At 59.6% G+C, this 56,805-nt stretch carries 54 protein-coding genes and 1 pseudogene (1 of these 55 cut by a window edge); 28 read left to right on the plus strand and 27 right to left on the minus strand.

Annotated elements, in window-relative coordinates; genetic code table 11:
• The 4 genes from ilvA to lpxO all read right to left on the minus strand — a co-directional run.
• On the minus strand, positions 1-413 hold the 5' portion of the coding sequence (gene ilvA, locus AC1DKH_RS03955; protein WP_477797478.1) for a threonine ammonia-lyase, biosynthetic. 601 nt of this gene lie to the left of the window's left edge; only the first 413 of its 1,014 coding nucleotides appear in the window; the start codon lies at positions 411-413; the stop codon falls past the left edge of the window.
• Between the two features lie 206 nt (positions 414-619).
• A complete protein-coding gene (locus tag AC1DKH_RS03960; protein WP_477797479.1) occupies positions 620-1,783 on the minus strand; it encodes a PQQ-dependent sugar dehydrogenase in 1,164 nt (387 codons plus the stop codon).
• Positions 1,784-1,850: 67 nt separating this feature from the next.
• On the minus strand, positions 1,851-2,192 hold the full coding sequence (locus AC1DKH_RS03965) for a hypothetical protein (RefSeq protein ID WP_477797480.1): 342 nt from the start codon (positions 2,190-2,192) through the stop codon (positions 1,851-1,853).
• A gap of 142 nt (positions 2,193-2,334) precedes the next feature.
• Complete coding sequence (gene lpxO, locus AC1DKH_RS03970) at positions 2,335-3,234, minus strand: lipid A hydroxylase LpxO (protein ID WP_477797481.1); 900 nt, start codon at positions 3,232-3,234, stop codon at positions 2,335-2,337.
• 471 nt (positions 3,235-3,705) lie between these two features.
• Between lpxO and AC1DKH_RS03975 the strand changes: the two genes are divergently transcribed.
• Positions 3,706-5,292 carry an ABC-F family ATPase gene (locus AC1DKH_RS03975; RefSeq protein ID WP_008053703.1) on the plus strand — a complete coding sequence of 529 codons (1,587 nt, stop codon included), beginning with the start codon at positions 3,706-3,708 and terminating at the stop codon, positions 5,290-5,292.
• A gap of 281 nt (positions 5,293-5,573) precedes the next feature.
• On the plus strand, positions 5,574-6,761 hold the full coding sequence (locus AC1DKH_RS03980) for an MFS transporter (protein WP_477797482.1): 1,188 nt from the start codon (positions 5,574-5,576) through the stop codon (positions 6,759-6,761).
• A gap of 38 nt (positions 6,762-6,799) precedes the next feature.
• On the opposite strand, the gene AC1DKH_RS03985 is transcribed toward AC1DKH_RS03980, so the two are convergent.
• Complete coding sequence (locus AC1DKH_RS03985) at positions 6,800-7,837, minus strand: alpha/beta hydrolase family protein (RefSeq protein WP_477797483.1); 1,038 nt, start codon at positions 7,835-7,837, stop codon at positions 6,800-6,802.
• A 168-nt stretch (positions 7,838-8,005) separates the two neighbouring features.
• A complete protein-coding gene (locus AC1DKH_RS03990) occupies positions 8,006-8,617 on the minus strand; it encodes an FMN-dependent NADH-azoreductase (RefSeq protein WP_477797484.1) in 612 nt (203 codons plus the stop codon).
• Between the two features lie 131 nt (positions 8,618-8,748).
• Here AC1DKH_RS03990 and AC1DKH_RS03995 point away from each other — a divergent pair, with 131 nt between their 5' ends.
• Both AC1DKH_RS03995 and AC1DKH_RS04000 read left to right on the plus strand, forming a co-directional pair.
• Positions 8,749-9,657 (plus strand): LysR substrate-binding domain-containing protein, encoded by a 909-nt coding sequence (locus tag AC1DKH_RS03995; protein WP_477761979.1) that lies wholly within the window; start codon positions 8,749-8,751, stop codon positions 9,655-9,657.
• Positions 9,654-10,013, plus strand: coding sequence for an MmcQ/YjbR family DNA-binding protein (locus AC1DKH_RS04000; RefSeq protein WP_108217507.1), 360 nt, complete (start codon positions 9,654-9,656; stop codon positions 10,011-10,013). The genes AC1DKH_RS03995 and AC1DKH_RS04000 overlap by 4 nt, the downstream gene beginning before the upstream one ends.
• A gap of 7 nt (positions 10,014-10,020) precedes the next feature.
• Here the strand turns inward: AC1DKH_RS04000 and AC1DKH_RS04005 are convergent, their stop codons facing one another.
• Positions 10,021-10,449 (minus strand): DUF1294 domain-containing protein, encoded by a 429-nt coding sequence (locus AC1DKH_RS04005; RefSeq protein ID WP_477753801.1) that lies wholly within the window; start codon positions 10,447-10,449, stop codon positions 10,021-10,023.
• Positions 10,446-11,276, minus strand: a complete 831-nt coding sequence (locus tag AC1DKH_RS04010) for an undecaprenyl-diphosphate phosphatase (protein WP_477797485.1) — start codon at positions 11,274-11,276, stop codon at positions 10,446-10,448. Before AC1DKH_RS04010 ends, AC1DKH_RS04005 begins: the two co-directional genes overlap by 4 nt.
• A gap of 295 nt (positions 11,277-11,571) precedes the next feature.
• Between AC1DKH_RS04010 and pnuC the strand changes: the two genes are divergently transcribed.
• From pnuC to AC1DKH_RS04050, 8 genes are all read left to right on the plus strand, one after another.
• Positions 11,572-12,135, plus strand: coding sequence for a nicotinamide riboside transporter PnuC (gene pnuC / locus AC1DKH_RS04015; protein WP_477797486.1), 564 nt, complete (start codon positions 11,572-11,574; stop codon positions 12,133-12,135).
• Positions 12,132-12,656, plus strand: coding sequence for an AAA family ATPase (locus AC1DKH_RS04020; RefSeq protein WP_477797487.1), 525 nt, complete (start codon positions 12,132-12,134; stop codon positions 12,654-12,656). Before pnuC ends, AC1DKH_RS04020 begins: the two co-directional genes overlap by 4 nt.
• 346 nt (positions 12,657-13,002) lie before the next feature.
• The gene (locus AC1DKH_RS04025; protein ID WP_477761980.1) at positions 13,003-13,449 is read left to right on the plus strand and encodes a hypothetical protein; all 447 of its coding nucleotides are present in this window, start codon (positions 13,003-13,005) and stop codon (positions 13,447-13,449) included.
• A 1-nt stretch (position 13,450) separates the two neighbouring features.
• Entirely contained in the window at positions 13,451-14,029 is a 579-nt protein-coding gene (locus AC1DKH_RS04030) for an adhesin (protein ID WP_477797488.1), read from the plus strand.
• Between the two features lie 64 nt (positions 14,030-14,093).
• Positions 14,094-14,948, plus strand: a complete 855-nt coding sequence (locus AC1DKH_RS04035; RefSeq protein ID WP_477797489.1) for a heme utilization protein — start codon at positions 14,094-14,096, stop codon at positions 14,946-14,948.
• A 61-nt stretch (positions 14,949-15,009) separates the two neighbouring features.
• Entirely contained in the window at positions 15,010-15,690 is a 681-nt protein-coding gene (locus AC1DKH_RS04040; protein WP_477761982.1) for a C39 family peptidase, read from the plus strand.
• 26 nt (positions 15,691-15,716) lie between these two features.
• On the plus strand, positions 15,717-16,478 hold the full coding sequence (locus AC1DKH_RS04045) for a hypothetical protein (RefSeq protein ID WP_477797490.1): 762 nt from the start codon (positions 15,717-15,719) through the stop codon (positions 16,476-16,478).
• A gap of 46 nt (positions 16,479-16,524) precedes the next feature.
• Positions 16,525-17,832, plus strand: coding sequence for a hypothetical protein (locus AC1DKH_RS04050; protein WP_477797491.1), 1,308 nt, complete (start codon positions 16,525-16,527; stop codon positions 17,830-17,832).
• A gap of 55 nt (positions 17,833-17,887) precedes the next feature.
• On the opposite strand, the gene AC1DKH_RS04055 is transcribed toward AC1DKH_RS04050, so the two are convergent.
• Positions 17,888-19,213, minus strand: coding sequence for a sigma-54 dependent transcriptional regulator (locus AC1DKH_RS04055; RefSeq protein WP_477797492.1), 1,326 nt, complete (start codon positions 19,211-19,213; stop codon positions 17,888-17,890).
• A gap of 342 nt (positions 19,214-19,555) precedes the next feature.
• Here AC1DKH_RS04055 and AC1DKH_RS04060 point away from each other — a divergent pair, with 342 nt between their 5' ends.
• From AC1DKH_RS04060 to nhaB, 3 genes are all read left to right on the plus strand, one after another.
• A complete protein-coding gene (locus AC1DKH_RS04060) occupies positions 19,556-19,822 on the plus strand; it encodes a hypothetical protein (RefSeq protein ID WP_477753790.1) in 267 nt (88 codons plus the stop codon).
• A gap of 288 nt (positions 19,823-20,110) precedes the next feature.
• Positions 20,111-21,400, plus strand: a complete 1,290-nt coding sequence (locus AC1DKH_RS04065) for an NHL repeat-containing protein (protein ID WP_477797493.1) — start codon at positions 20,111-20,113, stop codon at positions 21,398-21,400.
• Between the two features lie 78 nt (positions 21,401-21,478).
• The gene (gene nhaB, locus AC1DKH_RS04070) at positions 21,479-22,981 is read left to right on the plus strand and encodes a sodium/proton antiporter NhaB (RefSeq protein ID WP_477797494.1); all 1,503 of its coding nucleotides are present in this window, start codon (positions 21,479-21,481) and stop codon (positions 22,979-22,981) included.
• Positions 22,982-23,071: 90 nt separating this feature from the next.
• On the opposite strand, the gene zwf is transcribed toward nhaB, so the two are convergent.
• Together zwf and gnd are read right to left on the minus strand one after the other, a co-directional pair.
• Complete coding sequence (gene zwf / locus AC1DKH_RS04075) at positions 23,072-24,586, minus strand: glucose-6-phosphate dehydrogenase (protein ID WP_477797495.1); 1,515 nt, start codon at positions 24,584-24,586, stop codon at positions 23,072-23,074.
• Positions 24,583-25,563, minus strand: coding sequence for a phosphogluconate dehydrogenase (NAD(+)-dependent, decarboxylating) (gnd, locus tag AC1DKH_RS04080; protein WP_477797496.1), 981 nt, complete (start codon positions 25,561-25,563; stop codon positions 24,583-24,585). Before gnd ends, zwf begins: the two co-directional genes overlap by 4 nt.
• Positions 25,564-25,836: 273 nt before the next feature.
• Between gnd and AC1DKH_RS04085 the strand changes: the two genes are divergently transcribed.
• Positions 25,837-26,019: a DUF6026 family protein gene (locus AC1DKH_RS04085; protein WP_108217489.1), complete on the plus strand. Its 183-nt coding sequence runs from the start codon at positions 25,837-25,839 to the stop codon at positions 26,017-26,019.
• 202 nt (positions 26,020-26,221) lie between these two features.
• Complete coding sequence (locus AC1DKH_RS04090) at positions 26,222-26,431, plus strand: hypothetical protein (RefSeq protein WP_007994798.1); 210 nt, start codon at positions 26,222-26,224, stop codon at positions 26,429-26,431.
• Between the two features lie 75 nt (positions 26,432-26,506).
• Here AC1DKH_RS04090 and AC1DKH_RS04095 read toward each other — a convergent pair whose 3' ends face one another.
• The 3 genes from AC1DKH_RS04095 to zapE form a co-directional block, all read right to left on the minus strand.
• Complete coding sequence (locus AC1DKH_RS04095) at positions 26,507-26,998, minus strand: GNAT family N-acetyltransferase (RefSeq protein ID WP_477797497.1); 492 nt, start codon at positions 26,996-26,998, stop codon at positions 26,507-26,509.
• 118 nt (positions 26,999-27,116) lie between these two features.
• Positions 27,117-27,698: a DinB family protein gene (locus tag AC1DKH_RS04100; protein ID WP_477753784.1), complete on the minus strand. Its 582-nt coding sequence runs from the start codon at positions 27,696-27,698 to the stop codon at positions 27,117-27,119.
• Between the two features lie 26 nt (positions 27,699-27,724).
• Positions 27,725-28,843: a cell division protein ZapE gene (gene zapE / locus AC1DKH_RS04105; protein WP_477797498.1), complete on the minus strand. Its 1,119-nt coding sequence runs from the start codon at positions 28,841-28,843 to the stop codon at positions 27,725-27,727.
• Positions 28,844-29,001: 158 nt separating this feature from the next.
• On the opposite strand from zapE, the gene AC1DKH_RS04110 reads away from it, so the two are divergent.
• Positions 29,002-30,054, plus strand: a complete 1,053-nt coding sequence (locus AC1DKH_RS04110; protein WP_477797499.1) for an aldo/keto reductase — start codon at positions 29,002-29,004, stop codon at positions 30,052-30,054.
• Between the two features lie 114 nt (positions 30,055-30,168).
• Here AC1DKH_RS04110 and speB read toward each other — a convergent pair whose 3' ends face one another.
• A complete protein-coding gene (gene speB / locus AC1DKH_RS04115) occupies positions 30,169-31,128 on the minus strand; it encodes an agmatinase (RefSeq protein WP_477797500.1) in 960 nt (319 codons plus the stop codon).
• 20 nt (positions 31,129-31,148) lie between these two features.
• Entirely contained in the window at positions 31,149-32,240 is a 1,092-nt protein-coding gene (locus tag AC1DKH_RS04120; protein ID WP_477797501.1) for a polyamine ABC transporter substrate-binding protein, read from the minus strand.
• Positions 32,241-32,341: 101 nt separating this feature from the next.
• Between AC1DKH_RS04120 and AC1DKH_RS04125 the strand changes: the two genes are divergently transcribed.
• The 3 genes from AC1DKH_RS04125 to AC1DKH_RS04135 all read left to right on the plus strand — a co-directional run bounded on the left by AC1DKH_RS04125 (position 32,342) and on the right by AC1DKH_RS04135 (position 35,660).
• Positions 32,342-33,235, plus strand: a complete 894-nt coding sequence (locus tag AC1DKH_RS04125) for a LysR family transcriptional regulator (protein ID WP_477797502.1) — start codon at positions 32,342-32,344, stop codon at positions 33,233-33,235.
• A 163-nt stretch (positions 33,236-33,398) separates the two neighbouring features.
• Positions 33,399-34,505, plus strand: a complete 1,107-nt coding sequence (locus AC1DKH_RS04130; protein ID WP_477754230.1) for an enoyl-CoA hydratase/isomerase family protein — start codon at positions 33,399-33,401, stop codon at positions 34,503-34,505.
• Positions 34,506-34,508: 3 nt separating this feature from the next.
• Positions 34,509-35,660, plus strand: coding sequence for an acyl-CoA dehydrogenase family protein (locus AC1DKH_RS04135; RefSeq protein ID WP_477797503.1), 1,152 nt, complete (start codon positions 34,509-34,511; stop codon positions 35,658-35,660).
• Positions 35,661-35,784: 124 nt separating this feature from the next.
• Here AC1DKH_RS04135 and AC1DKH_RS04140 read toward each other — a convergent pair whose 3' ends face one another.
• From AC1DKH_RS04140 to AC1DKH_RS04165, 6 genes are all read right to left on the minus strand, one after another.
• A complete protein-coding gene (locus AC1DKH_RS04140) occupies positions 35,785-36,558 on the minus strand; it encodes an enoyl-CoA hydratase (RefSeq protein WP_477797504.1) in 774 nt (257 codons plus the stop codon).
• A gap of 13 nt (positions 36,559-36,571) precedes the next feature.
• A complete protein-coding gene (locus tag AC1DKH_RS04145; RefSeq protein ID WP_477797505.1) occupies positions 36,572-37,699 on the minus strand; it encodes an acyl-CoA dehydrogenase in 1,128 nt (375 codons plus the stop codon).
• A gap of 141 nt (positions 37,700-37,840) precedes the next feature.
• Positions 37,841-39,034, minus strand: coding sequence for an acetyl-CoA C-acyltransferase (locus AC1DKH_RS04150; protein WP_477754234.1), 1,194 nt, complete (start codon positions 39,032-39,034; stop codon positions 37,841-37,843).
• Between the two features lie 12 nt (positions 39,035-39,046).
• The gene (locus tag AC1DKH_RS04155) at positions 39,047-39,808 is read right to left on the minus strand and encodes an SDR family NAD(P)-dependent oxidoreductase (protein ID WP_477797506.1); all 762 of its coding nucleotides are present in this window, start codon (positions 39,806-39,808) and stop codon (positions 39,047-39,049) included.
• 16 nt (positions 39,809-39,824) lie between these two features.
• Positions 39,825-41,489 carry an AMP-binding protein gene (locus AC1DKH_RS04160; protein ID WP_477797507.1) on the minus strand — a complete coding sequence of 555 codons (1,665 nt, stop codon included), beginning with the start codon at positions 41,487-41,489 and terminating at the stop codon, positions 39,825-39,827.
• A 136-nt stretch (positions 41,490-41,625) separates the two neighbouring features.
• A complete protein-coding gene (locus tag AC1DKH_RS04165) occupies positions 41,626-42,549 on the minus strand; it encodes a carbon-nitrogen hydrolase family protein (RefSeq protein ID WP_477797508.1) in 924 nt (307 codons plus the stop codon).
• A gap of 83 nt (positions 42,550-42,632) precedes the next feature.
• On the opposite strand from AC1DKH_RS04165, the gene AC1DKH_RS04170 reads away from it, so the two are divergent.
• Positions 42,633-43,541 carry a LysR family transcriptional regulator gene (locus tag AC1DKH_RS04170; RefSeq protein WP_477797509.1) on the plus strand — a complete coding sequence of 303 codons (909 nt, stop codon included), beginning with the start codon at positions 42,633-42,635 and terminating at the stop codon, positions 43,539-43,541.
• A gap of 99 nt (positions 43,542-43,640) precedes the next feature.
• Here the strand turns inward: AC1DKH_RS04170 and AC1DKH_RS04175 are convergent, their stop codons facing one another.
• Complete coding sequence (locus AC1DKH_RS04175) at positions 43,641-43,892, minus strand: hypothetical protein (protein WP_007983592.1); 252 nt, start codon at positions 43,890-43,892, stop codon at positions 43,641-43,643.
• Positions 43,893-44,056: 164 nt separating this feature from the next.
• Here AC1DKH_RS04175 and AC1DKH_RS04180 point away from each other — a divergent pair, with 164 nt between their 5' ends.
• The gene (locus tag AC1DKH_RS04180; protein WP_477754239.1) at positions 44,057-44,374 is read left to right on the plus strand and encodes an ElaB/YgaM/YqjD family protein; all 318 of its coding nucleotides are present in this window, start codon (positions 44,057-44,059) and stop codon (positions 44,372-44,374) included.
• A gap of 85 nt (positions 44,375-44,459) precedes the next feature.
• Here AC1DKH_RS04180 and AC1DKH_RS04185 read toward each other — a convergent pair whose 3' ends face one another.
• Positions 44,460-45,500 carry an Ldh family oxidoreductase gene (locus AC1DKH_RS04185; RefSeq protein WP_477797510.1) on the minus strand — a complete coding sequence of 347 codons (1,041 nt, stop codon included), beginning with the start codon at positions 45,498-45,500 and terminating at the stop codon, positions 44,460-44,462.
• 234 nt (positions 45,501-45,734) lie between these two features.
• On the opposite strand from AC1DKH_RS04185, the gene AC1DKH_RS04190 reads away from it, so the two are divergent.
• Together AC1DKH_RS04190 and AC1DKH_RS04195 are read left to right on the plus strand one after the other, a co-directional pair.
• Positions 45,735-50,567 (plus strand): dermonecrotic toxin domain-containing protein, encoded by a 4,833-nt coding sequence (locus AC1DKH_RS04190; protein ID WP_477797511.1) that lies wholly within the window; start codon positions 45,735-45,737, stop codon positions 50,565-50,567.
• 217 nt (positions 50,568-50,784) lie between these two features.
• Positions 50,785-51,786 (plus strand): FecR family protein, encoded by a 1,002-nt coding sequence (locus AC1DKH_RS04195; RefSeq protein ID WP_477797512.1) that lies wholly within the window; start codon positions 50,785-50,787, stop codon positions 51,784-51,786.
• Positions 51,787-51,843: 57 nt separating this feature from the next.
• Here the strand turns inward: AC1DKH_RS04195 and pvdQ are convergent.
• Positions 51,844-54,184, minus strand: a pseudogene (gene pvdQ / locus AC1DKH_RS04200) (bifunctional acylase PvdQ).
• 497 nt (positions 54,185-54,681) lie between these two features.
• On the opposite strand from pvdQ, the gene AC1DKH_RS04205 reads away from it, so the two are divergent.
• A complete protein-coding gene (locus AC1DKH_RS04205) occupies positions 54,682-54,864 on the plus strand; it encodes a hypothetical protein (protein ID WP_477797513.1) in 183 nt (60 codons plus the stop codon).
• Positions 54,865-54,981: 117 nt separating this feature from the next.
• A complete protein-coding gene (locus AC1DKH_RS04210; protein WP_477797514.1) occupies positions 54,982-55,353 on the plus strand; it encodes a fe2+ zn2+ uptake regulation protein in 372 nt (123 codons plus the stop codon).
• A gap of 8 nt (positions 55,354-55,361) precedes the next feature.
• Here the strand turns inward: AC1DKH_RS04210 and AC1DKH_RS04215 are convergent, their stop codons facing one another.
• Positions 55,362-55,550, minus strand: coding sequence for a hypothetical protein (locus AC1DKH_RS04215; RefSeq protein WP_477760646.1), 189 nt, complete (start codon positions 55,548-55,550; stop codon positions 55,362-55,364).
• A 156-nt stretch (positions 55,551-55,706) separates the two neighbouring features.
• On the opposite strand from AC1DKH_RS04215, the gene AC1DKH_RS04220 reads away from it, so the two are divergent.
• Positions 55,707-55,844: a hypothetical protein gene (locus AC1DKH_RS04220; protein WP_477797515.1), complete on the plus strand. Its 138-nt coding sequence runs from the start codon at positions 55,707-55,709 to the stop codon at positions 55,842-55,844.
• Positions 55,845-55,851: 7 nt separating this feature from the next.
• Here AC1DKH_RS04220 and AC1DKH_RS04225 read toward each other — a convergent pair whose 3' ends face one another.
• The gene (locus AC1DKH_RS04225; RefSeq protein WP_477797516.1) at positions 55,852-56,775 is read right to left on the minus strand and encodes a LysR family transcriptional regulator; all 924 of its coding nucleotides are present in this window, start codon (positions 56,773-56,775) and stop codon (positions 55,852-55,854) included.
• Between the last annotated feature and the right edge of the window lie 30 nt (positions 56,776-56,805).

Consider the following 56,805-nt stretch of genomic DNA (forward strand, 5'->3'; position numbering starts at 1 on the left):
GCCAGTGCAAACGGAAAGCTTTCGCCGTGCAACACCGCATCGGCGCCACGACTGCGAACCCCGATGACCTTCAATTGCGGCGTCGTGCATGGCATGACGATGGTGGCATTGATCCCCAACTCCCGAGCAGCCAGCGCCACACCCTGGGCATGATTGCCGGCAGAAGCGGTAACCACGCCGCAAGCCTTTTGCGCCTCGCTCAGTTGCACCAGCTTGTTGTAGGCGCCGCGGATCTTGAAGGAAAAGGTCGGTTGCAAGTCTTCGCGCTTGAGCAGGATCTGGTTGCCCAAGGCTTCGGACAAGGCCGGTGCCGGTTGCAGCGGCGTGCGCACGGCCAGTTCATACACCGGCGCGGCAAGGATTTTTTTGACGTAGCGTTCCAGCAAGGCCTGTTGATCGGCGGTAAAACTCATGGTCGTCTCCTGACATTGATCGGGACCCGGGAGACAGAAAGTAAAAACCCGCCTCTAGGGCGGGTTGGGTGCTGCAGTCGTGAGCTAGCCCGCCAAATGAGGAATGGCGGTAATAATGCTTGGCTGGCAGCGCAATACGGTGGAAGTCATGGCTCGAAATTAGCCGGACGGTTGTGGCAAGTCAATGGCAAGTTTTGTAGATGCCGTTAGTCAGCCGGCAACTTCAACCCGACTTTGTAAATGCCACCGTTCTCCTCATCGGTCAATACATACAAGTAGCCGTCGGGCCCCTGCCGCACATCGCGAATGCGTTGTTTCAGCTCCCCGAGCAAACGCTCCTCGTGCACCACCTTGTCGCCATCGAACTCCAGGCGGATCAGTTCCTGGCTGACCAACGCGCCAATAAACACGTTGCGCTGCCAGGCCTTGAAACGATCGGCATCGTAGAACGCCATGCCACTCAGGCCCGGGGATTTTTCCCAGACATGGTTCGGGGCAACGGTGCCTTCGACGGTATCACCCTTGGCTTCGGGAATCGGTTCACCGGAATAGTTGATGCCATGGGTGGCCAGCGGCCAGCCGTAATTCTTGCCGCGCTCGATGATGTTGACTTCATCGCCGCCCTGGGGGCCGTGTTCGTTTTCCCACAGCGTGCCGTTCCACGGGTTGAGCGCCGCGCCTTGCGGATTGCGCTGCCCGTAGGACCAGATCTCCGGGCGCACGTTAGCCTGGCCGACAAAGGGGTTGTCCTTGGGCACCGTGCCGTCCGGGTAGATGCGCACCACTTTACCTTGCAGTTTGTCGAGGTCCTGGGCAGTCGGGCGGTCGTTGTTTTCCCCCAGGGTCACGAACAGATAGCCGTCGCGATCAAACACCAGCCGCGAGCCAAAATGGTTGCCGACCGAGAGTTTGGGTACCTGCCGCAGGATCACCTGAAAATCCTTGAGCGCCGTCATATCGTCGGAGAGCCGGCCGCGGCCCACCGCAGTACCGGCCTTGTTACCCTCACCGCCACCTTCGGCATAGGACAGATAGACCGTCCGGTCCTGCTTGAAATCCGGTGACAACGCCACGTCCAGCAAGCCGCCCTGCCCCTTGGCCCAGACCGTTGGCACGCCATTGAGCGGTGCTGACAGCTTGCCGTCAGCGGTCACCAGTCGCAGGTTGCCAGGCCGTTCGGTTACCAGCATGCCTTTACGATCCGGCAAGAATGCCAGCGCCCAGGGGTGCTCCAGCCCCGTCACGACGGGGGTGACCTCGAGGGTGCCTTCTTCGCTTTTCATCGTCTGGGCGGGCGCGGCAAGCACAGGGACAGTGGCGCTGATCAATGCGCTGGCACAGAGGGTTGCCAATAGGTTTTTACGCAACATGCAGGATTCCTTTTCCGATGAACATGAGGTTTGGTGAAAAGTAGCGGGCAGAGGTGATGCCTGCCGCTCAACGGTTGTTGGTGCCGGTGTCTCGCGGGGCGGGATTGGGAATGAATGTCGGTGGGCTGGCGGGAGCGGTCCGGTCGGGATAGCGATTACCGATGCCACCGTTGTCCAGCGTCGGCGAGCGCTGGACCGGCACGGTATTGGGTCCGCGTATGGCCGGGGCGCTGGGTTGAGTGCCTTGCATGCTGTTGGGGTTGGCCCGGTGGATCGGACTGTTGTAAGGGTTGTTGTTGGTGCGGCCCGGCAGGTTCTGGGCCAATTGCAACGCAGCAGAGGCATCGGCCAGAGAGCCCAATATGGCACTCAAGGCCAGCACAATGGCGCCAAACACGTATCGGTTCATGGGGTGCCTCTCTACGTCGCGTGGATAAGGACTTCGATACCACGCTACGCCCGGGGTTCAGCTTTGTTAACAAAAACCTCCCCGGCAAGACGTAATAGGCTGGATGTTCCGGCTTCATCGTCAGCAGCCCGAACACACCCCTTCAGATCAGAATGATGACCGCCAGCAATCCGGCGAAGATCGACCACTTTTCGAGGTAGTAAAGCGTGCGATTGCGCTTTTTCAGTTGTTTTCCGTGCAGGCGAACCTTATAGATCCTGCTGAACAGCCGGTTGAGCCCGCCGGTCCTGTCGCCCGCCTCGTTCGGCGCACCTGCCGCCGACATGACGGTGCGGCTGAACCAGCGATTGAATGCCGCAGCCCAGCGATACTTCATCGGCCGCTCGACGTCGCAGAACAAGATGATGCGATTGTGCGGCGTGGTGTTCTCTGCGTAATGAATGTAGGTCTCATCGAACATCACCGCTTCGCCATCGCGCCAATGGTAGTTCTGGCCATCGACATTGATGTAGCAGCCGGCATCGTTGGGTGTTTCCAGGCCCAGGTGATAACGGTAGGAACCGGCGTACGGATCGCGATGGCGCACCAGTCTGGAGCCCGGGGGCAACTCGGCGAACATCGCCGCCTTGATCGAACCAATGCCCTGCACCAGTTCGGTGGTGCGCGGGCAGAGTTTCATGGCCGACGGGTGGCTATCGCCGTACCACTTGAGATAGAAGCGCTTCCAGCCGGTCTTGAAAAACGAGTTGAAACCGACGTCATCGTATTGATTCGATCGCTTGATCTCGCCGGTGTGAAGCAAGTTCTGGCCTTCGGCACGGATTTCTTCCCAATGTGCCTGCAGCGGGCTCAGGTCGGGAAAATCGGCCGGGTCGAGATAAGGCTTGTTGGGGATTTTCGAAAACAGATAAAGAAAGCAGTTGATCGGTGCCAGAAACGTCGAGTGGTCACTCAACTGGCGACCCAGCTTATGGCGCACGTGACCGCGCAGGTGGACATACGCAATAGAGGCAACGTAGATAACGGCAATGATGAGTTTCACGGAAATCGTCACAGGTCGGAAGTAAACAAACTGCACCCTCACGGGTCTTGTGCAGCAACTGATTACGAAACAGCGGCCCCGTAGTGCCAACGAACCTTACCGATGGTCGGTTTCCAGCTACTGGATGGCATTTTAGCCACAGCTTGTAACCAATAGTTAACCTGCAACTGTGAAAATGTGTGCGCAAAAACCGCCAAAGCGTTGCAGAGGCCTCATCGCCCTATCGTTTAAAGAGCCAGACCAGTACAATCGCCGCCAAACTTTACGCGCCCCCAGGTTGAGAGCGGGAAAATCCCCTTTCAGCGCACGTTGACTCGGGCCAGGCGCGCCACATGCTGCTGTCCACTTAATGCCAGATGGATCTTCCACTGCCAATCGGGATGAATGTCCCGGGGTCCGAACAGTGGAAACGGGTACTGAACCGGTACTGCCGCAACCCTGGCTACTCTGAATGCTTCGCAGGAAAAACCTTTGATTTCTACAGCTAACATCACGATGCAGTTCGGCGCCAAGCCGCTCTTCGAAAACGTCTCGGTCAAGTTCAACGGTGGCAACCGTTACGGTCTGATCGGCGCCAACGGTTGCGGCAAGTCGACCTTCATGAAGATTCTCGGCGACGACCTGGAGCCGTCCGGCGGCCAGGTCATGCTGGAGCCGAACGTGCGTCTGGGTAAATTGCGCCAGGACCAGTTCGCCTACGAAGAATTCACCGTGATCGATACCGTGATCATGGGTCACGAAGAACTGTGGAAGGTCAAGGCCGAGCGCGACCGCATCTACTCGCTGCCTGAAATGAGCGAAGAAGACGGCATGGCCGTGGCCGAGCTGGAAACCGAATTCGCCGAAATGGACGGCTACACCGCCGAATCCCGTGCCGGTGAACTGCTGCTGGGCCTGGGTATTCCACTGGAACAGCATTTCGGCCCGATGTCCGAAGTCGCACCAGGCTGGAAACTGCGGGTATTGCTGGCTCAGGCGCTGTTCTCCGATCCTGAAGTGCTGTTGCTCGACGAACCGACCAACCACCTGGACATCAACACCATTCGCTGGCTGGAAACCATTCTCAAGGCGCGTAACAGCACCATGATTATCATTTCCCACGACCGTCACTTCCTGAACAGCGTCTGCACCCACATGGCTGACCTGGACTACGGTGAGTTGCGCCTGTTCCCGGGCAACTATGACGAGTACATGACTGCGGCCACCCAGTCCCGCGAGCAGTTGCTGTCGGACAACGCCAAGAAGAAAGCCCAGATCTCCGAACTGCAGACGTTCGTCAGCCGCTTCTCGGCCAACGCCTCGAAAGCCAAGCAGGCCACTTCCCGCGCAAAGCAGATCGACAAGATCCAGCTGGCCGAGGTCAAGCCATCGAGCCGCGTGAGCCCGTTCATCCGTTTCGAACAGACCAAGAAGCTGCACCGCCAGGCCGTGACCATCGAGCAGATGTCCAAGGGCTTCGACGGCAAGACCCTGTTCAAGAACTTCAGCTTCACCGTCGAAGCCGGCGAGCGCCTGGCGATCATCGGCCCGAACGGTATCGGCAAGACCACCCTGTTGCGTACGCTGATGGGCGAGCTGACCCCGGACGCCGGTTCCGTGAAGTGGACCGAAAGCGCGGAACTGGGCTACTACGCCCAGGATCACGCCCATGACTTCGAAGACGACGTCAGCCTGTTCGACTGGATGGGCCAGTGGACTCAGGGCGAGCAGATCATCCGTGGCACCCTGGGCCGCATGCTGTTCTCCAACGACGAAATCCTCAAGTCGGTCAAGGTCATCTCCGGTGGTGAGCAAGGCCGCATGCTGTTCGGCAAGCTGATCCTGCAAAAGCCGAACGTTCTGGTGATGGACGAACCGACCAACCACCTGGACATGGAATCCATCGAAGCGCTGAACCTGGCGCTGGAAAACTACCCGGGCACGCTGATCTTCGTCAGCCACGACCGTGAGTTCGTATCGTCCCTGGCCACCCGCATCATCGAGTTGAGCCCTAACGGCGTGACCGACTTCAGCGGCACCTATGACGATTACCTGCGCAGCCAGGGTGTGGTGTTCTAAAACAGCTACAAGCCTTTAGTTGCAAGCTACAAATGAAAAGCCCTGTCCTGGTGACGGGGCTTTTTGCATTCCGGGCCAAGGTTTCTTGTTGGTGCATAAATCATTGCGAGCAAGCTCGCTCCCACAGGGGAATGCATTTCAAAATGTGGGAGCGAGCTTGCTCGCGATGAGGCCATGAGGAACAGCGATAATGTCACGGCAAAAGTAGTTAGCCTGCTTCCTTTTATAACAACGCCGCGCCATGATGCAGTTCTCCCACCGCCGCCCGGGAACGAGCCCTCATGTCTGTGCCGCAAGTTGCCCCGCAAAGCTCCATGGCGATCACCCTGCAGATCGTCTCCATCGTCTTCTATACCTTCATCGCCTTTCTCTGCATCGGTTTGCCGATTGCGGTACTGCCGGGTTATGTCCACGAGCAGCTCGGGTTCAGCGCCATCGTGGCCGGGCTGACCATCGGCTCGCAATACCTCGCCACCCTGCTCAGCCGGCCCATGGCCGGGCGGATGTCCGACAGCGTTGGCACCAAGCGCGCAATCATCTTTGGCTTGTCGGGGATTGCGCTCAGTGGCGCGCTGACCTTGTTGTCGACCCTGTTGCAAGGCTTTCCCTTGATCAGCCTGCTGATTCTGATCGCCGGGCGCCTGTTGCTGGGGATCGCCCAGGGATTGATCGGCGTCGGCACCATCAGTTGGTGCATGGGCCAGGTCGGCGCGGAGCATACCGCGCGGTCGATTTCCTGGAACGGCATCGCGTCCTATGGGGCGATTGCCATTGGTGCACCGCTGGGTGTGGTCATGGTGCAACAACTGGGTTTCGCCAGCCTGGGCATTGCCCTGTCGCTGCTGGCCCTGGCTGCACTGTTGCTGATTCGCAACAAGCCTTCGGTGCCGGTGGTGCACGGTGAACGTTTGCCGTTCTGGGCGGTGTTTGGGCGCATTGCGCCGTTTGGCGCGAGCCTGAGCCTGGCTTCCATTGGCTACGGCACCCTGACAACCTTTATCACCCTGTATTACGTCAATCGCGGCTGGACTGGCGCGGCCTACTGCCTGACCGTGTTTGGCGTGTGTTTCATTCTGTCGCGACTGCTGTTCATTTCCGCCATCAGCCGATTCGGCGGGTTCACGTCGGCCATTGCCTGCATGTGCATCGAGACGCTTGGCCTGGCGCTGCTGTGGCTGGCACCGTCGACCGGATATGCACTCATCGGCGCCGGCCTGACCGGGCTCGGCCTGTCCCTGGTGTATCCGGCGCTGGGTGTCGAGGCCATCAAACAGGTGCCCAGTTCCAGCCGGGGTGCGGGCTTGAGTGCTTACGCGGTGTTTTTTGACCTGGCGCTGGCCATCGCCGGCCCGTTGATGGGCGCAGTGGCGTTGAACCTGGGTTATGTGTGGATTTTCTTCAGTGCGGCGTTGTTGTCGGTGACGGGTCTGGGACTGACGCTGCTGTTGAAACACCGCGCCATGGCTTGAATCCCTGTAGGAGCTGCCGAAGGCTCCTACCAAGGGATCTATTGATCGGCGGTCTGCATCCCGGCCCGGGTTGCTCTGCCCAGGGTGCGCGAGAAGAAGCGTCCGGCTTCTGAGATCAGATTGCGGTGAATGTCTTGCCGATCGACGCCATCGGCATCGGTGCACAGCGCGGGCATGATCACGATCTGCTCGTCATTGCACGGCGCCATGAATACGAAGTGCCCTGCCCCGGCCAGCAGCTTGAAGTCAGGCGCCGTCGGCAGTTTGCGCGCCAGTGCCGCGGCGTTCTTGTCGACCGCCACCAGTTTGTCGCCATCGCCGCTGTAAAGCAGCACCGGCACATGCACATCGGCCAGGGTGTGGCGACCGAACTTCAGGCTCAACGGCGCCATCAGCATCAAGGCGTGGACGCGAGGATCAGGCACCGGTTGCAGGTCGTCACGGTCGACAATCAATTCACCCTGGGTGTTGCAGGCATCGTGGTCATCCGGACGTTCCTGGCAATAACGGCGCAGGCGATCCAGGTCCGGGGTGGCGCCAGACAGAATCAATGCGGTCTCGCCACCGGCCGAGTAACCGATGACCCCCACTTGGTCGGCATTGACGAACGGCGACAGCATACGGTCGCCCAAAGTGGCGGTGATGGCTTCGGAAATCTGGATCGGCCGGCCGTACAGGTTACTCAAAGTACCGAGTCGGCTGTGATCCCTGGAGTTGTCACCGGGGTGAATCACCGCCACCACGACGAAGCCTTTGCGCGCCAGTGACGTGGCGAGGTCGTGCAGGGCCAGCGGGGTACCGGTGTTTCCGTGGGACAGCATCAGCATCGGGAACCGGCCAATGGCAACCTTGGTGTCCTCCCCGGCTTCGACGGTGTAACCCTCGAGCTTGCTGGTGTGCTCCCAGTCACTGGACGGATAGAAGGCGATGGCGCGCATCGGCTGCAGGTCCAGTGGGTCGAGAAACGTCATCTCATGGAAGCCGACGCTCCAGTGAGGATGCGGTGCAGGCGCGGCGTGCACTGTATTCAGGCTGCTGAGCAGGCAAATCAGTAAAGTTGCACAAAGACGCACCATGGGATGCCCCACCTTGTTACCGGACTTGTGACGTGAACCCTGACAGCATAAGTCGGGCCACAATCTGAAACGACCAGAAACAAAAAACTCCGTAGCTGGTACTTGCGTAACCAGACTACAGAGTTTTTTTGGGCTTTACCTGAACGGTTGCCTACTTTTACGCAAGCCTTACGCGGCGGCGAACAACTGCTCGCTGATTTGCGTGTGAGCGTCGCTCATGGCTTTGTTGCGCACGTCGTCACCGTAAGCCAGGCCTTCGGCGCGGACGATTTCGATGTCGGTGATGCCGATGAAACCGAACAGCAACTTCAAATATTCTTCGTGGGCAACACCGGTAGCCTGACCGGCGTGCATGCCGCCGGAAGTCGAGACGATCACCACTTTCTTGCCGCCGCACAAGCCTTCAGGGCCGGCTTCGGTGTAACGGAAGGTCTGACCGGCTACCGCGATGCGGTCGATCCAGGCCTTCAGTTGAGTCGGGATGGTGAAGTTGTACATCGGTGCGGCAATCACCACGGCATCGGCCGCCAGGAATTCGGCCAGGGTCGAGGCGCTCAGTTCGGCTTCGTGCTGTTGTGCGGCATTGCGCAATTCTGCAGTGGTGCCGGCGGCGACCAGGGTGGTGGCGGAGAAGTGGCTGATCGCGTCGGCGGCCAGGTCGCGGTAGGTCACCACGGCGCTTGGCTCGGCGGCTTGCCAGGCTTTGACGACTTCGCCGCTCAGCTGACGGGAAGCCGAGTTGTCGCCCAGAATGCTCGAATCGATATGCAGCAGTTTCATGTGGGATCTCCAGGTGAGGATCGCCCACAAGGGCGATCTGATGGGACTAATCCTACAGACGAAACCAATAGCTGATTAGACGGCAACAATGCGATAGTTCGTCCCACAGATAGAACAATCGGATTCACACCATGCAAGACCTCAACGACCTGTATTACTTCGCCAAAGTGGTGGAAGCCGGTGGTTTCGCGGCAGCCGGGCGTTTGCTGGGCATCCCCAAGTCACGACTGTCACGGCGCATAGCCGAACTGGAAGAACGCCTTGGTGCTCGATTGCTGCAACGCACCACCCGACAGCTGAAATTGACCGCTGTGGGTGAGCGCTACCTCAGGCACTGCCAGGCGATGCTGCTGGAGGCGGAAATGGCCGACGAGGCCGTCGCCAGTATGTCCAGCGAGCCCCGCGGTCGTTTACGGGTGTCCTGCCCGGTCGGGCTGGCCCACGAAATATTGCCGGGGGTGATCAGCGACTTTCTGGAACGGTTTCCGCAAGTTCAGCTGGAGGTCATGCTGCTCAACCGGCGGGTCGACCTGGTGAACGAAGGCATTGACGTGGCCCTGCGTGTGCGCGAGCTGGGCGACGAAGACCCGCTGCTGGTCACTCGTCGCCTGCGTCAGGCGCAGATGCTGATGGTCGCCAGCCCCGGTTTCCTCGTGGGCCGTGAGATCAACCATCCCGAGGATTTGAAAAGCCTGCCGGTGCTCGGCGCCCTGGAAGCCGACCGCCTGGTGCACATCCGCCTGCTGGATCAAAAAGGCAAAAGTTGTGAACTCGCGCTCGAGGCCCGGCTGGGCATCGATGACTTTATCGTGCGCAAGGCCAGCACCCTCTCCGGTCTGGGCTTTACGATGCTGCCCATGATGTATTGCGAGCAGGAACTGGAAAACGGCTCACTGGTGCAGTTGCTACCCGAGTGGTCGTTGCCCGGTGGCTGGCTGCAAGCGGTCTATCCTCATCGACGCGGGGTGATGCCGGCGGTACGCGCCTGGATTGACCATTTGGTCGAATCCTTCAATGCCTGTGGGGAACGATTGTTATGAAAGCCGGACGGATGAGCGAAGAGGATGTCGCGAAGTTTTGCCTCGCCCTGCCGGGAGCGCGGGAAGACTATAAATGGGGAGGCGTACGGGTGTTTTCGATTGCCGGGAACAAGATGTTCGCGTTGCAGGGCCTGCGGGGTGATTCCCTGGCCTTCAAGGTCGACAAGGATCTGTTTCTCGGTCATTGCGACCGCCCGGGGATTCATCCGGCACCTTATCTGGCGCGCGCCCAGTGGATCATCATGGAGACGCCCTACCCGCTCGGTAGCGAAGAGCTACAGGGATTGCTGCAGCGTTCGCACCAGTTGGTGGTGAGCAGGCTGCCAAAGCGCACTCAAGTCGGACTGCTGCTATAGGGCCTTATTAGAGCAAGGCAAACACGTGTGCGCCGAGGAACAGGTGATCGATCCAGAACACCTGGTGCAGTAGCACGATGATCCAGAACACCAACTGGTACGAGACTTTGCGGGTTTTGTGCCGAAACGCTTGCTGGGCCAGCAAGGCACCGGGCCAGCCTCCGGCGAACTCCAGCGCATGCAGGACATTCTCGGGCGTGCGCCATTGCTCGGCGCGGGCCTTGCGTTTGTCACTCCAGTACAGAAAAAACGTCACGACGCTGACGATGCCGTAGGCCGCCAGGGGAATCAGCGACTCCCCATGCAGCCATGACGACACTGAACCCGACAGCGGCAACGCGCACAGGATTGCAAACACCAGCCATTTCAACCGTGAATGGCGGATCTGTCCCCCGGGCTGGCGCCCGGGGTTATTGCGCGAGCTTGAGTCACTCACGGCTTGGCTGCGCTCCAGTCGACCCAGCCGAATTGCCAGGTCGCCAAGATGATCAGGCCGAACACAATGCGATACCAGGCAAACGCCGCATAGCTGTGGTTGGCGATGAACTTGAGCAGCCCGCGGACTGCGATCATCGCGAAGACGAACGCGGTGACGAAACCGATCGCGAACACCGGGAAATCCGCCGGGACAAACAGGTGGCGGTATTTATAGCCCGAGTACACCGCTGCGCCGACCATGGTGGGCATCGCCAGGAAGAACGAGAACTCGGTAGCGGTCTTGCGCGACAGGCCGAACAGCAACCCGCCGATGATCGTCGAGCCCGAACGCGAAGTGCCCGGAATCATGGCCAGGCATTGGGCGAAGCCGACTTTCAGGGCATCTTTCCAAGTGATGTCATCCACCGTTTCCGCGTGTACTTCATGCTGACGGCGCTCGGCCCACAACATGATGATCCCGCCCACGACCAGCGCCGTTGCCACGGTGATCGGGTTGAACAGGTATTCGTGGATCAAATCGGCGAAGATCACGCCCAACACCACGGCCGGCAAGAACGCGATCAACAGGTTCGCGGTAAACCGCCGAGCGCCCGGCTGGGTCGGCAGACCGATGACCACGTCGAAGATCTTGCGTCGAAACTCCCACACCACCGCCAGGATGGCACCCAGCTGAATAATGATGTTGAACGCCATTGCCCGCTCACCCCCGAAGCCGAGCAAGTCGGCCACGATGATCTGGTGGCCGGTACTGGAAATGGGCAGGAATTCGGTCAGCCCTTCTACAACCCCAAGAATCAATGCCTGAAAGGCGGTCCAAAGATCCATCAATCCCCCAAAAGGCTATGCGCATTGGCATGCCCCGTTAGTATTTTTCAAAAGCCTTAATTGCGATCAGCGTAGCTCAAGCCCCGCGCATCAAGGATCACCACAGAACCGTAAAAATCCTGTGAAAAAACAATCCTGATTCGGGTTTATCCGCGCGGGGCCGAAATCCTACCAGACAAGTCCGATTGGCGCTGCCGCGTTATCGCACACCAACGAAGCACACCCTGCGCCACGGGATTCTCGACGCCGATCCGGTTACAATCCGTGCCCTTTTCGATTTTCCCAAGGAGCCTCCATGTCCGGGCTTGAGCTGTTTGCCGCCGCCCTCGGTGTCATTGCCGTCTGGTTGACAGTCAAACAGAACCCCTGGTGCTGGCCCATCGGCCTGGTCATGGTGCTGCTCTATAGCTGGATCTTTTTTGAGGTGAAGCTGTATTCGGACATGCTGCTGCAAGTTGTCTATGCCGCCTTACAGCTTTACGGTTGGTGGCAGTGGACGCGGATTGGTGAAGCGACCCATGGCCGCGAAGTCAGTCGGCTCGACACTCGGTCCGTGGCGTTGAGCCTTGCCATTGGCGCACTCGGCAGCCTGTTGCTGGGGGCGGCCATGGCCAACTGGACCGACGCCGCGCAACCCTGGCTCGATGCGGCGCTGACCGGATTCAGCCTGGTGGCGCAGGTCTGGATGGCGCAAAAACGTGTCCAGTGCTGGCCGCTGTGGATCGCCCTGGATGTGATTTTCGTCGGGTTGTTCATCTATAAAGGCCTGTACCTGACCGCCACCCTGTACGGGTTGTTCACCGTTATCGCCGTGCAGGGCTGGCGCGAGTGGCGCGCCGATCCGGCATTGCACGCATGAAAGTCCTGGTACTCACAGGCCCCGAATCCAGCGGTAAAAGCTGGCTGGCAGCCGAGTTGCAACAGCGTTTCGGCGGGATTCTGGTCGACGAGTATGTGCGCTGGTTCATCGAGCAGAATCCACGGGACACCACATTGGCCGACATTGCGCACATCGCCCGCGGTCAATTGGCATGGGAAGACTATGCGCGGGCGCAACGACCGTCTTTGCTCATCCTCGACACGCACCTGTTGAGCAATATCCTCTGGAGCCAAACGCTGTTTGGCGATTGCCCCGCCTGGATTGAACAAGCGCTACTGGCCCGGCATTACGACTTGCACTTGCTGCTGTCGCCGGAACACGTCGACTGGACGGATGACGGCCAGCGTTGCCAGCCCCGATTGAGTGAGCGCCAGGCATTTTTCGACCAGACCCTGGCCTGGCTTGAGCGCCACGCACAACCGGTTCAGGTACTGCACGGAGATTGGGCAGAACGCCGACTCTTGGCACTGAACGCCGTGACCCGATTGCTCGGCGCCTGACCGGCGTTTGGGGCAATTTCCCCATCACCCCCCCTGTTTTGGGGGAAAAGTGTCCGATCCTGAAACACCCTCCGTGCCTGAAACTGCCCGTTTCAACGCCCTTCATCGTTTGGTCGCCGGACTTGTTAAGGCATTGATACAACAACGCTATAACCCCTGTTCTAGAGGGGTTCGCCGGCATTTCCGGGTTGCCTGCGCATGGTTTCGTCTCACCGTTGGAACATCCTCGGCAAAGGGCCCCCGGGCAAATTCCGCAAGCCATTGAATCAACACGATATTCAAAAAACGGCACAGCTTTCGCTCTATCCCTTACACCGCTGACCAGGGCCAGCCCACAAATGAAGGAATGACCGTCGTGGGGATACTGAATAAAAAGGGCTTGACGTGCCTCCTGCTGATCGCGAGCGCGGGCGGCACTGTTCTCAGTTTCAACCTACAAGCCGAAGGCAACGGTGTCATCGTGCTTGATCGAACCATTCACGCAACTCCCATCGGTCGCAGCGGCGGCAGAGATCCGAACCCTGACACCCTAAATGCCAACCCATCGGCCCGCGTCACCGGCGAACTCAGCGATGCCGACATTGCCGGGGTCACCACCGGAACAGCCCTTCGCCACAGCAACGGGCAAAGCCCGGGTGGCCTGCAAGGCCTCAACGTCGTCACCAACCCCAACGGTTTGCCTGGCATGTCTGTCGGCCAGGGTGGTGGTAGTGGCGGCGCCATTTCCGGAACCATCAACCGCGCCATGAGCAGCGGCCTCGGTTCACTGGGCAAAATGGCGGGAGGTCAATGAGATGAGTCGATCCCTCCTGTTACTTGCCCTGCTCGGCGGCACCAGTGTAATGGCCGATTCGGGCGTCAGTTCGGTTAACACCGCCTCCATCCAGGATTCCGGTACTCAATACCGAGGCAACTTCAACGTCAACCAGGCGGCCGGTGATCAACAGCAGCAGGCCAACGTCCGCGCAATCGCCATTGGTACCCAAGCCGGTGCGACCACCAGCGTCAGGCAAAAAATCACCACGCAGGCCAATCCATCGCTTGACGCGACAGCCAATATCGGCGGCACCTCTTTCAGTAATGGCAACGGCGTACTGGGTGTCAACCAGGGCGCCGGGGCGAACAACCAGATGGCCAACGCCATGCGCATCAGCATCAGCGCTGCCCCACAAGCCATCGACGATAGTGCCCTTTCTCAACAGAACGTGGCGTTGTTACCGAGCACGGGAGCAACTGGCACCCCAAACGGCAGTCGCCAGGTCGTGACAAGCGACCAGGCCTTCACCGGCAGCCGGGGAGTGATCCAGGTGAACCAGAGTGCCGGGGTGGGGAACCGAATGGCTAACACCCTGAGCATCCGGGTCTCTGACTGACCCCAATACAGTGCGATTAGGGACGTACCAACACTTGACCAACTAATGAGCACGGAGAAACACCATGAACCCGACAACTGCTCTCAAACCTCTGGCTTTTGCTCTGGCAGCAGTGATGGCATTCGCCGCACAAGCAGGCTCTCTTGCTGATGGTCAAGGCAACGGTCAGGGCACTGGGCAAGGCAACAACCTTCAGCCTGAAGGCCCGACTCTGGAACAGTTTCTGCAGATTACAGCAGGCGCCGGGGCCGCCGTGCTGGACTCGCAGGTCAGCAGTCACAACTCCGTATCGAACCAGGGCACCCAAAACGACGCTAAAGCCGATAACTCCCTGAACAACTCCAACGGCAACATGGGTGCCAACGTTGCAGCCGGTGACGGCAACCAACAAGACAACGCCGCCGCCCTTGCCACTGCTGACGAAAGCTTTATTTTCGGCACCGCCGTCGCCGTCTCCAGCGCGACACAGAGGAGCAACGGCAACACCGCCAGGAACCGCTCCAACACCAACAACACAACGCTCAATAACGCCGGCAACAGCGGTTCCGGCAACATCGGCATCAACGTGACCACTGGCGCCTTCAACCAACAGAAAAACAACCTGGCAATTGCCGTTTCGGGCGGCCGTGTAGCACTGGCGGCGGCAGCGGCCAACCAAAGCACGTCCGGGATGAAGGTCACCAACAACGGCAATCCCACGACTGATGTCGTACCCGTGGGTGTATTCGGTCTGGCTGGCGTAACCACCCAACAAGTGATGACTCCAGATAGCTGGAAACCCCCTGTAACCAACAATGCTTCGATAACGGGCTCGATGAACAACTTCTCCGGCAACGGCGGAGCGAACGTATCGTCCGGCGTAGGCAACCAGCAAAGCAACTCGCTGTCCATCGCCGCAGGCTGCAAACTTTGCCAGTAATCGCAATAGCAATGAAAGCCCCGGCGACGGGGCTTTTCTACAGCCCCAAGGCGTATCGATCATGCGTAAGACTGTCCTTTTCGCCCTGCTCTGCCTGTCTGGCCTGACCCAGGCCGCACAGATGCCGGTGGCCGCCCTGCCGGGTGGCGTGCTGGTATACAAGCACGTACAGAGTTTGCGTGAGCGCAAGTTCAGCGACATCGTCGAACAGAAAACCGATTTCAGCTGCGGTGCCGCCGCGCTGGCAACGATACTGCGCCAGGCCTATTGGCTTGACGTCGATGAGGAGCACATCATCAAAGGCATGCTGGTCACCGCAGACCAGGACCTTGTGCGTACCCAGGGTTTTTCCATGCTGGACATGAAGCGCTACATAGAGCGCATCGGCATGCGCGCCCGGGGCTACAAGATCCCGCCTGAAAGACTCGATGCAGTGACGATTCCGGTGGTGGTACTGATGGAAATTCGCGGCTACAAGCACTTTGTTGTGTTGCAGAGGGCGGACAAGCACTGGGTCTATATCGGCGACCCGGTACTCGGACACAAACGCTATTCCCATGATGACTTTGTCAAAGGCTGGAATGGCATCATCTTCGCTATCGTCGGTCCCGGTTACGACAAAACCAATGCGTTACGCAGTCCACCGGAACCACTGACAGCCAAGAACAAGATGGATAACTTCAACCCGGTCAAAGATGCTGAACTGATGGATTTTGGTTTCATACAGAGCGACTTCTTTTAATCGCCAATAAGATGATAGGGGGCAGGATGCTCCGGGAGCAGCAAATGAAAACCTCGTATTGGGTGGTCGCTGCCTGTCTGGCAGCGAACACTTCAGGTTTTGCTGATGAGTTCAGACCCATCGAGATCAAGGACCAGGAACTGGCCGAGTTGCGTGGCCGGTATGTGATGCCGGGGCGGATCATCAGCTTCGGTGTTGTCATGAGCAGTACCTGGCGCAATGACAGTGGTGATCTGATCGGGGCCTCCACCTCGATGCAACTTCAAGCCGCAACGGTCAAACCCGAGTTCTATGTTTCAACCATCAAGCAATCCGGTCATGGCGGTACGTCCAGGTCGGGCAGCGGTAACGTGACGGGGGGCGCTGCCCTGAGCACTTCCCGGGGCATAACCCAGGTCACACGGGCCGCAGGCGATGGCAACAGTTCAAACAACAACATTGCCATCAACGTCAAAGAGGCCAGCACGGCCCCTGCACTGGTGCCGAGCCAGGGCCAGGCGCTGATAGCCGGTCAAACCATTACCGGCAGCAATGCCGCAGGCAGTGTCGCCGTTTCCGCGACGAGCGGCGGTGTTCAGGTGGCCATTACCGCCAACAACAACCAGGGCTCAAGCCTGCAACAGGTCGCCCAAGGCGGGTTGCTGCAAAACACCCGGTTGCTGGGCAGCAGCAATGTGGTCAACAACATGACTCAACTCAACGTAGTGCTCAAGAATAATGGCCCCAGTGCAGGTGTATTGGACTTCAACCTGAACCAACTCGCTGCATTACGGACCTTGGGCTATTGAACTACGCTAAGTCTGGACCATTGGGCACAAATGGACGGCTTATTTCATGTACCGATCAGTATCACTGCGTGCAGTTGTATGCTTGAGTGCTCTACTCCCGGCGGCGATGGTGCAGGCAGCACCTGACCCGGAAATGGAGGCACTCAAACAAGAGCTTCTGGAGTTGAAACAACGATACGAAGTCCAGCAAAAAGCCCTGGCGGTACTGGAACAACGAATCCGCCAGGTTGAGGACCAGCCCGCATCTCCTCCCCCTAAACGCCTGGCCAAGTCGCCAGCAGACATGAAAGGCAATCCAAACGTCGCCACCGGCACCGGTGCGGCGGCCGCTTCAGGGGGTGCCGCCGGGGGCAGCGGCAGCTCGTATGGACAATCGTTGGCCGATGACTCACAACCGGCGCAAAGCGTTTCAAACCTGTATGACGAGGCCAGCGGGTTCTTCGGTGGTGGCAAGTTCAGCTTCGAAACCGGAATTACCTACTCCCGATACGATACCCGCCAACTGATCCTCAATGGCTTTCTCGCCCTGGACTCGATCTTTCTGGGCGCCATCAACCTGGACCGGATCAAGGCCGACACCTGGACGCTTGACCTCACCGGTCGCTACAACTTCAACAATCGCTGGCAGTTCGACCTGAACGTGCCGGTGGTCTACCGTCAATCCACCTACCAGTCCGGTGGCGGCAATAACGGCGCCGCCAACGTCACGACTGAAGATACCGTCAAGGAAGACCCGACCATAGGTGACGTCAACTTCGGTATCGCCTACAAATTCCTCGACGAGTCGGTCAACACCCCGGATGCCGTGGTCACCTTGCGCGTCAAGGCGCCGACCGGCAAAGATCCGTTCGGCATCAAGCTGATTCGGGTGGACGATAATTCCAACCTGGCCGTGCCTGAATCCTTGCCTACCGGTAATGGCGTCTGGGCGATTACACCGGGGATCTCTCTGGTCAAGACGTTCGATCCGGCAGTGCTGTTCGGCAGCCTGTCCTACACGCACAACCTGGAAGAGTCTTTCGGCGACATCAGTTCCAACCCGGCGGTCAAGACACCGGGCAAAGTACGCATTGGCGACAGCTTCCAGATTGGCGCCGGTATTGCGTTCGCCTTGAACGAAAAGATGAGTATGTCGTTCTCGGCCTCTGACCTGGTGCAACGCAAAAGCAAGCTCAAGGAAGATGGCGGGGATTGGCAATCGGTGGTCTCCAGCGATGCCAACGCCGGTTACTTCAACATCGGCATGACCATTGCGGCCACCGACAACCTGACTATCGTACCCAACCTGTCCATCGGCATGACAGACGATGCCCCGGACTTTCAGTTCAGCCTGAAACTTCCTTACTACTTCTGACCCGAATAAAAAAACCGCTGCAATCTCAACGGTTTTTTTGGTTTCCGGCTGCGGTTCAGCGAATCTGGTGCTTGTGCAACAACCGGTAGAAGGTTGGACGCGACACACCCAATACTTTGGCGGCGACACTCAGGTTATCGCTGTGGCGGTTCAATACATCGCACAATGCCTGGCGTTCGGCCCGGCTCTTGTATTCTTCGAGGGTGCCCATCGGCGCGGCGATTGTATGCTGACTGATCAACCCCAGATCACGGGCCTCGATCTGCCGGCCTTCGGCCAATACCAGCCCGCGACGAACGCGATTGGCCAGTTCGCGAACATTGCCTGGCCAGTCGTGTTTGCCCATGGCAATCAATGCGTCTTCGCTGAAACTGCGTGGGCGGCGCCCGGTTTCATGGCTGTAGAAATGGGAGAAGTGGTTGGCCAGCGCCGCCAGGTCGCCATGGCGCTCGCGCAGTGGAACGGTCGCCACTTGCAGTACGTTCAAGCGGTAATACAAGTCTTCGCGAAAGCGTTTCTTCTCGATGGCGGCTTCAAGGTCGACATTCGTTGCCGCCAGAACCCGCACATCCACCGGAATCGGCTGACTGCCGCCCACCCGCTCGATGTGTTTCTCCTGGAGGAACCGCAACAGGTTGGCCTGCAACTCCAGTGGCAGGTCACCGATCTCGTCGAGAAACAGAGTGCCACCGTTGGCGGCTTCTATCCGTCCGACCTTGCGTTGGTGCGCGCCGGTAAATGCGCCTTTCTCATGGCCAAACAGCTCGGACTGGATCAAGTGTTCGGGAATCGCGCCACAATTGATTGCGATAAAGGGTTTGCTGTGACGCTGGGACAGACGATGCAGGGTGCGTGCGACCAGTTCCTTGCCAGTGCCGCTTTCACCCCGAATCAACACCGGAGATTCTGTCGGAGCCAGTTTGTTCAACAGTTTTCGCAGTTCACGGATAGGTTTGCTGTCACCCAGCAATTCGTGCTCGGGCTGGTCAACATAGACCGTGCCCTGCCCGCGCAATCGCGCCATGCCAAACGCCCGGCCCAGCGTTACCTGAACCCGGGACACATCGAATGGCAAGGTATGAAAGTCAAAAAACCATTCACACACAAAGTCGCCGACATTTTGCAGGCGCAGCACTTCCTGATTGAGTACGGCTATCCATTCGGTGCCACTGCGGCTGATCAATTCCTTGACGGCTTCCGGGTGCTCAAGGTGAGAGGGCTGCAAGCGTAACAAGCCCACGTCACAGGTTCGGTCAGTGGCGTTCGCCAGCATGCAGCTATCAACGTCCCAACCGATAGCGCGCAATCCAGGGAGCAGACGATAGCAATCGTCACAGGGGTCCACCACTAATAAACGTCGTAAAGCAGGCGCATCGCTCATGACTGTTCCTTGGCGCTAAAATTAAGAAATTTTATTAAAAACAGTCATTTGGCAGACCTAACTGTAACATTAGCAAGAATTTGACAGAGCCTTGTACTGTTTGATTATAGGGACGCTGTAAAACCGGTTATAAGTTGCGATTATGTTAGTTACCTAACGACTCTTTCCTTTCATTGCGCTTTCAATGCCAGCCTCATTCTTGAGCCTATGAAATAAAGTGGAAATTTCTTTTGATTGTGTGTGACCCAACCCCCGGTTGCGGGCATCAGTACAAGTAACCAGCCGAACGGTAAGCCCAACCGACGGCACATCACTTGATTGGGCATACAGAGAGAAGACCCTATGAACGCCCCGCTCCGTATCAACGAAGCACTGCTGATTGCCGACCGCGCATTCAAACCATTCAAATGCGTGGCCTGGGCCCCACAAGACGGTAATGGCGAACTCAGCCTGACCGTTATCGACCGCACCAGCACCAGCATTGGCCGCAAGCAGATCCCAAGCAGTGCCTACTCCGACCCTCAACAACTTGAACGTCTGCTGGAACAGGCCCGCGCCGAACTGAGCGAGGAAGGTTACACACTGCAATCGTGGTCGATGCCGCACTAATCGTTTTGCGGATTACTCCGGGGTAGTCCGCACCCTCCCCCCTGCCATTAGTTATGGTTGATCGTTTTCACCGATCCGCACTCATTTCCCGCACAAATTCGAACTTTTGCGCACCCGGTACTTTGCAGGCTTGTCATTGGTTCGAAAAGACACTGTTGTGGCACACAACGACTCTCCGTCTGTGAGTTCTCACCATTGCGCATCTCATCATTCAGGGATTGAATATTCTCCCTACATAGTCGCCACCCAAACTTCTGGATCAAGACGACTCGCAAGGAGATGCGGCGCATGTCAATCCAGTCCGCTTTTGCCTTCTCCGCCACCCGGCACACCCCAGGGACCCTCGATACGACGTTTGCCGCCAACGGCAAAACCCAGGTGTATTTCGTCGACAGCCTTTCCAGCCTCGCCAATGACATTGCGATCGATGCGCAGGGCCGCTTGCTGGTAGCCGCAAAAGTCGCCATGGCCGATGGCAGCCGCTTTGGTCTGGCCCGCTTGCTGGAGGACGGTTGCGCAGACCTCGCGTTCGGCAAGCAAGGTAGTGTCATCGGCCAATTCGAACCGGGCTTCGAAGCCATGGGCGCCAAGGTTCTGGTCATGCCCGACGGCAATATCCTGTTGGCCGGGCTGCACTACGAAAACACGCACCGCACGCTCCCGGCCCTCGTCTTGCTGGATCAGCAGGGTCGCCTGGTTCAGAGCTTTGGCGATAATGGCCGCTGCGTCGTGCGATTGCCTGGCGGTCTGTCCCTGGGCATTCGTGATGCATGGCTGCCGCCCGGTGTGCCGGGCGCGGAAGCCTGCGATGTGGACGTACAACAAGATGGCCGGATCCTGATCCTGGCCAACCATCACTACGAACTGGCCGATCACGTCGGCCTGTTGATACGACTGGATGTCGAAGGCTCGCTGGACTGCTCGTTCAACGGTAGCGGCTTCGTGGTGGTCAGGCACCTGCTGATGAATACCTGGCTCAGCAACCTGACGGTACAACGTGATGGCCGAATTCTGGTCGGTGGATCGATCAACTTTCCTGAAGAAGGCTTGCTGGCACGCTATCACGCTGACGGCCGCCTCGACGACCGTTTTGCCGTGGATGGATTCATGACCTTCAAAGCGCAAGGGCATGGCTCCCGGGTCAGTCAGGTGGTCCAGCAAAACGAAGGTGACATCCTGTGTTTTGGCAGCAGTTGCGAGCCGATGCACTGCCTGACATTTAAAATGCACAGCAATGGCCGACCCGACAATCATTGCAACGGCGGACAACCACAGCGGCTGCAAATCGGTCACAGCGGATGCCAGTGGATCGCCGCGCAGTTACAGCCCGATGGCTGTGTGCTGGCGGCGGGTGCAACCATCGGCGGCGTTGAAGCAGACTTCATTGTCGGGCGATACCTGCCCAACGGCCATCCCGATCGCCGCTTTGGCAAAGGCTGTGGCTATACGCGTACTCGCCTGGGCCCCGGCCCGGATACCGCCACCTGTGTCACGGTGCAGGCCAATGGAAACATCGTGGCTGGCGGCTATTCGCTGCAGGGCAGTTACAAGGCAGTCGTCGCGCGCTTTCTAGGCTAAACCGATGGGTTTTTCCTGCGCTTGATCTTCTCGCCCGCTTACGGCAACTTGCGCGCTTCTTAAAACAAGGAGCAGCCGATGTCCGGTTCAATGGCCCAGGCGTTCGCGCACAACTTTCTCGGGAACTCGCCCCGTTGGTATAAGGCCTGCATCGTCGGCTTTCTGATTCTCAATGCCCTGGTGCTGTGGACCGCAGGCCCGGTGGCGGCCGGCTGGCTGCTGGTGCTGGAGTTCATCTTTACCCTGGCCATGGCGCTCAAGTGTTATCCGCTGATGCCCGGCGGCCTGTTATTGATTGAAGCCCTGCTGCTGAAGATGACCACGCCACAAGCGCTGTACGACGAGTTGTTGCACAATTTCCCGGTGATCCTGCTGCTGATGTTCATGGTGGCCGGTATCTATTTCATGAAGGACTTGTTGCTGTACCTGTTCTCGCGCCTGCTGTTGGGGGTTCGTTCCAAGGCCCTGCTGGCCCTGATGTTCTGCTTTCTGTCGGCGTTTCTGTCGGCGTTCCTCGATGCCTTGACCGTGACTGCCGTGATCATCAGTGCCGCCGTAGGCTTTTACTCGGTGTATCACCGCGTCGCCTCGGGTAACGATCCGCGTCTGGACAGCGAGTTCAGCGACGACAAACATCTGCCCACCCTCCATCAGGGTGATCTCGAACAGTTCCGCGCCTTTCTGCGCAGCCTGCTGATGCACGGTGCCGTGGGCACCGCATTGGGCGGTGTCTGCACGCTGGTCGGTGAGCCGCAGAACCTGCTGATCGGCCATGAAATGGGCTGGCACTTCTCCGACTTCTTTACCCGGGTTGCGCCGGTATCCCTGCCGGTACTGGTTGCCGGACTGGTGACGTGCGTTCTGCTGGAAAAGCTGCGCTGGTTCGGATACGGCACGCTGCTGCCGGATAACGTCCGCGCGGTACTGGCTAACTACGCCGCCGAAGACAATGCCGAGCGCACCACACGCCAACGTGCAGCGCTGCTGGTACAAGGCGTTGCCGCATTGATTCTGATTGCCGGGCTGGCGTTTCACATCGCCGAAGTGGGTTTGATCGGTTTGATGGTGATCGTGTTGATCACCGCCTTTACCGGTATCACCGACGAACACCGCCTGGGCACAGCATTCAAGGACGCCATGCCATTTACCGCATTGTTGGTGGTGTTTTTCGCCGTGGTCGCGGTGATTCACGATCAGCAACTGTTCGCCCCGCTGATCCACTGGGTGCTGGCGCTGCCGGCGGACCAACAACCGGGCATGCTGTTCATTGCCAATGGCCTGCTGTCCGCCATCAGCGACAACGTGTTCGTGGCAACCATTTACATCACCGAAGTGAAGCGCGCATTCATGGCGGGTGAGATGACCCGTGAGCATTTCGAGACGCTGGCCATTGCGATCAATACCGGCACCAACCTGCCTAGCGTGGCGACGCCCAACGGTCAGGCGGCGTTTCTGTTCTTGCTGACTTCGGCGATCGCACCGCTGGTACGCCTGTCTTACGGGCGGATGGTCTGGATGGCGTTGCCGTACACCGTGGTGATGGGCTTGCTCGGATGGTATGCAGTGAGCTACTGGCTCTGACACCGCGAGCCTTTGTGGCGAGGGGGCTTGCCCCCTCGCCACAAAGGCTCGCCCACAAGGTTTTTGCGTTGTTACAGAGGGAGGATTCCTTCATCCGAGGCGGTGCCAGACGCGGCCCTCGCGAGTCAGCAATTCTTCGCCGGCCTTGGGACCGTTTTCCCCGGCGGCATAGCCCTGCACGCTGGAATCCTGCTGCCAGGCATCCAGGAACGGTTGCACCGCGCGCCAGCCGTTCTCGATGTTGTCGGCGCGCTGGAACAGTGTCTGGTCGCCGGTCAGGCAATCGTAGATCAGGGTTTCGTAGCCGGTGGACGGCTGCATCTCGAAGAAGTCCTTGTAGGCAAACCCCAGCTCGATGTTGTCCATCTTCAGGGCCTGACCGGGACGCTTGGCCAACAGGTCGAACCACATGCCTTCGTTGGGCTGGATCTGAATGCGCAAATAGGTCGGCTGCAACTCGTCGACCTCGGTATCGCGGAACTGCGCATAGGGCGCCGGTTTGAAACAGATGACGATCTCGGTGTCACGCACGCTCATGCGTTTACCGGTACGCAGATAGAACGGCACGCCGACCCAGCGCCAGTTGTCGATCATGACCTTGAGGGCCACATAGGTTTCGGTATTGCTGTCGGGTGCGACCTTGTCTTCCTGGCGATAGCCTGGCAGTGCCTTGCCGTCGATCTCACCTGCAGTGTATTGACCGCGCACCGAGTTGGCGCGGGCCTCCTCCACCGTCCAGGGCCTGATCGCGCCGACGACCTTGGCTTTCTCGCCGCGCACCGCATCGGCGCCAAACGCGGCGGGTGGTTCCATCGCCACCATCGCCAGCAGCTGGAACAGGTGATTGGGCACCATGTCCCGCAGGGCGCCGGTGTGCTCATAAAAACTGCCACGGGTTTCCACGCCGACAGTTTCGGCGGCGGTGATCTGCACGTGATCGATGTAGTGATTGTTCCAGAACGCTTCGAACAGGCTGTTGGAAAAACGGCTGACCAGAATGTTCTGCACGGTTTCCTTGCCCAGGTAATGATCGATCCGGTAGATCTGCTTTTCCGTCATCACCTTGAGCAGGCAGGTGTTCAAAGCCTCGGCCGTTTGCAGGTCAGAGCCAAAGGGCTTTTCGATCACGACCCTTCTGAACGCCTCGGGGGTCTCCTCCAGCAAGCCGGCGGTACCGAGGCGGCGTGCCACTTCACTGAAGAAACGCGGTGCGGTGGCCAGGTAGAACACCGCATTGCCGGTTCCGCTGTCGGCGATTTTCGCCGCCAGCGCTTGATAAGTGCTGTCGTCCAGGAAATCGCCCTGGACGTAGCTGATGCCTTTGGCAAGTTTGGACCAGACCGCTGGATCAAGGGTGTGGTCACCCTTGCCAGCCATCTCGTTTCGAATGAATTCTTCGAGCTTTTGCGCAAAGCCTTCATCGCTGATGGCGTTGTGATCAACGCCGATGATCCGCAGTCCATCCCCGAGTAGCCCGTTGCGCTTGAGGTTATACAGCGCCGGCACCAACAGACGCTTGACCAGGTCACCGTGGGCGCCAAACAGAAACAGCGTCGTCGGTGGTGCGGGCTCAGCCTTGGATTTCCTGCGGATCACATGGGTCATTTTTTCGAGGTCTCCACGTGGCCGCCGAAGCCGAAGCGCTGGGCCGAGAGAATCTTGTCGCCAAAGGTGCCTTGACCACGGGAACGGTAGCGGGAGAACAGCGAGTTCGACAGCACCGGCACCGGTACCGCTTGCTCCATGGCGGCTTCGATGGTCCATTGACCTTCACCGCTGTCGGCCACGGACCCGGAGAAACCGTCGAGTTTCGGATCGCTGGCCAGGGCGTCGGCGGTCAGATCGAGCAGCCACGAGGACACCACGCTGCCACGCCGCCAGACTTCGGCAATGTCGGCGACGTTCAGGTCAAAACGCTGGTCTTGCGGCAGGCTCTCGCTGTTTTTGGTCTTGAGGATGTCGAAGCCTTCGGCGAAGGCCTGCATCATTCCGTACTCGATGCCATTGTGGATCATCTTCACGAAATGCCCGGCGCCAGCGGGACCGGCGTGAATATAGCCACGCTCGGCACGATCGTCGTCAGACTTGCGGTCCCTGGTGCGCGGGATGTCGCCCAGGCCCGGGGCCAGGGTTGCGAACAGCGGGTCGAGGCGCTTAACGGTCTCGGCATCGCCGCCGATCATCATGCAGTAACCGCGCTCCAGGCCCCATACGCCGCCGGAGGTACCGACGTCGATGTAATGCAGGCCTTTTTCCGACAGGGTTTTCGCCCGGCGGATATCGTCCTTATAGAAGGTGTTACCGCCGTCGATGATGGTGTCGCCGGCTTCGAGCAAGGTGCTCAGGGTGTCGATGGTTTCTTCGGTCGGCGCGCCGGCCGGCAGCATGACCCAGACCGCACGCGGCCTGGCCAGGCCAGCGACCAGCGCCGGCAGATCGGTGACGCCCGTGGAGCCTTCTGTGGCCAGGGCTTCGACAAAGGCGGTATTGCGATCGTAAACAACGGTGGTGTGCCCGTTGAGCATCAGGCGCCGCGCAATATTGCCGCCCATGCGGCCCAGTCCAATAATCCCGAGTTGCATGTGCTGATGCTCCCTACTACAAATAAAAGTGTGTCAAAGGTTATAGCCCAACGCGACTCATGAGGTTAGTCCAGAGCGTTGGCGTGAAGTTTCCGGGCATTGTGCCCGATCCTGATGGATAACGTCGGGAATCAAACCGAAGACACAACGACCATGAAAAATAAAAAAGTTCCCTTCGGGGGCAAAAGAAATCAAAATTGGCGCCGATAGTAGATCAGCCGTTGATTTTCGAGGCGGTTCTACAGTTGAGACACGCCATTTGCGAGGTGAGCAATGGGCACAGTACACACCGCACTGCCAGCACAAACCCTTTACGTCACAATCCGTCGTGATGAGTTGCGCCAGTTGAAGGACGAACGCGATCAATTGAAACAGGAGCTGGCGCAGTTGCGACTGCTGCTGCAAGCCAATCAGGTGCAGCCCCTGGCTGTCACGCAACGCGCCCCACTCGCCTGACCCCCCTCCTTTCTAGCGGGAGCAGTCTGCACTGCTTCCGCACCGGCTCGCGACCTTCTCCGAGCAGGCTTCCCGCGTTAGCCATGAAGGTCGTTGGTGAAGTTGATTCCCATTGAACGGATTCGGCGGATAATGCCATTTCGACACTGCTTCATTGATTCATGGACGAAAGGCATCCGACATCTGTAGTGGGAGGCAAACCATGAAACGCACCGCATTGATCCTCGCCGGCCTGATGGCCTTGGGCGCATCCAGCGCTTTTGCCGAAGGCGGAGCCGAACGCATGCGCTATTACTATGAAAGCCTGCGACTGGCCCAGCAACAAGCCTTGGGCCACCCCATCCAAAGCACTGAGCTGCGGGTTCCGGACGATCAAACCGCACAAATGACTGAAACCTACAGACCGAAATGATCCATGGACTTCTGACTCCAGGGTCACAGAAGACTGTCGGGCGTCCTGATGGACGCCCTTTTTTTGCCTGTTGAATCAGAGGCTCTTGATCCAGAACAGCATCCGTCCATGGGTCGGGTCGAACATGCCGGGGGCGAAACCGGCTTTTTCATAGGCCCCCTGGGCCACAGCGTTGCCTTCCAGCACTTCCAGGGTGAGCTTGCAGCAGCCACGCTGACGGGCGATGTCCTCGACTTTTTGCAGCATCTTCTGGCTCAAGCCCAGGCCGCGAAATTTTTTCACCACCGCCACATCGTGCACATTGACCAGCGGCCGGCAGGCAAAGGTGGAAAACCCCTCGAAGCAATTGACCAGTCCGGCCGGCTCGCCACCGACAAAGGCCAGCACACTGAAGGCGTGGGAACGCCTGGCGAGCTCTGCCGGGAGTTGCGCCAGTACATGGGCTGGCAACGGCTGGCCGCCGCCCATCGGGTCCTCGGCGTAGTGGTTCAACACCAGACAAATAGCCTCGGCATGCACCGGATTGGTGTAACTGGCCTGAAGCACAAGAATTTCTGCGGAGTCCATTTCCATCCTCGATCACACATGAAGTAGCCCCCAGCATGTATTTCACGCTGAAGTGCCCGCTGCACGATAGCGCGAGCACCGTGTTACCGACAATCGCAACCGTGGAATTCTTTGGCGCTCAAGCGCCCCAGATCAAGGCTTCCGTCCATCCCAGCCCGGCAAAATCCTCGGCCCGCAAGTGCGACTCACCGGCACAGAAAAACTCGTCGAGTTGCGGTGGCTGGACCGAGGTGCCGCTGAGCATGGCGTGAACCTGGCCGCGGTGATGGATCTGGTGTTCAAACAGATGGGACAGCAAGCGCAAGCGACTGTCGTGTTGCGGGGTGTCGCGGGCGATGGTCACGATTTTGCCGAGGTCGGCATCGCGCATCTGCTCGCAGTAGGCGATCAGCCGGCGGTCGACGTGGGCCTGTTCGCCAACGAGGTCCGTCGCCATGAGGCAGGGCTCGTCTTCCTTGAAAAACACCCGGCAATCGGGATGCGGATCGTCGCCGCGCAGTTCCCGCTCCAGGGCGTCCACATAGAACCAGTCACAGGTGAGGATGTGATTGAGCGTGGCGCGGATCGAGGGGAAGAAACTAACCCGGGGTGCGCTCAGTTCCTGCGGGCTCAACTGACGCCAGGCCTTGGCCAGTCGGTGATTGGCCCAGGCGTTCTGATAGGCCATGGTCAGCAAATGGTGTGACAGGGGCTGATTCATGTTCGCTGTTCCCGATCAAATCCTTATCAAACTTCGGCAAACCGTTGCAGTTGCATTTCCTGCAATCGACTGAGGGTGCGGCGGAACGGGAATTCCAGATAACCCTCAGTGTAAAGCGATGCCATTGGCACCTGCGCTTCAAGGTACAGCGGCACCTTGCGGTCGTAGCACTCGTCGACCAGGGCAATGAAGCGTCGCACACCGTCGTCATGCACCGATAACTGCGGCAACTCGCGATCCCCCGCGTCCACCCGCTCGACACCGTCCTCGGTGCCGCGAGCAATGCGCCCGGCGCGTTTCTGCGCGCTGAGGTTGGGCACCTCACTCAACAGAATAGCGCCGTAGGTATCGCACAGGGCGATGAAATCCATGGCCGCGAAGGGTTGTTCGCACAACGCGGCGTACCGGGTCCAGAGCACAGTCGGGCTGGCCTTGAGCACCTCAAGGGAACGGTAACCGACCTGGATCGAGTCGCTCGATACTGACTGGCCGACGCTCAACATCTGGAACACTTCATCCAGCGCACCGGGCTGACCGGCCTCGGCCACCCAGTAGCGTTGCGAACCGGCCCCCGGATGCAGGCGATGGTCTTCCCCGCCATCCACTGCAATTACCTGCATGTGCTGCTTGATCGCCGCGATGGCGGGCATGAAGCGGTCGCGATTGAATCCGTCGGCGTACAACTGGTCCGGCGGCAGATTGGAAGTGCAGACCACCACCACGCCCTGTTCGAACATCACCTGGAACAGGCGCCCGAGAATGATCGCGTCGCCGATGTCGTTGACGAACAACTCGTCGAAACACAGAACGCGCACTTCTTCGGCCAGTTCACGAGCCAACGCCTTGAGCGGATCGGCGGTGCCGGTCAGTTGAAACGAGCGCTGGTGCACCCAGCCCATGAAGTGGTGAAAGTGCTGGCGCCGCGCCGGTACTCGCAGACTTTGGTAGAACTGGTCCATCAACCAGGTCTTGCCCCGCCCCACCGGCCCCCACAGGTACACGCCGGAAATGGGCGAACGGCCTTCATGCAGCGCTTCGTGGCATTTTTGCAGCGCCCACACGGCATATTCCTGGGCCTCGTCCTGGACGAAGCCCTTTTGTTCGATGGCGTGCTGCCAGGCGCTTAAGGGGGAATCGATAGTCATGGGCGGCAGTATGCCATTGTGCATTGAAAACGCGACCGGTGATCGGCGGTTTTGTGCAGGAAAGAAAAGCACCTTGACGCACTAGATTGCCAGCATCATATTTTATAGATGTCGCAAACAATCTATTAAATCCTGTCGCCATCCTCTGGAGTCATCCCATGCATTTCAAAGTCTTCGGTCGTAAAACCGGCTTGCGTGTTTCCGAACTGGCGCTGGGCGCCGGTAATTTCGGTACCGGTTGGGGCCATGGCGCCGAGCGTGACGAAGCCAGGCGCATTTTTGAGGGTTATCGGGAGGCCGGCGGCAACTTCATCGATACCGCCAATGGCTATCAGGGCGGGCAGTCCGAGGCCATGCTCAGCGAATTCATCGCCGCAGAACGGGATAGCCTGGTCATCGCCACCAAATACACCCTCGGGACTACACCCGCAGCCGGCGTTTCCCACACTGGCAACAGTCGCAAGAACATGGTGCGCGCCGTCGAAGAAAGCCTGAAACGCCTGAAAACCGATCACATCGACCTGATCTGGGCCCACATGAGCGACGGCGTCACGCCCATGGAGGAGATCCTGCGCGGCTTCGACGACCTGGTCAGTGCCGGCAAGATTCATTACGCCGGGCTGTCGAACTTCCCTGCGTGGCGCATCGCCCGCGCCGACCTGCTGGCCGAGGTACGCGGTTTTGCGCCGATTGCCGCGATCCAGGTCGAGTACAGCCTCGCCGAACGCACCGCTGAGCGCGAACAACTGCCGATGGCCGAAGCCCTGGGCCTGGCCGCGACCCTGTGGTCGCCGCTGGGTGGCGGCTTCCTGACCGGTAAATATCGCAACAGCGCAGGCGACAACCGCGCGAACAAGCTCGGCGTACTGATTCATGCCGAAAAAAGCGCCCGTGAAACTGCCCTGCTCGACACCTTGATAAGCGTTGCCACAGAACTGGACGCCAGCCCCACCCATGTGGCCATTGCCTGGCTGCGGGAACAGGCCAAACGCTCGACCACGGCGCTGATTCCGATCCTCGGTTCCCGGACTCGTGAACAGCTGGACGCCACGTTGGGCGCGCTGAATGTGCAGTTGAGTGCTGAGCAACTGGCACGACTGGACGGCGTCAGTGACGTGGCCAAAGGCGTGCCGCATGAATCCATCAGCGGTTCATCCGCACGCTTCAGCGGTGGTCAGATCCTCGACCTGCCAATGATTCCAGTGGCCTGACACCTGCCAAAACTGTGGGAGCGAGCTTGCTCGCGATGAGGCCATGCCAGCCAACAGAGATGTTGAATGCAAGACCGCCATCGCGAGCAAGCTCGCTCCCACAGGGTTTGTGTACTACATATCGACCTTATGCCTGGCCGCATACAGACACAGCATCTCCATCGCCAGTGTCGCCGCCGCCAGTGATGTAATCTCTGCGCTGTCATAGGCCGGGGCCACTTCCACCACGTCCATGCCCACCAGATTGATCCCGCGTAGACCGCCGAGAATTTCCAGCGCCTGCACCGTACTCAAGCCGCCACACACCGGTGTTCCGGTGCCCGGAGCAAACGCCGGATCGAGGCAGTCGATGTCGAAGGTCAGGTACACGGGGTTGTCGCCGACCCGCGCCCGAATCGCCTCGACAATCGCTTCGCAGCCACGACGATGCACCTGCCGCGCGTCGAGCACTTGAAAGCCTTGATGATCATCGTTGGTGGTGCGCAAGCCGATTTGTACCGAACGTGACGGATCGACCAGCCCTTCCCTGGCCGCGTGCCAGAACATGGTGCCGTGATCGATGCGCTTGCCCTCTTCGTCCGGCCAGGTGTCGCTGTGGGCGTCGAAGTGGATCAGCGACAACGCCCCGTGCTTGCGGGCATGGGCCTTGAGCAGTGGATAGGTGATGAAATGGTCGCCACCAAAAGTCAGCATCGCGGTGCCGGCATTGAGGATGTGCTCGGCGTGGGCCTCAATCATTTCAGGTGTCGACTGCGGTGAGCCGTAATCGAAATCGCAATCGCCGTAGTCGATCACCGCCAGGTGATCGAACGGGTCAAACGTCCACGGCCAGTGCCGTTCCCAGGCGATCCCGGCAGAGGCGGCACGAATGCCCCGTGGTCCGAAGCGTGCGCCGGGGCGGTTGCTGGTGGCCGTGTCGAACGGCACGCCACTGACGGCCACATCAACGCCACGCAGGTCACGACTGTAGCGTCGACGCATGAAGCTGGTAATGCCGGCGTAGGTACTTTCGGCGGCCGTGCCGTAAAGGCTGTCACGGGTAAGGGCTTGATCGTTCTGCATCGGGACGTCCATTGAAGGCTCCTTCTCTTTTCTTATTGGCGGCTACGGAAAGTGGTCCACAAACGGGTGCGCTGGCGCATGTCCTTGAGGCTCATGCTGCGGTCGGCGTACAGCCGCTCACGCACATCAACCAACGGGTAGATGTCCGGATCGGTGCGCACGGCTTCATCCACCAGCGGCGTGGCTGCCTGATTCGCCGTGGCGAAGAACAACGTATTGGTCAGTGCCGCCACGGATTCGGGACGCAACATGAACTCGATAAAAGCGCGGGCGGCTTCGGGGTGCGGTGCATCCTTGGGAATCGCCAGGTTGTCCTGCCACACGAGGGTGCCGTCCTTGGGAATCCGGTAGGCAACTTCATAGGGTTTGTTGGCCTTGCGCGCCTGATCGGCGGCCATGCTCGCGTCACCGTTGTAGGTCAGAGCCAGGCACACGCTGCCATTGGCCAGATCGCTGATCTGCCGCCCGGTGGCGACGTACAGTACGTTCGGCTGTAGCTGATGCAGCAACGCTTCGGCGGCTGACAGATCGCTCTTGTCCGTGCTGTAGGGATCTTTGCCCAGGTAATGCAGTGCCAGTCCGATTATCTCTTGGGGCGAGTCGAGAATGGCAATACCGCAGTCCTTCAACTTGCTCGCGTACTCGGGTTTGAACAGCAGGTCCAGGCTGTTGAGGGGCACATCCGGCAAACGCTTCTTCACGGCTTCGACGTTCATGCCTAATCCCAACGTGCCCCAGGTATAAGGCACGCCGTAGCGGTTGCCCGGATCGACTGCGGCGAGCTTTTCCAGCAAATCCGGATCGAGGTTGGCGTAACCCTTGAGGTCCTCGTGGGGAATCGGTTTCAACGCCCCGGCCGCAAGGCCCCGGGCCAGCACGCTGGAGGACGGTACGACCACGTCATAACCGCTGCCGCCGGTGAGCAACTTGGTTTCCAGCACCTCAGAAGAATCGAAGGTGTCGTAGCGCACATGGATGCCCGTCTCCCGCTCGAACCGTTGCAGGGTTTCAGGAGCCACGTAATCGGCCCAGCTGTACAGATTGACCACCTTGTCTTCGGCCTGGGCCGATGCGGCCATGGCAAGGAACAGCGCGGGTAAACACAGCTTGAACATGGGAGCCATGACGAACACCTGACCAGAGGAAGTGGTTGCAGGATGCGTCGTCGGATACATTGGTGAAATACCAAGTTAATTAACCTGACTTTATGACGGAGTAATGTTTGATGCTCGGCCAACTGCATGATCTGGATCTGCAATTATTGCGGCTGTTCGTCAACGTGGTGGAGTGCGGCGGCTTCAGCGCAGCCCAGGGCGAGTTGGGGTTGAGCCAGTCGAGCATCAGCCAGCAAATGGCCAAACTGGAAACCCGCCTTGGCTATCGCTTGTGCAGTCGCGGCAAGGGCGGATTCAAGATCACTCCCAAGGGCGAGCAATTGCTCAGCGCCACCCGTGGACTGTTCGAGTCCATCGAAGCCTTCCGTCATCAATCCAACGGCGTGGCCGGACGCCTGATCGGCGAAGTGCGCCTGGGCCTGTCCGAAGCCCTGGATCAATCGGTGCTGCAACGGGTGGCCGAAGCAATCCGGCGCTTCCGTGAGCGGGACGAGTCGGTGCGTATCGAGCTGATCAGCGCCATGCCCGGCGAGATGGAACGCCTGCTGCTGCAACAGCGGCTGGACCTGGCCATCGGCTACTTCTCGCAAGTACAAAGTGCGTTTGACTACCGCGAACTGTTCATTGAAACCCAGCACCTGTATTGCGCCCCCGGCCATCCAATGTTCACCAACGCGAACCCGATCGATCAGGACCTGCAGGCCAGCGACCGGGTCGATCACCCCTACCGTTTCCTGCGCAGTGACGAACCCTTTCAGGGCAAGCGGTGTTCGGCACGTTCGGAGCAAGTCGAAGGCACCCTCGCCTTCATCCTTTCCGGTAAGCATGTCGGTTATTTGCCCAGCCACTTTGCCCGTGGCTGGGAAGACAAAGGTTTGCTCAGGGCCGTGCGCCGAGGCGACATGAGTTTCGATGTCGCGTTTCATCTGGCCCGGCATCGGGCTCAGGTGGCCGGCGATGCGCAGAAGGCGTTCGAAGAGGATCTGCTCGCGGCGTTTGCCTGAATACGCGTTGGTCTACGCTGAAACAGTGCCGGTCATCACCATGCAAAAATGCACAGACAACCTGCACTTATCCGGGTTGTACAAGGCAAATTTGCACTGATACGATCCGTCATCGCTCGCGCGCGAGCATCTCGATAAAGACAATAAAAGCAGGGAGTTAGTGATGACTGCTCAGGTTTCATCGAAGGGGACGCAGTTCATGGATGCCATGCACAACGATGTGCTGGCCGAAGTGCGCAACCACATTGGTCATCTGACCCTCAACCGCCCCGCCGGCCTCAATGCCCTCACCCTGGACATGGTGCTCAACCTGCACCGCCAGCTCGACGCCTGGGCCCAGGACTCGCAAGTGCATGCCGTGGTCTTGCGTGGTGCCGGGGAAAAAGCCTTCTGTGCCGGCGGCGACATTCGCTCGCTGCATGACAGCTTCAAAAGCGGCGACACCCTGCACGAAGATTTCTTCGTCGAGGAATACGCCCTCGACCTCGCGATCCACCACTACCGCAAACCGGTACTGGCCCTGATGGACGGTTTTGTCCTCGGCGGCGGCATGGGTCTGGTGCAAGGCGCAGACTTGCGCGTGGTCACCGAAAAAAGCCGCCTGGCGATGCCGGAAGTCGGCATCGGCTACTTCCCGGACGTCGGCGGCAGTTACTTCCTGCCGCGCATCCCTGGTGAACTGGGGATTTACCTCGGTGTCACCGGGGTACAAATTCGCGCCGCCGATGCGCTGTATTGCGGTCTGGCCGACTGGTACCTGGAAAGCGTCAAGCTGGGCGCCCTGGACGAAAAACTCGACCAGCTCGAATGGCACGACACGCCGCTCAAGGACCTGCAAGGCCTGTTGGCAACACTCGCCGTGCAGCAACTGCCAGATGCGCCACTGGCGACCTTGCGCCCGGCCATCGACCACTTCTTCGCCCAACCCGATGTGCCGAGTATTGTGAAGCAACTGCGTCAGGTAACGGTCGCCGACAGCCATGAGTGGGCGGTCACCACCGCCAACCTGCTGGAAACCCGCTCGCCGCTGGCCATGGCCGTGACTCTGGAAATGCTCCGTCGCGGACGCGAGCTGCCACTTGAACAATGTTTCGCCCTTGAACTGCATCTGGACCGCCAGTGGTTCGAGCGCGGCGACCTGATCGAGGGCGTGCGCGCCTTGCTGATCGACAAAGACAAGACACCCCGCTGGAACCCGCCCACCCTCGAGGCGCTGGACGCCGAACACGTGGCGAGCTTCTTCAGCGGGTTTGACCAGAGCGAGAGCTGAGCCATGCACGATATCGAATTGAGCGAAGAGCAAGTCATGATCCGCGACATGGCCCGGGATTTTGCCCGTGGCGAAATCGCGCCCCATGCCCAGGCCTGGGAAAAGGCCGGCTGGATCGATGACGGTCTGGTGGCGAAGATGGGCGAACTGGGCTTGCTGGGCATGGTTGTGCCCGAGGAATGGGGCGGCACCTATGTCGACTACGTGGCCTACGCCCTGGCGGTAGAAGAGATTTCCGCCGGCGACGGTGCTACCGGCGCCTTCATGAGCATCCACAACTCCGTGGGCTGCGGGCCGGTGCTCAACTACGGCAGCGAAGAACAGAAACAGACCTGGCTGGCGGACCTGGCCAGCGGCAAGGTCATCGGCTGCTTCTGCCTGACCGAACCCCAGGCCGGTTCCGAGGCACACAACCTGCGCACCCGCGCCGAACTGCGCGACGGCCAGTGGGTGATCAACGGCGCCAAGCAATTCGTCAGCAACGGCAAGCGGGCCAAGCTGGCGATTGTGTTTGCCGTGACCGATCCGGATTTGGGCAAGCGTGGCATCTCGGCGTTCCTGGTACCGACCGATACCGCCGGTTTTATCGTCGATCGCACCGAACACAAAATGGGCATCCGTGCTTCCGACACCTGCGCGGTCACTCTGAACGACTGCACCATCCCCGAGGCCAATTTGCTGGGAGAACGCGGCAAGGGTCTGGCCATCGCCTTGTCCAACCTCGAAGGCGGGCGAATCGGCATCGCAGCTCAAGCACTCGGCATTGCTCGCGCGGCGTTCGAAGCGGCGCTGGCCTACTCCCGTGATCGGGTGCAGTTTGGCAAGACGATCAATGAACACCAGAGCATCGCCAATTTGCTGGCCGACATGCACATGCAGTTGAACGCCGCGCGGTTGCTGATCCTGCACGCCGCGCGCCTGCGCACGGCCGGCAAACCCTGCCTGTCGGAGGCGTCACAAGCCAAGCTGTTTGCCTCGGAAATGGCCGAGAAGGTGTGCTCGTCCGCCATTCAGATTCATGGCGGCTATGGCTACCTGGAAGACTATCCGGTGGAGAAGTACTACCGGGATGCGCGGATCACGCAGATCTACGAAGGGTCCAGCGAGATTCAGCGGATGGTGATTGCCCGCGAACTGAAGAACTACCTGGTGTGAAGCCCTAAAAGCATCGCGGGCAAGCCCGCTCCCACAGGTTCCGGGGGTGTACACAATATGTGTGAACGACCAGGAACACTGTGGGAGCGGGCTTGCCCGCGATAGCGTCAGCGAAGACGCCGCATTACTTACCTTGGAACTCGGCCTCACGCTTGGCAATGAACGCCGCCATCCCTTCCTTCTGATCCTGCGTCGCAAACGCCGCATGGAACACCCGACGCTCAAAGCGCACGCCTTCGGCCAGGCTCACTTCAAAGGCACGGTTGACACTTTCCTTGACCATCATCGCAATCGGCAACGACTTTTTGGCGATCAACGCCGCAACTTTCAGCGCTTCATCCAGCAACTCATCGCTCGGCACGATCCGCGCCACGATGCCGCAACGCTCCGCTTCCACGGCATCGATAAGGCGCCCGCTCAGGCACATCTCCATGGCCTTGGCCTTGCCCACGGCGCGGGTCAGGCGCTGGGTGCCGCCCATGCCCGGCAACACCCCGAGGTTGATTTCCGGCTGACCGAATCTGGCGTTGTCGCCGGCCAGGATGAAGTCGCACATCAGCGCCAGCTCACAGCCGCCACCCAGGGCGAAACCGTTGACCGCCGCGATGATCGGCTTGCGGCGGTTGGCTACGCGGTCGCTGTCGCTGAACAGGTCGTCGAGGTAGATCTGCGGATAGGTCAGCTCCGCCATTTCTTTGATGTCGGCACCGGCGGCGAAGGCTTTTTTCGAACCGGTCAGGACGATGCAGCCGATGTTCGAGTCAGCCTCGAAGCCATCGAGGGCCTGGTTCAGTTCGCTGACGATCTGTGCATTCAACGCGTTCAACGCTTGTGGACGGTTGAGAGTGATCAGGCCAACGCGGCCGTGGGTTTCCAGCAAAATCGTTTCATAGCTCACAGGGGACTCCTTCTTATAGATTGCGCGAAATGACCATGCGCTGAATATCGCTGGTGCCTTCGTAGATCTGGCAGACCCGCACGTCGCGGTAGATCCGTTCCACCGGGAAGTCGTTGAGGTAACCGTAACCGCCAAGGGTTTGCAGCGCCGAGGAGCATACCTTCTCGGCCATTTCCGAGGCGAACAACTTGGCCATCGACGCTTCGACCAAGGCCGGTTTGCCACTGTCGCGCAGGGCGGCGGCGTAGTGCACCATTTGCCGCGCCACGGCGATCTGGGTCGCCATGTCCGCCAGGCGGAAGGCCACGGCCTGGTGCTCGATGATCGGCTTGCCGAAGCTCTCGCGCTCACGGGCGTAATCGCGGGCCGCTTCGAACGCGGCGCGGGCCATGCCCACCGATTGCGAAGCGATGCCGACGCGACCGCCTTCAAGGTTGGCCAGGGCAATCCTGTAGCCTTCGCCCTCCTCGCCCAAACGGTTGGCCAGCGGCACCTTCACGTCTTCGAAAAGAATCTGGCAGGTGTCGGACGCATGCTGACCGAGCTTGTCCTCGACCCGCGCAACGGTGTAGCCCGGCGAATCGGTCGGCACGATAAAGGCGCTTATGCCGCGTTTGCCAGCGCTCGGATCGGTCACCGCAAACACGATCACCACCCCGGCATTCTGCCCGGAGGTGATGAATTGCTTGCAGCCGTTGAGCACGTAGTGATCGCCTTCCAGACGGGCACGGGTTTTCAGGCCGCTGGCGTCGGAACCGGCCTGGGGTTCGGTCAGGGCGAAAGCGCCGAGCATCGCACCGCTGGCCAGCGGCTTAAGGAAGCGCTCCTTCTGCTCATCGGTGCCGTAGTTGAGGATCGGCACACAGCCCACGGAGTTGTGCACGCTCATGATGGTCGAGCAGGCGCCATCGCCGGCGGCGATTTCTTCCAGGGCCATGGCGTAAGCCAGGTAACCGGTGTCGCATCCGCCCCACTGCTCCGGCACCAGCATGCCGAAGAAGCCCAACCCGGCCATCTCGCCGATGGCTTCCTTGGGGAAGCGATGCTCGCGGTCCCACTCGGCGGCGAAAGGCTTCAGCCGTTCCTGGGCAAAGTCCCGGGCCATGTCGCGGATTTGTTGTTGGTCGTCATTGGGGATCATGGTGAATCCTTAAAAATGTAATCGCCCCCCTGTAGGAGCTGGCGAAGCCTGCGATCTTTTGATTTTTGGCAGTCTTGAAATCGCTAAAAAATCAAGGTCAAAAGATCGCAGCCTGCGGCAGCTCCTACAGGAACCGCTCGGTTAGTACAGGCATTCCACGGCCATGGCCGTCGCTTCACCGCCGCCGATACAGATCGCCGCGACGCCACGCTTCAAGCCTTTCTGGCGCAGGGCCGAGAGCAGGGTCACCAGAATCCGCGCACCGGAAGCCCCGATCGGGTGGCCCAGGGCGCAAGCCCCCCCGTGCACGTTGAGTTTCTCGTGGGGGATTTCCAGATGAGTCATCGCGGCCATGCCAACCACGGCGAAGGCTTCGTTGACTTCCACCAGATCGACGTCATTGAGCGACCAGCCGGTTTTTTTCATCAATTTCTTGATCGCACCGATTGGCGCCACTGGAAACAGACCCGGGGTGTCGGCAAACGCCGCGTGACCATGAATCACCGCCAACGGTTTCAGCCCTTGTTTCTGTGCCTGCGACTGGCGCATCAGCACCAATGCGGCGGCACCGTCGGAGATCGAACTGGAGTTGGCCGCGGTCACCGTGCCGCCTTCGCGGAACGCCGGTTTCAACGAAGCGATCTTGTCCAGCCTGGCTTTTGGCGGCTGCTCGTCATTGCTGATCACAACCTGCTCTTTGCCCACCGTCACGGTCAGCGGGACGATTTCGGCCTTGAAGCTGCCGTCCTTGATCGCCTGTTGCGCGCGGGTGGTCGAGGCGATGGCAAAGGCGTCCTGGGCTTCGCGGCTGAAGCTGTTGGTTTCGGCGCAGTCTTCGGCGAAGGTGCCCATCAGGCGGCCCTTGTCGTAGGCGTCTTCGAGGCCGTCCAGGAACATCGAGTCCTGCACCCGGCCATGGCCCATGCGGTAGCCGGCACGGGCACGGTCCAGCAGGTAAGGCGCGTTGGACATGCTTTCCATGCCACCGGCGACCACGACGTCGGCACTGCCCGCCACCAGCATGTCATGGGCCAGAATCGCCGCTTCCATGCCGGAACCGCACATCTTGTTCAGGGTGGTGCAGCGGGTCGATTTATCCAGCCCCGCGCCCAGCGCCGCCTGACGCGCAGGGGCCTGGCCAAGGCCTGCCGGCAGCACGCAGCCGAACAACACTTCGTCGACGGAATCGCTGGCAACGCCAGCGCGTTCCACCGCTGCTTTGATGGCCGCCGCGCCGAGTTGCGGCGCGGTCAGACTTTTCAGTTCGCCCTGGAAACCGCCCATCGGGGTACGGACGGCGCTGACGATTACAATCGGATCGTTGGAAATAGTCATGACAAATCCTCCTTACTTGGCGGCCATGCGCAAGGCACCGTCGAGACGGATCACCTCGCCGTTGAGCATGCTGTTTTCAATAATATGCTTGACCAGCCCGGCATACTCGCCCGGTTTGCCCAGGCGTGGCGGGAACGGCACGCCGGCGGCCAGGGAATCGCGGACTTCCTGGGTCATGCCGGCCATCATCGGTGTCTCGAAGATGCCGGGGGCGATCGTCATGACACGGATGCCAAAACGCGCCAGCTCACGGGCCGCCGGCAAGGTCAGACTGACAATCGCGCCCTTGGACGCCGAGTAAGCCGCCTGACCGATCTGACCGTCATAGGCCGCAGCAGACGCGGTGTTGATGATCACGCCGCGCTCGCCGTCGGCATCCGCTTCGGTCTCGGCAATCGCCGCTGCCGCCAGGCGCAGCATGTTGAAGCTGCCGATCAGGTTGACGTTGATCACCTGGCTGAAACTGGCCAGTGCGTGTGGACCGTTCTTGCCGAGAATCTTCTCGCCACGCACGATGCCGGCGCAATTGACCAGGCCATTAAGGCCGCCAAAGGCCTTGACCGTCGCCCGCACCGCAGCTTCGGCCGCCGCTTCGTCGCTGATGTCCGCCACCACGCTGTGCGCGCCAAGGCGCTGGGCCTGGGCTGCAACGGCCTCGGCGTTCATGTCCACCAGCATCACTTTCGCGCCAGCGTTAACCAGCACCTCGGCGGTGGCGGCACCGAGGCCGGAAGCGCCACCGGTGACGATAAAAATCTTGTTCTCGATCTGCATCATTGTTTCCCTGGATTCAAGCTGGAAGGTTCTTCGCCGCGGCCTCTTGAGCCTTGGCGATTTCCTGGTTGCGCAAGATAAAGCGCTGCAATTTGCCGCTTGGGGTTTTCGGCAATTCGCTGACAAATTCGATTTCGCGGGGGTACGAGTGCGCCGCCAGACGTTTGCGCACGTGCTGGCGCAGCTCTTCGGCCAGCGCAGGTTCAGCGCGGTATTGCGGGCTGAGCACGACGAAGGCCTTGACCAGTTCGGTGCGCTCCGGATCGGGTTTGCCGACCACTGCGGCCTCGACTACGGCCGGGTGTTCGATCAGCGCACTTTCCACGTCGAAGGGACCTACCCGGTAGCCGGAGGTGGTGATCACGTCATCGCTGCGACCGACGAAGCTGATGCTGCCGTCCGGGTTCCACTCGACGGTGTCGCCACTCAGGTAATAGTTGCCGACAAAGGCCTTGGTCGGCCCGCCTTCGTAGCCGGCGAACCAGCACATCGGCGATTGGCTGCGGTCGATGGCCAGGATGCCCGGCTGGCCAACGCCCAGTTCCTGGTATTCGTCATCCAGCACTACGATACGGTGGCCCGGCGAGGCAAATCCGGCGGCGCCCATGTGAATCGGATGTTCCAGGCCGTGGTGGTTGCACAGCACCATGCCCAGTTCGGTCTGGCCGTAATGGTCGTGGATGACCACGCCGAGGTTGTCGGCGAACCAGCGGATCACTTCCGGGTTCAGCGGCTCGCCGGCGCTGCTGACGATACGCAGCTTGCCCTTGATCGATCTGGCGAATTCATCGCCGCCGGCAATCAGCAAACGGTAGGCCGTCGGCGAACCGGTGAGGTTGGTAATCCCGTATTTGTTGATCACCCGGCAGGTGCTTTCGAGGGTGAACGGGCCATCGTAAAAAGTAATCGGATGCCCCATGGACATCGGCCCTGTGACACCGAAATAAATACCGTAGGCCCAACCCGGGTCGGCGACGTTCCAGAAGGCGTCTTCCGGGCGCAGATCCACCGCATCGCGGGTGTAGCTCTGGAACGCAACGATGGCCTTGAGCGGCACCGACAGTGCTTTCGACGGGCCGGTGGTGCCCGAGGTGAACATCAGCAGGAACGGATCTTCGCCGGTCAGCAGCACCGGTTCACAGTCGGGGGAATAGTTGGCCAGTTCGGCCCAGAAACTGAAATCGCCGCGAACCAGGCCCTGCCCTTTGGGGCCGGTGACGGTCACCGTGGTCGGGCAATCGGCGACTTCGGCGAGTTTCGGCCGGTTCACCCCATCGGTGACCACCACTTTGGCGCCAGAGCAGCTCAGGCGGTGCTCTATGGCCTTGGGGCCGAACGCGGTAAACAGCGGTTGATACACCGCGCCGATGCGCCAGGCGGCGAACACGGTGATCAACAATTCGATATTGCGTGGCAACAGGCCGGCGACCTTGTCGCCTTTCTTCACACCCAACGCCTGCAGGAAATTGGCGAAGCGCGCGGCCTTGTCCTGCAGTTCGGTGAAGGTGTAAGCCGCGCTGCTGCCGTCGCGGCCTTCCCAGAACAGCGCGATGCGACCCGGCAAGGCATGCCGGTCACAGCATTCGACACAGGCGTTGAGGGCCGTCAAATCGCCCGCGAGTGTGGCATCGACGGTGTGCTGATAGTTGAACTGAGAAGTAGCAGACAAGTAATCGCGCATTGCCAGAATCCCTCTGTGTTTTTATTAGGTTGGGGGGAACCGTAATCAACAGGGAAATACTCGCTCTGCGCGGGGTGGCGGGCAATGGTCAAAGCTATCAAGTTGTCTGACTGCTTTGGCCAAAGCCCGCCGGGTATCAAGCGATGAAGCGCACTCCGGGTTTGGCGCGCTCGTCCACGGTCAGTTCGAACACATCCGGGCGGGCGTAGTGGCCAACCACGTCAAAGTCATAACGGGCGCGTACCAGGTCGTCGGTGTCGATTTGTGCAGTGAGCAGACCGGCGCTATCACGCAACGGTCCGGCGAGGATGTCGCCCATGGGACCGACGATCACACTGCCGCCAGCAATCAACGGCCGCTCCGCCGGCCAGTTGGCGATGTCCAGGCCCAGGGCCTGGGGCGATGCCTGAACCTGACAGGCACTGACCACGAAGCAACGCCCCTCATGGGCGATGTGGCGCATGCTGACCTGCCACATTTCCCGCTCGTCCACGGTTGGCGCGCACCACACCTCCACGTCCTTGGCGTACATCGCCGTGCGCAGCAGCGGCATCATGTTTTCCCAGCACACCAGCGCACCGACGCGCCCGACCTGGCTGTCGATCACCGGCAAGGTCGAGCCATCGCCTTTGCCCCAGATCAGCCGTTCGGTGCCGGTGGGCATCAGTTTGCGGTGTTTGGCCACCAGCCCGGCCTGCGGATCGAGGTACAGCGCGGTGCAGTACAACGTGCTGCCCGCACGCTCGATCACGCCGATCACCAGATTGGCCCCGGTGCGCGCGGACAGCGCCGCCAGCGCCTCGGTTTCCGCGCCGGGTACGTCGATGGCATTGGCAAAATAGCGGGCAAAGGCTTCGCGACCTTCCGGCAGGCGATAGCCCAATTGCGTGCCAAAGCCCTCGCCTTTGGGATAACCACCCAGCAGCGCTTCGGGCATCACCACCAACCCGGCACCGGATTCGATGATCGCGTTTTCATAGGACAGGATCTGCTCCAGGGTTTCAGCCTTGCCACCGGGCAAGGCGCCGATTTGCAGGGCCGCAACGATTGATTTGGGCATTTGGAAACTCCATTCGCATCAGGTGTTGCTCATTCTCCGGCGTCACGTGATCATCAATAAAGACCGATTCACTGCTGAATGATATGAACGAAATGAATATCACCGACGTCGACCTCAACCTGCTCAAAGTCTTCGAAGCACTGCACGAAGAGTCCAGCGCCAGCCGTGCCGCACTGCGCCTGGGCGTGACGCAATCGGCCGTCAGCGCGGCCTTGCGTCGCTTGCGCGAGGTGTATGGCGATCAGCTGTTCGTGCGCACCGGACGCGGCCTGGCTCCCTCGCTCAAGGCCAATCAGCTCAAACCGGTGGTCAGTGATGCCCTGAACAAATGCCGGCAGAGCCTGGCGATGGTCGATCCGGCCGCACAACAGTACGAAGGTCGCTCGGTCACCGTGGGAATGTCAGATGATTTCGAGATTGCCTACGGCCGGCGGCTGATCGAGGAAATCGCCCGGTGCGCGCCGAAATTGCGCCTGATTTTCCGTCAGACCCACAGCCAGATCGTCGCCCAGGCGTTGATGGAGCGCAGCATTGACCTGGCGATTACCGCGGGCGGGTTTGCCGAGCGGCTGCTCAGCCGTCAGGTGCTGGGGGAAGGTGGCTATCTGTGCCTGGTGGACCCGTCGAGCCTGGTCGAGAATCAGCAGAGCATCAGTCTTGAGGAGTTTGTGGCCCGCGAGCACATTCTGGTGTCGTCCGGCGGTTTTATCGGGATTACCGATGAAGGATTGGCGGCGCTGGGGCTCAGTCGACGGGTGTGCGCCTCGACCACGCACTTTGCCGCGTTGCCGCATTTGCTCAAAGGCAGCCAGGCCGTGGCGACCATTCCGGCCCATGCCGCCCAAAGCATCGCAACGCTCAGCGGACTGGCGTTGCTGCCCTGCCCTTTGGCGTTGCCGCGTTACCCGATCGAGCTGGGCTGGCGCACCAGTACCCAGCTCGACCCGGTGGTGTTGAAAGTGCGCGAGGCTATTGTCGCCGGTTTCTCGTAGGAGCTGCCGCAGACTGCGATCTTTTGATGTTTTCTTTTCGCCGACTGCTGCGCAACAAGATCAAGCTCAAGATCAACAGATCGCAGCCTGCGGCAGCTCCTATTTGGCCGCCATCAGGCGATTGACTTCACTGCGCACCATGTTGGCGAATTCCGGAGGCGACATGCCGTCCAGTTCGGCGCGTACCCATTCGGCCCATTTGCCTTTGCGTTTGGCCCGTTCGCCAAACAACCGTGCGGCCTCGCCCTTGGCTTTGCCCAGGTTGTTTTGCCAGAGTTCGAACAGACGGGATTTCTCGTCTTCAAGCGCAGCGCGCTCGGCGAGGGGTTTGTCGGCCAGATTGAAGCTCATGGGAATTTCCTGCTGCGTAAAATAGGCGACATCTTACACTGTAGGACGAAATGTCCTGCGCCGGTTTTTCAGCAAGATGGCCTCTCCGGGCAAAATAGCTGCAACTTTTCCGACGGCGACTGACTCCATTGTTCACTGTCCACTTACCTGCAAGGAGTACTTCAATGGCCCGCAAAACCGCCGCGCAAGCCGCCGAAGATCAAATCAAGGATCAAGCGTTCAGCGAGCTTCAATCGTTGATCGAAGAGTCGGAAAAGCTGCTGAAAAGCAGCGCCTCGCTGGTCGGGGAAGAAGCGGAGACCCTTCGCGGACAAATCGCCCTGAAACTCCAGCAAGCCAGGGATTCGGTAAGCAGCGTACGCGACCGGACCCTGCCCGCGGTCGAGGCCACTGAAACCTATATCGGCGGGCATCCATGGCAAACCGTGGCGATTTCTGCCGGGTTTGGACTGGTGGTGGGGTTGTTGCTGGGCCGTCGCTAAGCACGGGCAAACACTGAACCCTGTGGGAGCGGGCTTGCTCCCACAGGGGTTGCGTTAATTAGACATTATTTGCCATTACCTCGGATCACTCCCCTGCCAGCTCCCGCAAGTTCGCCAGCGTCTGCGCATCCAGCTCAATGCCATTGACCTGTGATTTGGCGCGTTGATGGTGACGCCGGTCACCGGGCAAACGCTTCAAACCGACGCCGTGCATTTGCCGCACCAGTTCCTGGCTGCGCTCGGCAAAGCTTTGCCCCACCGCTTTGCCCGGGTCGATCACGATAAGCAATTGGCCAGTCCAGGGCGTCTTGGCGCCGGGATGGTTCTTCCAGTCGAATTCGAAGGAAAAATTGCCGCCGGTCAGTGCTGCCGCGAGCAACTCGACCATCATCGACAATGCCGAGCCCTTGTGCCCGCCAAAAGGCAGCAACGCACCGCCCTCAAGAATCGCTTTCGGGTCTGTGGTCGGCTGGCCGAGGCTGTCCACGCCCATCCCTGCCGGCAAGCGTTTGCCCTCGCGTGCGGCAATCTGCACATCGCCATGGGCAATGGCACTGGTGGCCAGGTCGAATACAATCGGTGCGCCATCGGCCCGCGGCGCAGCGAAGGCAATCGGGTTGGTGCCGAACAGCGGCCGGTCGGCGCCGTGGGGCACCACGCAGGTCATGCTGTTGACCACGCTCAAGGCCACGAGGCCTTCATCGGCGAAGGGCTCGACATCCGGCCACAAGGCAGCGAAATGGTGCGAGTTACGGATTGCCAGCACCGCGATGCCGGCACTCCGGGCTTTCTGTACCAGCAACTCGCGTGCCGCCGCCAGGGCCGGTTGCGCAAAACCGTTAGCGGCATCGACCCGCACAAACCCTGAAGCCACATCTTCGACCACCGGAACGGCCTGGCCATTGACCCAGCCGCTTTGCAGCGTCGAAACATAACCCGGAATCCGGAATACCCCGTGACTGTGCGCGCCGTCGCGCTCGGCACCGGCGCAGTTTTGCGCAAGCACCCGGGCAACGTCGGCCGACGTGCCGTGACGCAGAAAAATCTTCTCCAGCAAAGCGCTCAGCGCTTCGAATGACAGGTGTGACGAGATCGCAGTAGACGTGTGATCGTGTGGCGCAGACATCTGAAGCTCCAGACTAATTATTGGAGGGAACAACAGCGTACAAAGACCCGCCGATTAACAACGCGCGGCGAGCGACCTGTCAACCTTTCGCTCAGGGTCAATTAGGTATATGCGTGTCACAAATGCCCACGGCCCGTGCGTTATCTATTTACCGCCTGCATCATCCCGCCGGCTTTTAGTCTCGAAACTCAATCCACAGGCGCCCTTGAATGGCACCTTGAACGAGACTCGACGATGCCTGCATCTTTAACTCCGCTGTTTTTCCCCGAGGCACTGTCGCTGCCCGGCCTCTGGAGAGAACTTGGCAAAACCCACGGGCTGACGCAAAAGGACTTCGAATGGTTCAGCCATATCGAACTGGCCAGCCAGGCCCTGCGCGATGAGCAGACGCCGCCCATGCTGGCGAAAAAAATCCTGCTGAAAATACCGGGACTGGAACATTTGGCGCTGGCCGGCAGTTTTTTGCTGACCGCGACACCCGATGACAACGGCGTGATTCTCTACACCCCGTACGCCGGGATACAGAAGTTCACTGACCGTTCGGCCATGACCGAACAGCTGGTGAAACAACTCAAAGTGGCCGACGAAGACGATAATCTGCTGGCCTTCATGGCGCTGTCTCAACGCAGGACGGTAGTGGACGCCGTGACCATCGAGCTGGACTTTCAAACCATCGAAGGCGACGTGTTCGAGGACCAGCGCAACACCCTCTCCAGCCGTCAGCAGATCAATGACCAGGCCCTGCTCGATGAGCTCAAAGCGCTGCCGTCCCTGACGTCGCTGCTCGAGGCATTGCTCAGTGAACAGCTGGCTACAGCTTTTCCCGGTCTGGACCAGCGTCAGACCCAGGTGAATTTCTACCTGGCAACAACGCAAGAAAGCGCTGGAGAAAGCCATCTGACGCGACGCTGGGTCAACTCCCTGTCCCTGAGTGACGCGATACTCCTGCACTATCGCCATCAGCGTTGGCCGTCCGGACAGTCCCATGAATTTTCCCATCCGAAAAAAACCTCGGCAAAAGCCGACCAGCCAATCTGGGAAGCCGCCGTCACTACGATCTCGCGCAAACTCGTCAGCCTGCTGGTCAGGCAGCTCGAAGGTTTCTGGGCTGCGGCGAGTGTCGATGGTGCATCGCGTCGCGCATTCTTCGGCCGGGCCATTGCCGATCAGGCGCGAGTGCAACTGCTGCTCAAGCGCGAAGCCGGGATCATCACCCCGGAGCAAAGCCAGGATTTGCATGCGTTGATCTCGACGGCCAGCCGGGCGAACCAATCAATGACGGTCGAAACCGTGTGTCTGTGGGAGCACCGGGCCAACTATGTTGAGTTGGCCGGCTCACTGATGGTCAGCGCCAGCGATGCGTTTCTCTACACACCCACCCGAGGCCTGCAGGTGCTCAAGGACTATCAGGACTTGCGCGATACGGTGCTGAGCAAGTTCAGCGCGGCCGGTCACGAGGATGAACTCTATGGCCTGCTGAGCCTGGACGAACGCCAGCGCTTCATCGGTTTTGACCGGCCGAATGTGACCGGGGAAGTGATTTCCGGCGCGATCTTCCACAAGCTCTTCGACGCCATCATCAGCAAGCAACTGCAGGACATGGAATATGCCCTGCAGGTGTTCCGTCACAGTGACGGTACCGTGAACATCCACGCCCTGTTCGACAAGGCGCTGGATATCCGCTCGATGATCAGCGAGCGGCTGCTGACACTGGAGACCGACGGACGCTGGAGCACACGGCCCGTGTTAACCGGCGATCAGCATCCTTCCGCGGTGCTGGCGGATACCGCGGCAGCTTTCGCCAAGACCTTCAGTGACATCGAAACACTGATCAACGCAGATTTTGCGGCGCAACCGGTCGCTTCGCTGGCTTTGCAACGGGTTTATCTGGAAAACATGAAAACCCGCCTGGCCCATGCGCTTTCCGTCGGCATCCGGGGCGAGGCCAGTCTGCGCAGGCTCTGCGCGACACTGCGGGATGCGGACCGGGCCATTGTCGAAACGGTATTCAACCCGGATCAGGCAGACCGGCAGAGCCGTCTGTCACTCAAGGGCTTCCGGCCTGATGCCTATTCATTGACGCTGGAGTGCTCCGCTCAGCGCGATGTCCTGCCCCTGGCCCATTGTTTGCTCTTGACCGAGCGTGGCGGGCTCGACGCCTCGCATTCCGGCCGGACGATCCTGTGGACACCCGCCGAGGGCCTGGAAGTCTTTGACACCATCAGTCGTGCACGGCTGGAACTGAATCGCCGCCTGCTCGACCCACGACAACGCCTGGCGCTGCTGGACAACCTCACCCCCACCCAGCGCGTCTTTCACCAACGCTACTCACTGGGACCGCTGCGGCTGATTGAAGGATCTGTATTGGAGCGGGTCGCGCAATCGTCAATCGAGCACTTTCTGGCTCGCTGCGAACACGTAGGCACCTTCGATCTGAGCGAAACGAAGCAGAATAAAGCCCTGAAATCCCTGAGCACAACGGCCTTCAACGCCAACCTGCAAAGAGCCACCTCGATTGCCCGTGCGATCAGCCGGCAGCAGTCCCTGCCCGCCTGGCTTGGAATGGCTCCGCTGGAAGACCAGCGTCAGCACCTTGAATTGCTGGAGCAATACCGCAACAGCGTTGATGAGGACAAAGACTATTTGCACGGGATCAAACCCCTCAGGTCGTATGTGCATGAGACGTTGACGTCATTGCTCGGCAGCCGCTTCCCTGAAAAAAAGCTGGACCCCGACAACATCGAAATCACCCCCCACCTGGCCCTGGTCGGCCCCGCAAGGAGCCTCACTGAGTTCGCCCTGAACCATGTCAACATCGCACAGGGCACCGGTTTCAAAGTCAGCTCGGCAACCCTTCAAGCCCTGCCCGCTGGGTTGGACCAGGCGGCTGTCCGTCAATTGTTGCTGTCATTGAACATCGCGCAAAACTACGCCAGACAGGTCACCGACAACTTGTCGAATCAAGCAGCTGACGTCGAAAACCGAATGCTGCGTTTCGTCAAACAACTGCCCTGGCAACTACTGCAACACGCCCACGAACTCAAGCTGCGGCAACGGCTGTCCGGTAGTGCTTTCGATTTGCTTCGCCAGGTACTGGACATGCCGGACGCCATCGCCCGGGCTATTGTTCAGGGAGCACATGCGATTGTCCGGCCACTGGAACTGATCAAGACAACCGGCGCCGCCGCCGTCAAAGCGCTGGGCCTTTACCTGATCGGCCCTGGCGGTGGCAACACAGGCCCACAAATTCTCTATGCCCCCTACCATCCCGGAGGCTCACCGTTTGTAGAGTTTGAAAATGAGGCCAGCGTTGTCTCGGCGTTCAACACGCCGGGACTCTTGCAGGAAATGTTGATACGTCGCCTGCCAGACAGTGAGCAGACAGTGTTTCGCAACCTGTTCGAATCCACCATTGGCCAGTTGAGCGAAATGACGCTTGCGTCCAACCCCATCGGCGGCAACGTACTCACCCGTTTTTTCCATGACAACACCCAACTGCTGACACGATTGCTCGGCAGCCAGTCGCATGTTTCAGGCCAGTCGGACTGGGAGGCTGTCAAACACCTGTTCAGCTCCGCAATCAATCTCTTTTCGGGGCTGTTACCGGGCAAACTCGCGTATCTGCAGTTTCTGTGGAATGCCTACAAGGACGCGCGAAACTCGGCCGAAGCGCTGCAGGACCATCACTGGAAAACTGCATTGCAGTATTTTATTGCCGGTACGGTGCAGATGGTGACATTGGGCCGGTTATCGCTTGAAGGATGGGCCGACAGCGCCCAGGCAACCGGTGAAGCCATCGCTCAACCGGTTGTCACCCCCGTGATTGCGCAACCCTGGTCGCAGGTCCGTTCGACAGCAGCGTTGCGTACACGACTGCAACCGTTCGAAACTACCGTCGAACTGAAGAACCTGACGAAAAACCGCACTGACGGCACCTATCTCGAAGCGGCCAGCCGGAAAACTTTCGCCGCCATTGCCGGCAAGGTGTACGGCGTGAACAAGTCCGGGGCGGTTTGGCGAATGGTCAAAGGCGAGGAAGAAGGCCCCGTGTTACTGACGACGCCTGACAAACAACTGGTGATCGACCCGGACACCCACACCGTCCACTTCGGCAAAGCCCTCTCGAAAATGCACAATCAGTTTGCCTATGCCCATACCGCCCGGGAGGTGCTGAACATCGAGGCCAGGGGGATGGAAGAAATCCGCGCAAAACATCCCGAAAAAGCCCACATGATCGTGCAGGCCATCGACATGGCTCGCTATTACGCGTTCAACAGTCTGCACAACCTGGTGCAACTGCGCAAACTCGTCCCGGGCACACGGCTTGATACCTTCCTCAAACAGTTTTTTGATGTTGGGCAGGTCGACACAGGGCTGCTCGATAAAATCAAGAAGACCATCGTTCCCATCTGCAACGCACTGGTCGATCCCGATGAAGACTGGATGAACTCGCAACGCTTTATCGTGGGTTCAAACCGGGACCCGAAAGAAAACCTCGTCGCATTTGTCCTGGAAAAGGATCAACAGCGCCATGTGCATTTCACGGAACGATTCTTCGATCAACAACTCGACTGGTACAAATCCTGTCTGTCACAGCCCTTCAATGTCGACGGCCATAGCCAGGCCGCCACGCTGATACACGAATTCGCCCATTTGTTTTCCGAGGCCGTGGACATTGCATACCTTGAGGCCAGACGGCCGTTCAGCGATCTGGTATCGCCGATCACCGCCTATGGCGCAGCCATGAAACAGTCTCAACTGGACTTCCAGCGAGAAGCTTTGTCGATGGAAACGCCGAAGGAGGAACTGTTCGCACGCTGGAACAGTGGACTTCAATCGTGGATCAGCCTGGATTCGATACCGGGTTCTTATCACGCCGGCAAGACCATCCTGCGGTTGACGGGCAGCAAGACCATGGCTAAGGCACGGGACGCTTTTTTGAACGTGCAGGATTCGAAATTCCGAACCGACGTCATTTTGCACAATGCCGACTCGATCGCCTTTTTGATCTGCGAAATGGGCCGGCAACTGGACCCGGTACCGGTCACTTCGACCTCTGAAACCTGATCCCGACGTAATAGCGCGCAGATCTCCGGATCTGCGCTGCACCGTGGTGTTTGTCTTGATCTTTTTTTCACACGCCCAGTGGATACTGCTACCCCGACAGCAGGTGTTCCAGAGGCGAGGCGTTGAAAAAAAACCACACATTGATGGTTAAATGCCATCACTGATGTTCTCGCAGACTTCCCCCCAAGGTTAGAATGCACGAAATCAGGATGAGCCAATGACCGACCACACGCTCTCGCAAGCTGAATACGACGCCATCACCGATGCCGCTGCGCATTGGTGTATGCGTTTGCACGCCAATGACTGCACCGAGCAAGAGCGCCAGGCGTTCGAGCAATGGCGTGATGCGCATCCGCTCCACGCCTTCGAGTACGAAGCGATGCTGGAGATCTGGGATGTCGCTGGCGACCTGCCGCGTCCCGAGCCCGTCGTGCCTCTGGTTCGCACTCAACCGGAAAACCCGTGGCGGCGCCTGGGTATTGCCGCGGCGATATGCGCACTGGCACTGCCTTTGGCCGGTTATGGCGGCTGGCACCTGGGCTGGGTACCGAACGCGTACCAGCATTTCGAAGCGACCGACAATGTTCGCACGGTCACCTTGAAGGACGGCAGCCAAGTGGAACTGAACCTGGGCAGCGAGCTGACCTACAGCAACTACAAGGATCAACGGCAAGTCACGCTGAAAAAAGGCGAAGCCTTTTTCAATGTCAGCCATGACACCCGTCACCCGTTTGTGGTCAAGGCCGCCGAAGGCCGGATTCGCGTGACCGGCACCCAATTCAACGTCTGGATGTATGAAGACCAGGTCAAGGTCAATCTGATCGAAGGCTCGGTACTGGTCAGCAGCAACGCCGGCCAGCCCGGTGACGGCTTGCGCCTCGACCCGGCGATGCAGGCCGGTTATCGCCACGGCGACTTCATTCCCCGCGTCAGCCAGACCTATGACAATGACAGTTCGCTGGCCTGGCGCCAGGGCAAACTGGTACTCGACGATCTGGCACTGAGCGATGCACTGCCCTTGATCAATCGCTACCTGGACAAACCGTTGATGGTCGCTGACAACAGCACCGGCTCGATCCATATCGGCGGCATCTACAACATCAAAGAGATCAACGGCCTGGTGAAGTCCTTGCCGCGGGTCCTGCCGGTCTACCTGACCCGTAACCAGAACGGCAATCTGGTGGTCAACGCGATTCCGCAAACATCCCCGAAAAGCTGAAAAGGCCGCCACCCTTGCGGGGTGCGGCCTTCAGCGTTCATGCAATGTTCCACGACCTTACTGCGCAGTCACCTTTGCATCCTGCTGACGAATCGTCTGCACCTGATAGTTCGGATCGGACAGGATCTGTTGCTCGGTAAAGGGCAGCACGCTCCATTGCTTCCTGGAAAAGGCCTGCGTCTGGTCCCGTGAAAACTTCGAGGCCGGGTCACTGGACAGCGAGAACGCGAGGAGCCCTTTGGCCTGTGGTCCGTTTTCGTCAAAGGTCACCACTTGCAGGTAACTGGTGCCGCTGACCACTTCGCGCTTGCCATCGCTGCGCGGCACGCTCTGGATGGCGTTATAGACGCCCAGCGTCCCCGGTCCGCCGTGGATTGGCGTCTGTTTCCCGCCGCTGCTGACCACCTGGATATCGCCCCAACGGCTGTCCGGCTTGAGACCTGACGCCTTGACCTGTTCAGCCGAAGCCAGCATCGCTGCCCGTAGCGCCATCGCTACGTCCGGGTGATCGACCGCGAGTCCACGCGGAGTCTGTTGCGGGTCCGGAGGATCGAACGCCACGCGCCATACGTCCGGTACTTGTTCCAAAGACTCCATGACATTCTGGAAATGCACAAAGCCCAGACCACTGTTGAGGTTGGCCTTGCGGTCCCATGCCTTGAGGCTGGCGCACAGTGGCGTCAGCGTTTTTTGCATCGGCACCGAGATCCGCCGCGCAGAATTGCAGCAGGTCCGGCATCACTTGATTCGCCTGATAAACCTGATCGTCCATGACCATGTGTTGTAAATCCGCCGCCCCGACCTGGATCAAGGTACTCAAACGCTCCAGGGCAAAACGTGATCGCAAACTCAATGGCTGGCCATCCTGGCTGATCAGCGGCGAATAGCCGGTCAGCGGTTGCGCCGGGATGGCCATCCAGGCCGAATCGTTGGAGTGTTGGACAAAATCCTTGCGCAGCAATTGCGGTAACTTGTCCGCCGCATAGATACCCTGTTGTGGCGCCTGCGGGTCGATGTCCCAGGCACAGGCGCTGTTGGAACCGTCAAGGATGATCATCTGCAGGCCGATCCGCGGATCGCTGCACTGCGCCAGCTTGTCGACACTGACGTTGGGCACCACCGAGAGGTTCATGTACAGCGTCTGCCCCTGATCGTCGGCCGCCAGCGTGTTGACCCACGGAATGCCCTGGATCTTGTGCACCGAGGCCTGGAAGTCCTTGAGGTTTTCGGCGCGGTTCATCGCATGCCACTGCTGCAGGACGCGGTCGTTATCCAGGTTGGCATCACGCAGGCTGAAGGCGTACTGATGATCCCAATCCAGTTTTCCCGGCCATTGCACCACCGGACCGAACTTCGAGCTGTAGACCACCCGGGAAATCGCCTGGACCTGCCCGTCCGTCTGCCTGACGTTGACGGTCAGGGTCTGCCTGTCCATCGGCAAGGACTGGCCGTCGAGCAGGTACCGGGTCGAATCCTTGGGATCCAGTTGCAGGCGGTACAGCGTGAAGTGTTTGGACGAATCCACGGTGTGGGTCCAGGCCAGATGTTGATTGAAACCGATGTTGATCACCGGCAGGCCGGGCAATGCCGCGCCCATCACGTCCAGCTTGCCGGGAATGGTCAGGTGCATCTGATAAAAACGCATGCCGCCCACCCACGGAAAGTGCGGATTGGCCAGCAACATGCCGCGACCGATGAAAGAACGCTCGCTGCCGACCGCGACGGCGTTGCTGCCCCGGTCCAGGGCAAAGCGCTGCATCCGCGTCGCGGCCACCTGGAACGCCGGCTGCGCGTTTGCAGCCTGGGCCACGGCTTTGGGTGGCGTGGCACCGGCCAGGGCTTCGGCAAACTGGCCGACGCCACCTTCGACCAACAGGCGCCGGGTCAGCTTGACCAGATCCATTGCCGTGATGTCGCGCACCCAATCGCCCTGGCACTGCGGCGGCAAACCCTGGGCGCGACGTTCGCTCAAGGCGCGGTTGTACCCCGCCACATAGCCTTCAATCAGCTCACGCACTGGCGGGGTCTGGGCCTGCCAGAAACCGGCGACCGCCTGCGGAGTGTTCAGCCAGGTGAAAAACACATCGCTGACCAGGTTCTCACGCTCCTCAACGGTGAACTGATCCGGCCCGAAATACCGCGAACGTTCGCCGTTCACCGTGGTGATCTCGTTGGCCTGCAGGCACAGATTGTCCTGGGCGTAGGCATAGCCGATGCCGTAGCCGAGCCCGCGCTCGTTGTCGGCGCGGATGTGCGGCACGCCGAAACCGGTGCGGCGGATGTCCGCGCTCGCTTGCGCAGGTGTACCGCTCGCGCTCGCCCCAAGGCTCAGCCCCAGGCTCAAACCCAGAGTCACACCCGCCAGGCTCAACCTGGTTAACTGGCTGGAAATAATCACGCTCGCTCCTGATCGAAAAAACGATGGCTACAGCTGCGCATACCCACGCGCACCGTGCCTCCCTGTAGGGACGAAGCTCACATCAAAAATTTAGGTTCTTCACGGAATCCCGGGGGAACACATATAACGAAATATCTGTAGGGGCTGCCGAAGGTTCGGGCCGCGTTCGGACGATCTTTTGATTTTGCTTTTGCGATCTGGATATTGCTGAAGATCAAGATCAAAAGATCGCAGCCTTCGGCAGCTCCTACAGGGGAACGCGTGCACCACCAAACAACGAGGTCGAGCGTTAGCTCGCCTCGCGGTGCTGTTGCGGTCCACGCCCCCTCGTGAGGCCGAGTGGAGGTTTTGCGCAGTGGGCCCACGGAGCAGGACCGGAGCGAGGGCATGCCGAGCCACAGCGAGGCACCGAATGTAAGGGGCAAAGCGCTTTGGTTACTTTGCGCCGGGCCGCGCAGGCTTTTCGAAAGTGACCCGCCGTCAGGGCGGAACCCTAAGTGGCCGTTACCGCAGCAATGAATATGTACACCAGGAAGAAAATGGTCGGCCGTAAGGTCGCCATCGCTGGCAAGTCGGATCGCCGCACCGCAGCGTCTACAGGTATCGGTATTCCCCGGGATTGCGTGAAGAACCAAAATTTAGGGTTTTACCGCACATCGGCGCGCGGACTGACAGGTTGATCACGTGATGGTGACAAATTTTCTACATTTGAGCCTTCATGATTTGCGCTGCTCATGCGTCTAGTCTTGCAAGAGCGTCCACTTTTTCCTGATCAGGCTCTGAAAAGGAGTTTTGCAATGTACAACTCGCAACTGCCAATGGACGGTAGCAATGCGCCAAAGGGTACTTCCATGGGAGTCGGCGTATTCGAGCCGCGTACCGATCGTCACCGCAACGAACGGATCAGGATCCTGCTCAAAAGCTTTGGCCTGCGCACCAGCCTGATCCGCCTGAAAGTCATCGATGCCCTGCTGACGGCCGCCGAAAGCGACCGCAGCCTTGGCGTGCGCGGCGTGCACAGCCAATTGCTGGACCTGGACATTCCCTTGTCGTTTCTCAGCGTGCGTGAAGTGCTCAAGCGCTTGTGCAGCGAAGGCGTGATTGTCCTCAATCCCGACAAAAGCTACAGCCTGCATCCCCAGGCTGCTGCCATTCTGCGCAACCAGTGATTGAATGATCAGGGCTTGACCTTGCGGCGCATCACGCCATTGACGACCACCACGACCACCGCCACGCCTATGGCGATGTACTGGAACATTTTTTCGCTGATGACGCCGGTGTTCTGCAACCAGGAAAGGCCAAACATGATCCCCAGCACCACCAGGGAGATCAGAATCGAGTATTTCAAACGTTGCGACTGAGTCATTGCGGGTTCCTGAATCTGAAAATGTATCCGGTTTGTATCGATACGCATGCCAAGTGCCTACCCTGTTTCGGGGATAAACAACTACAAGCGGGGTCTCATGTTACAGCCGATGAAGAGTTTTAGCTTCATAACGGCAATAACCATGAGGACTTTCACATGTTGCGTCGAATCACATTGCTGATGCCTCTGCTGGCCATCCTGAGCTTGAGCGGTTGCATTGTTTTCCCCCACGGGGGCCGGCACCACGATCACCACTACGATCATGGCGGACCGGGTTACTACCAACATCGTTAACAGCTATTCAACCTCCTGAATCCTTTCGATAGAAGTCATTGCCGGGCTGGGCACACAGCTCAACCAGCCAATCGACAAACACACGTACCCGCCGGGATAACTGGCGGTGCGGCGGATAAAGCGCCGTCATCGGCATGCCCGGCGGCGGCACTTCCCCAAGCACTTCACGCAATCGCCCCTCCTGCAGTTGCCGGGCGACGTGATAGTACGGCGTCTGCACCAGCCCATATCCGGCCTCGCACGCTGCCAGATAACCATCGGCACTGTTGACCGCCACCTGCTTGGGCAGATCGACCGACTGCACCTGGCCATCCACGACAAACTCCAGCCCATAGCGTTTTGCGTTGCCGGAGATGTACTCGACCATCCGGTGCCCGTCCAGGTCGTTCAAAGTATGGGGCGTTCCGTGCCGCTGCAGGTAGTCAGGACTGGCACAGGTCACCTGATCCATCATCACCAGCGGCCGTGCCACCAGCGAATCGTCCAGCGGCGAGCCTGCGCGCAACACACAATCGACACCTTCGCGAATCAGGTCCACCGGCCGGTCATTCAAACCTATTTCCAGCTCGATCAAGGGATAGCGGGCCGTGAATTGCGGCAGCGCCGGAATCACCACCAGGCGCCCCACTCCCGCCGGCATGTCCACCCGCAACAAGCCCTTTGGATTGTGGCGCGCCGCGCTGAACACCGCTTCGGTCTCTTCAAGATCCGCCAGCAAGCGCACGCAACGCGGGTAATAGGCCGCACCGTCGAGAGTCAGGCTGATCTGCCGCGTGGTGCGTTGCAGCAGTTGCACCCCCAGATGTGCCTCCAGTTGCTTGATCAGGATGGTCACCGAGGCCCGGGGCAATTGCAGGCTGTCGGCGGCCTTGGCAAAGCCACCGAGTTCGACGATTCGGGTAAAGACGCGCATGGCGTTGAAACGGTCCATTGCTGGTTCCACCGGCAGATTGTTTAGATT

This window comes from Pseudomonas sp. 05L36 (assembly GCF_056398125.1).

Coding starts and splice junctions, on each gene's coding strand:
- AC1DKH_RS04125 (WP_477797502.1), top strand. CDS start 32,342: ATGCTCGGCCAACTGCATGATCTGGATCTGCAATTATTGCGGCTGTTC.
- AC1DKH_RS04045 (WP_477797490.1), top strand. CDS start 15,717: ATGCTCCGGGAGCAGCAAATGAAAACCTCGTATTGGGTGGTCGCTGCC.
- AC1DKH_RS04040 (WP_477761982.1), top strand. CDS start 15,010: ATGCGTAAGACTGTCCTTTTCGCCCTGCTCTGCCTGTCTGGCCTGACC.
- AC1DKH_RS04090 (WP_007994798.1), top strand. CDS start 26,222: ATGAAACGCACCGCATTGATCCTCGCCGGCCTGATGGCCTTGGGCGCA.
- AC1DKH_RS03990 (WP_477797484.1), bottom strand. CDS start 8,617: ATGAAACTGCTGCATATCGATTCGAGCATTCTGGGCGACAACTCGGCT.
- AC1DKH_RS04055 (WP_477797492.1), bottom strand. CDS start 19,213: ATGAGCGATGCGCCTGCTTTACGACGTTTATTAGTGGTGGACCCCTGT.
- nhaB (WP_477797494.1), top strand. CDS start 21,479: ATGTCCGGTTCAATGGCCCAGGCGTTCGCGCACAACTTTCTCGGGAAC.
- AC1DKH_RS04175 (WP_007983592.1), bottom strand. CDS start 43,892: ATGAGCTTCAATCTGGCCGACAAACCCCTCGCCGAGCGCGCTGCGCTT.
- gnd (WP_477797496.1), bottom strand. CDS start 25,563: ATGCAACTCGGGATTATTGGACTGGGCCGCATGGGCGGCAATATTGCG.
- AC1DKH_RS04030 (WP_477797488.1), top strand. CDS start 13,451: ATGAGTCGATCCCTCCTGTTACTTGCCCTGCTCGGCGGCACCAGTGTA.
- AC1DKH_RS04135 (WP_477797503.1), top strand. CDS start 34,509: ATGCACGATATCGAATTGAGCGAAGAGCAAGTCATGATCCGCGACATG.
- pnuC (WP_477797486.1), top strand. CDS start 11,572: ATGTCCGGGCTTGAGCTGTTTGCCGCCGCCCTCGGTGTCATTGCCGTC.
- AC1DKH_RS04085 (WP_108217489.1), top strand. CDS start 25,837: ATGGGCACAGTACACACCGCACTGCCAGCACAAACCCTTTACGTCACA.
- AC1DKH_RS04050 (WP_477797491.1), top strand. CDS start 16,525: ATGTACCGATCAGTATCACTGCGTGCAGTTGTATGCTTGAGTGCTCTA.
- AC1DKH_RS04160 (WP_477797507.1), bottom strand. CDS start 41,489: ATGCGCGATTACTTGTCTGCTACTTCTCAGTTCAACTATCAGCACACC.
- AC1DKH_RS04220 (WP_477797515.1), top strand. CDS start 55,707: ATGTTGCGTCGAATCACATTGCTGATGCCTCTGCTGGCCATCCTGAGC.
- AC1DKH_RS03980 (WP_477797482.1), top strand. CDS start 5,574: ATGTCTGTGCCGCAAGTTGCCCCGCAAAGCTCCATGGCGATCACCCTG.
- AC1DKH_RS04195 (WP_477797512.1), top strand. CDS start 50,785: ATGACCGACCACACGCTCTCGCAAGCTGAATACGACGCCATCACCGAT.
- AC1DKH_RS04130 (WP_477754230.1), top strand. CDS start 33,399: ATGACTGCTCAGGTTTCATCGAAGGGGACGCAGTTCATGGATGCCATG.
- AC1DKH_RS04155 (WP_477797506.1), bottom strand. CDS start 39,808: ATGCAGATCGAGAACAAGATTTTTATCGTCACCGGTGGCGCTTCCGGC.
- AC1DKH_RS04185 (WP_477797510.1), bottom strand. CDS start 45,500: ATGTCTGCGCCACACGATCACACGTCTACTGCGATCTCGTCACACCTG.
- AC1DKH_RS04165 (WP_477797508.1), bottom strand. CDS start 42,549: ATGCCCAAATCAATCGTTGCGGCCCTGCAAATCGGCGCCTTGCCCGGT.
- AC1DKH_RS04210 (WP_477797514.1), top strand. CDS start 54,982: ATGTACAACTCGCAACTGCCAATGGACGGTAGCAATGCGCCAAAGGGT.
- AC1DKH_RS04145 (WP_477797505.1), bottom strand. CDS start 37,699: ATGATCCCCAATGACGACCAACAACAAATCCGCGACATGGCCCGGGAC.
- AC1DKH_RS04000 (WP_108217507.1), top strand. CDS start 9,654: ATGAAAGCCGGACGGATGAGCGAAGAGGATGTCGCGAAGTTTTGCCTC.
- AC1DKH_RS04025 (WP_477761980.1), top strand. CDS start 13,003: ATGACCGTCGTGGGGATACTGAATAAAAAGGGCTTGACGTGCCTCCTG.
- zapE (WP_477797498.1), bottom strand. CDS start 28,843: ATGACTATCGATTCCCCCTTAAGCGCCTGGCAGCACGCCATCGAACAA.
- AC1DKH_RS04065 (WP_477797493.1), top strand. CDS start 20,111: ATGTCAATCCAGTCCGCTTTTGCCTTCTCCGCCACCCGGCACACCCCA.
- AC1DKH_RS04110 (WP_477797499.1), top strand. CDS start 29,002: ATGCATTTCAAAGTCTTCGGTCGTAAAACCGGCTTGCGTGTTTCCGAA.
- AC1DKH_RS04100 (WP_477753784.1), bottom strand. CDS start 27,698: ATGAATCAGCCCCTGTCACACCATTTGCTGACCATGGCCTATCAGAAC.
- AC1DKH_RS04180 (WP_477754239.1), top strand. CDS start 44,057: ATGGCCCGCAAAACCGCCGCGCAAGCCGCCGAAGATCAAATCAAGGAT.
- AC1DKH_RS04150 (WP_477754234.1), bottom strand. CDS start 39,034: ATGACTATTTCCAACGATCCGATTGTAATCGTCAGCGCCGTCCGTACC.
- AC1DKH_RS04120 (WP_477797501.1), bottom strand. CDS start 32,240: ATGGCTCCCATGTTCAAGCTGTGTTTACCCGCGCTGTTCCTTGCCATG.
- AC1DKH_RS04035 (WP_477797489.1), top strand. CDS start 14,094: ATGAACCCGACAACTGCTCTCAAACCTCTGGCTTTTGCTCTGGCAGCA.
- AC1DKH_RS04060 (WP_477753790.1), top strand. CDS start 19,556: ATGAACGCCCCGCTCCGTATCAACGAAGCACTGCTGATTGCCGACCGC.
- AC1DKH_RS04010 (WP_477797485.1), bottom strand. CDS start 11,276: ATGGATCTTTGGACCGCCTTTCAGGCATTGATTCTTGGGGTTGTAGAA.
- AC1DKH_RS03965 (WP_477797480.1), bottom strand. CDS start 2,192: ATGAACCGATACGTGTTTGGCGCCATTGTGCTGGCCTTGAGTGCCATA.
- AC1DKH_RS03985 (WP_477797483.1), bottom strand. CDS start 7,837: ATGGTGCGTCTTTGTGCAACTTTACTGATTTGCCTGCTCAGCAGCCTG.
- zwf (WP_477797495.1), bottom strand. CDS start 24,586: ATGACCCATGTGATCCGCAGGAAATCCAAGGCTGAGCCCGCACCACCG.
- AC1DKH_RS04020 (WP_477797487.1), top strand. CDS start 12,132: ATGAAAGTCCTGGTACTCACAGGCCCCGAATCCAGCGGTAAAAGCTGG.
- AC1DKH_RS03995 (WP_477761979.1), top strand. CDS start 8,749: ATGCAAGACCTCAACGACCTGTATTACTTCGCCAAAGTGGTGGAAGCC.
- AC1DKH_RS04095 (WP_477797497.1), bottom strand. CDS start 26,998: ATGGACTCCGCAGAAATTCTTGTGCTTCAGGCCAGTTACACCAATCCG.
- AC1DKH_RS04170 (WP_477797509.1), top strand. CDS start 42,633: ATGAACGAAATGAATATCACCGACGTCGACCTCAACCTGCTCAAAGTC.
- AC1DKH_RS03960 (WP_477797479.1), bottom strand. CDS start 1,783: ATGTTGCGTAAAAACCTATTGGCAACCCTCTGTGCCAGCGCATTGATC.
- AC1DKH_RS04215 (WP_477760646.1), bottom strand. CDS start 55,550: ATGACTCAGTCGCAACGTTTGAAATACTCGATTCTGATCTCCCTGGTG.
- AC1DKH_RS04190 (WP_477797511.1), top strand. CDS start 45,735: ATGCCTGCATCTTTAACTCCGCTGTTTTTCCCCGAGGCACTGTCGCTG.
- AC1DKH_RS04225 (WP_477797516.1), bottom strand. CDS start 56,775: ATGGACCGTTTCAACGCCATGCGCGTCTTTACCCGAATCGTCGAACTC.
- speB (WP_477797500.1), bottom strand. CDS start 31,128: ATGGACGTCCCGATGCAGAACGATCAAGCCCTTACCCGTGACAGCCTT.